Source organism: Marinomonas ostreistagni, assembly GCF_016461785.1.
Lineage (GTDB): Bacteria > Pseudomonadota > Gammaproteobacteria > Pseudomonadales > Marinomonadaceae > Marinomonas > Marinomonas ostreistagni_A.
The window spans coordinates 115,344-173,014 of the sequence record NZ_JAEMUH010000001.1 but is presented as its reverse complement, the minus strand read 5'-3'; the positions used below and the strand labels follow the sequence as shown (position 1 = coordinate 173,014).

General features: G+C 43.8%; 54 protein-coding genes (2 of these 54 cut by a window edge). 22 read left to right on the top strand and 32 right to left on the bottom strand.

Translation table 11 applies throughout. The features are described from left to right. The 5 genes in view from JHD44_RS00805 to JHD44_RS00785 are tightly spaced (at most 19 nt apart) and all read left to right on the top strand, a layout consistent with a single transcriptional unit that may run on beyond the window. A protein-coding gene (locus JHD44_RS00805) for an AGE family epimerase/isomerase (protein WP_325097023.1) crosses the window boundary here: on the top strand, window positions 1–641 show its 3' portion. 511 nt of this gene lie to the left of the window's left edge; 641 of the gene's 1,152 nt are visible here — the last part of the coding sequence; the start codon falls outside the window, past its left edge; the stop codon is at window positions 639–641. A gap of 19 nt (window positions 642–660) precedes the next feature. Continuing rightward, window positions 661–1,608 (top strand): ADP-glyceromanno-heptose 6-epimerase, encoded by a 948-nt coding sequence (gene rfaD / locus JHD44_RS00800; RefSeq protein ID WP_199460135.1) that lies wholly within the window; start codon window positions 661–663, stop codon window positions 1,606–1,608. After that, window positions 1,601–2,611, top strand: coding sequence for a lipopolysaccharide heptosyltransferase II (gene waaF / locus JHD44_RS00795; RefSeq protein WP_199460133.1), 1,011 nt, complete (start codon window positions 1,601–1,603; stop codon window positions 2,609–2,611). Before rfaD ends, waaF begins: the two co-directional genes overlap by 8 nt. A 10-nt stretch (window positions 2,612–2,621) precedes the next feature. Further along, window positions 2,622–3,419 (top strand): glycosyltransferase family 2 protein, encoded by a 798-nt coding sequence (locus JHD44_RS00790; RefSeq protein ID WP_199460131.1) that lies wholly within the window; start codon window positions 2,622–2,624, stop codon window positions 3,417–3,419. 13 nt (window positions 3,420–3,432) lie between these two features. Further along, window positions 3,433–4,347 (top strand): glycosyltransferase family 2 protein, encoded by a 915-nt coding sequence (locus JHD44_RS00785; RefSeq protein ID WP_199460129.1) that lies wholly within the window; start codon window positions 3,433–3,435, stop codon window positions 4,345–4,347. 24 nt (window positions 4,348–4,371) lie between these two features. On the opposite strand, the gene JHD44_RS00780 is transcribed toward JHD44_RS00785, so the two are convergent. The 4 genes from JHD44_RS00780 to JHD44_RS00765 form a co-directional block, all read right to left on the bottom strand. Then, entirely contained in the window at window positions 4,372–5,460 is a 1,089-nt protein-coding gene (locus JHD44_RS00780) for a glycosyltransferase family 4 protein (RefSeq protein WP_267905799.1), read from the bottom strand. A gap of 8 nt (window positions 5,461–5,468) precedes the next feature. Continuing rightward, the gene (locus JHD44_RS00775) at window positions 5,469–6,485 is read right to left on the bottom strand and encodes a glycosyltransferase family 9 protein (protein WP_199460125.1); all 1,017 of its coding nucleotides are present in this window, start codon (window positions 6,483–6,485) and stop codon (window positions 5,469–5,471) included. 121 nt (window positions 6,486–6,606) lie between these two features. Then, complete coding sequence (locus JHD44_RS00770) at window positions 6,607–7,776, bottom strand: nucleotide sugar dehydrogenase (protein WP_199460123.1); 1,170 nt, start codon at window positions 7,774–7,776, stop codon at window positions 6,607–6,609. A gap of 67 nt (window positions 7,777–7,843) precedes the next feature. Next, window positions 7,844–8,689 carry a sulfurtransferase gene (locus JHD44_RS00765; protein ID WP_199460121.1) on the bottom strand — a complete coding sequence of 282 codons (846 nt, stop codon included), beginning with the start codon at window positions 8,687–8,689 and terminating at the stop codon, window positions 7,844–7,846. Window positions 8,690–8,795: 106 nt separating this feature from the next. Between JHD44_RS00765 and JHD44_RS00760 the strand changes: the two genes are divergently transcribed. Next, a complete protein-coding gene (locus tag JHD44_RS00760) occupies window positions 8,796–9,554 on the top strand; it encodes a TlyA family RNA methyltransferase (protein ID WP_199460119.1) in 759 nt (252 codons plus the stop codon). Here JHD44_RS00760 and JHD44_RS00755 read toward each other — a convergent pair whose 3' ends face one another. The 5 genes from JHD44_RS00755 to JHD44_RS00735 all read right to left on the bottom strand — a co-directional run bounded on the left by JHD44_RS00755 (window position 9,555) and on the right by JHD44_RS00735 (window position 16,329). Further along, the gene (locus JHD44_RS00755) at window positions 9,555–10,940 is read right to left on the bottom strand and encodes an MATE family efflux transporter (RefSeq protein WP_199460117.1); all 1,386 of its coding nucleotides are present in this window, start codon (window positions 10,938–10,940) and stop codon (window positions 9,555–9,557) included. It abuts the gene before it with no gap. A 122-nt stretch (window positions 10,941–11,062) separates the two neighbouring features. Next, on the bottom strand, window positions 11,063–13,495 hold the full coding sequence (lon, locus tag JHD44_RS00750; protein WP_199460115.1) for an endopeptidase La: 2,433 nt from the start codon (window positions 13,493–13,495) through the stop codon (window positions 11,063–11,065). Window positions 13,496–13,630: 135 nt separating this feature from the next. Beyond that, complete coding sequence (locus JHD44_RS00745) at window positions 13,631–14,251, bottom strand: LysE family translocator (protein WP_199460113.1); 621 nt, start codon at window positions 14,249–14,251, stop codon at window positions 13,631–13,633. Window position 14,252: 1 nt separating this feature from the next. Next, window positions 14,253–14,900 carry a TetR/AcrR family transcriptional regulator gene (locus JHD44_RS00740; RefSeq protein ID WP_325097022.1) on the bottom strand — a complete coding sequence of 216 codons (648 nt, stop codon included), beginning with the start codon at window positions 14,898–14,900 and terminating at the stop codon, window positions 14,253–14,255. 292 nt (window positions 14,901–15,192) lie between these two features. After that, entirely contained in the window at window positions 15,193–16,329 is a 1,137-nt protein-coding gene (locus JHD44_RS00735; RefSeq protein ID WP_199460109.1) for a GGDEF domain-containing protein, read from the bottom strand. A gap of 103 nt (window positions 16,330–16,432) precedes the next feature. Between JHD44_RS00735 and JHD44_RS00730 the strand changes: the two genes are divergently transcribed. From JHD44_RS00730 to JHD44_RS00720, 3 genes are all read left to right on the top strand, one after another. Next, on the top strand, window positions 16,433–17,413 hold the full coding sequence (locus JHD44_RS00730) for a glutathione S-transferase family protein (RefSeq protein ID WP_199460107.1): 981 nt from the start codon (window positions 16,433–16,435) through the stop codon (window positions 17,411–17,413). Window positions 17,414–17,585: 172 nt separating this feature from the next. Then, window positions 17,586–18,482, top strand: coding sequence for a glucosaminidase domain-containing protein (locus JHD44_RS00725; RefSeq protein ID WP_199460105.1), 897 nt, complete (start codon window positions 17,586–17,588; stop codon window positions 18,480–18,482). 148 nt (window positions 18,483–18,630) lie between these two features. Beyond that, window positions 18,631–20,547 (top strand): beta-ketoacyl synthase, encoded by a 1,917-nt coding sequence (locus JHD44_RS00720; protein WP_199460103.1) that lies wholly within the window; start codon window positions 18,631–18,633, stop codon window positions 20,545–20,547. Window positions 20,548–20,602: 55 nt separating this feature from the next. Here JHD44_RS00720 and JHD44_RS00715 read toward each other — a convergent pair whose 3' ends face one another. Next, entirely contained in the window at window positions 20,603–21,493 is an 891-nt protein-coding gene (locus tag JHD44_RS00715; RefSeq protein WP_199460101.1) for a LysR family transcriptional regulator, read from the bottom strand. A 142-nt stretch (window positions 21,494–21,635) separates the two neighbouring features. Between JHD44_RS00715 and JHD44_RS00710 the strand changes: the two genes are divergently transcribed. Both JHD44_RS00710 and JHD44_RS00705 read left to right on the top strand, forming a co-directional pair. Next, window positions 21,636–22,175 (top strand): YceI family protein, encoded by a 540-nt coding sequence (locus tag JHD44_RS00710; protein ID WP_199460099.1) that lies wholly within the window; start codon window positions 21,636–21,638, stop codon window positions 22,173–22,175. A gap of 12 nt (window positions 22,176–22,187) precedes the next feature. Then, window positions 22,188–23,036 (top strand): hypothetical protein, encoded by an 849-nt coding sequence (locus JHD44_RS00705; protein WP_199460097.1) that lies wholly within the window; start codon window positions 22,188–22,190, stop codon window positions 23,034–23,036. Window positions 23,037–23,071: 35 nt separating this feature from the next. Here JHD44_RS00705 and JHD44_RS00700 read toward each other — a convergent pair whose 3' ends face one another. The 4 genes from JHD44_RS00700 to JHD44_RS00685 form a co-directional block, all read right to left on the bottom strand. Then, window positions 23,072–23,476 (bottom strand): hypothetical protein, encoded by a 405-nt coding sequence (locus JHD44_RS00700; RefSeq protein WP_199460094.1) that lies wholly within the window; start codon window positions 23,474–23,476, stop codon window positions 23,072–23,074. Window positions 23,477–23,507: 31 nt separating this feature from the next. Continuing rightward, on the bottom strand, window positions 23,508–24,383 hold the full coding sequence (locus JHD44_RS00695; protein ID WP_199460092.1) for a sugar nucleotide-binding protein: 876 nt from the start codon (window positions 24,381–24,383) through the stop codon (window positions 23,508–23,510). A gap of 13 nt (window positions 24,384–24,396) precedes the next feature. Further along, window positions 24,397–25,176: a TatD family hydrolase gene (locus JHD44_RS00690; RefSeq protein WP_199460090.1), complete on the bottom strand. Its 780-nt coding sequence runs from the start codon at window positions 25,174–25,176 to the stop codon at window positions 24,397–24,399. Between the two features lie 111 nt (window positions 25,177–25,287). Next, entirely contained in the window at window positions 25,288–26,841 is a 1,554-nt protein-coding gene (locus JHD44_RS00685) for a phosphoenolpyruvate carboxykinase (protein WP_199460088.1), read from the bottom strand. 499 nt (window positions 26,842–27,340) lie between these two features. Between JHD44_RS00685 and gndA the strand changes: the two genes are divergently transcribed. Beyond that, complete coding sequence (gndA, locus tag JHD44_RS00680) at window positions 27,341–28,867, top strand: NADP-dependent phosphogluconate dehydrogenase (protein WP_199460086.1); 1,527 nt, start codon at window positions 27,341–27,343, stop codon at window positions 28,865–28,867. Between the two features lie 89 nt (window positions 28,868–28,956). Here gndA and JHD44_RS00675 read toward each other — a convergent pair whose 3' ends face one another. After that, entirely contained in the window at window positions 28,957–29,682 is a 726-nt protein-coding gene (locus tag JHD44_RS00675) for an RNA methyltransferase (RefSeq protein ID WP_199460084.1), read from the bottom strand. A 264-nt stretch (window positions 29,683–29,946) separates the two neighbouring features. On the opposite strand from JHD44_RS00675, the gene JHD44_RS00670 reads away from it, so the two are divergent. After that, entirely contained in the window at window positions 29,947–30,738 is a 792-nt protein-coding gene (locus JHD44_RS00670) for an inositol monophosphatase family protein (RefSeq protein WP_199460082.1), read from the top strand. Window positions 30,739–30,819: 81 nt separating this feature from the next. Here the strand turns inward: JHD44_RS00670 and galU are convergent, their stop codons facing one another. The 3 genes from galU to JHD44_RS00655 form a co-directional block, all read right to left on the bottom strand. Next, window positions 30,820–31,650, bottom strand: coding sequence for a UTP--glucose-1-phosphate uridylyltransferase GalU (gene galU, locus JHD44_RS00665; RefSeq protein ID WP_199460080.1), 831 nt, complete (start codon window positions 31,648–31,650; stop codon window positions 30,820–30,822). Window positions 31,651–32,008: 358 nt separating this feature from the next. Next, window positions 32,009–33,292, bottom strand: a complete 1,284-nt coding sequence (locus JHD44_RS00660) for an MFS transporter (protein ID WP_199460078.1) — start codon at window positions 33,290–33,292, stop codon at window positions 32,009–32,011. Window positions 33,293–33,565: 273 nt separating this feature from the next. Next, window positions 33,566–34,111 (bottom strand): Spy/CpxP family protein refolding chaperone, encoded by a 546-nt coding sequence (locus JHD44_RS00655; protein WP_199460076.1) that lies wholly within the window; start codon window positions 34,109–34,111, stop codon window positions 33,566–33,568. A 193-nt stretch (window positions 34,112–34,304) separates the two neighbouring features. Between JHD44_RS00655 and JHD44_RS00650 the strand changes: the two genes are divergently transcribed. Both JHD44_RS00650 and cpxA read left to right on the top strand, forming a co-directional pair. Further along, window positions 34,305–34,994, top strand: coding sequence for a response regulator (locus tag JHD44_RS00650; RefSeq protein ID WP_199460073.1), 690 nt, complete (start codon window positions 34,305–34,307; stop codon window positions 34,992–34,994). Window positions 34,995–34,996: 2 nt separating this feature from the next. Further along, window positions 34,997–36,403, top strand: a complete 1,407-nt coding sequence (cpxA, locus tag JHD44_RS00645; RefSeq protein WP_199460071.1) for an envelope stress sensor histidine kinase CpxA — start codon at window positions 34,997–34,999, stop codon at window positions 36,401–36,403. A 19-nt stretch (window positions 36,404–36,422) separates the two neighbouring features. Here cpxA and JHD44_RS00640 read toward each other — a convergent pair whose 3' ends face one another. The 5 genes from JHD44_RS00640 to betI form a co-directional block, all read right to left on the bottom strand. Next, window positions 36,423–37,028 carry a HutD family protein gene (locus tag JHD44_RS00640; RefSeq protein ID WP_199460069.1) on the bottom strand — a complete coding sequence of 202 codons (606 nt, stop codon included), beginning with the start codon at window positions 37,026–37,028 and terminating at the stop codon, window positions 36,423–36,425. A gap of 136 nt (window positions 37,029–37,164) precedes the next feature. Continuing rightward, window positions 37,165–38,346: a choline ABC transporter ATP-binding protein gene (choV, locus tag JHD44_RS00635; RefSeq protein WP_199460067.1), complete on the bottom strand. Its 1,182-nt coding sequence runs from the start codon at window positions 38,344–38,346 to the stop codon at window positions 37,165–37,167. 3 nt (window positions 38,347–38,349) lie between these two features. Further along, entirely contained in the window at window positions 38,350–39,195 is an 846-nt protein-coding gene (choW, locus tag JHD44_RS00630; protein WP_199460065.1) for a choline ABC transporter permease subunit, read from the bottom strand. A gap of 80 nt (window positions 39,196–39,275) precedes the next feature. Continuing rightward, window positions 39,276–40,175 (bottom strand): choline ABC transporter substrate-binding protein, encoded by a 900-nt coding sequence (locus JHD44_RS00625; protein ID WP_199460450.1) that lies wholly within the window; start codon window positions 40,173–40,175, stop codon window positions 39,276–39,278. Window positions 40,176–40,314: 139 nt separating this feature from the next. After that, window positions 40,315–40,896: a transcriptional regulator BetI gene (gene betI, locus JHD44_RS00620; protein WP_199460063.1), complete on the bottom strand. Its 582-nt coding sequence runs from the start codon at window positions 40,894–40,896 to the stop codon at window positions 40,315–40,317. A gap of 328 nt (window positions 40,897–41,224) precedes the next feature. Here betI and JHD44_RS00615 point away from each other — a divergent pair, with 328 nt between their 5' ends. From JHD44_RS00615 to JHD44_RS00595, 5 genes are read left to right on the top strand one after another with little or no spacing between them, the layout of a single operon-like run. Next, window positions 41,225–42,370 (top strand): MalY/PatB family protein, encoded by a 1,146-nt coding sequence (locus JHD44_RS00615; protein ID WP_199460061.1) that lies wholly within the window; start codon window positions 41,225–41,227, stop codon window positions 42,368–42,370. Between the two features lie 48 nt (window positions 42,371–42,418). Beyond that, entirely contained in the window at window positions 42,419–42,808 is a 390-nt protein-coding gene (locus JHD44_RS00610; protein WP_199460059.1) for a hypothetical protein, read from the top strand. A gap of 46 nt (window positions 42,809–42,854) precedes the next feature. After that, complete coding sequence (locus JHD44_RS00605; protein ID WP_199460057.1) at window positions 42,855–43,652, top strand: sterol desaturase family protein; 798 nt, start codon at window positions 42,855–42,857, stop codon at window positions 43,650–43,652. A gap of 9 nt (window positions 43,653–43,661) precedes the next feature. Continuing rightward, window positions 43,662–44,324 (top strand): YceH family protein, encoded by a 663-nt coding sequence (locus JHD44_RS00600; RefSeq protein WP_199460055.1) that lies wholly within the window; start codon window positions 43,662–43,664, stop codon window positions 44,322–44,324. A 41-nt stretch (window positions 44,325–44,365) separates the two neighbouring features. Continuing rightward, window positions 44,366–45,412, top strand: coding sequence for a Gfo/Idh/MocA family protein (locus JHD44_RS00595; protein WP_199460053.1), 1,047 nt, complete (start codon window positions 44,366–44,368; stop codon window positions 45,410–45,412). Between the two features lie 91 nt (window positions 45,413–45,503). On the opposite strand, the gene JHD44_RS00590 is transcribed toward JHD44_RS00595, so the two are convergent. After that, window positions 45,504–46,430, bottom strand: a complete 927-nt coding sequence (locus tag JHD44_RS00590) for an AEC family transporter (protein WP_199460052.1) — start codon at window positions 46,428–46,430, stop codon at window positions 45,504–45,506. A gap of 123 nt (window positions 46,431–46,553) precedes the next feature. Between JHD44_RS00590 and JHD44_RS00585 the strand changes: the two genes are divergently transcribed. Continuing rightward, the gene (locus JHD44_RS00585) at window positions 46,554–47,252 is read left to right on the top strand and encodes a pirin family protein (RefSeq protein ID WP_233401533.1); all 699 of its coding nucleotides are present in this window, start codon (window positions 46,554–46,556) and stop codon (window positions 47,250–47,252) included. Between the two features lie 24 nt (window positions 47,253–47,276). Here JHD44_RS00585 and JHD44_RS00580 read toward each other — a convergent pair whose 3' ends face one another. The 3 genes from JHD44_RS00580 to JHD44_RS00570 all read right to left on the bottom strand — a co-directional run bounded on the left by JHD44_RS00580 (window position 47,277) and on the right by JHD44_RS00570 (window position 51,684). After that, entirely contained in the window at window positions 47,277–49,655 is a 2,379-nt protein-coding gene (locus tag JHD44_RS00580; protein ID WP_199460050.1) for an EAL domain-containing protein, read from the bottom strand. Between the two features lie 318 nt (window positions 49,656–49,973). Further along, window positions 49,974–50,171, bottom strand: coding sequence for an entry exclusion lipoprotein TrbK (trbK, locus tag JHD44_RS00575; RefSeq protein WP_199460048.1), 198 nt, complete (start codon window positions 50,169–50,171; stop codon window positions 49,974–49,976). A gap of 313 nt (window positions 50,172–50,484) precedes the next feature. Then, a complete protein-coding gene (locus JHD44_RS00570; protein WP_233401531.1) occupies window positions 50,485–51,684 on the bottom strand; it encodes a methyltransferase in 1,200 nt (399 codons plus the stop codon). 140 nt (window positions 51,685–51,824) lie between these two features. On the opposite strand from JHD44_RS00570, the gene JHD44_RS00565 reads away from it, so the two are divergent. After that, window positions 51,825–53,021 (top strand): aromatic amino acid transaminase, encoded by a 1,197-nt coding sequence (locus JHD44_RS00565; RefSeq protein WP_199460046.1) that lies wholly within the window; start codon window positions 51,825–51,827, stop codon window positions 53,019–53,021. Window positions 53,022–53,073: 52 nt separating this feature from the next. On the opposite strand, the gene JHD44_RS00560 is transcribed toward JHD44_RS00565, so the two are convergent. The 5 genes from JHD44_RS00560 to JHD44_RS00540 form a co-directional block, all read right to left on the bottom strand. After that, window positions 53,074–53,682, bottom strand: a complete 609-nt coding sequence (locus tag JHD44_RS00560) for a UPF0149 family protein (RefSeq protein ID WP_199460044.1) — start codon at window positions 53,680–53,682, stop codon at window positions 53,074–53,076. A gap of 118 nt (window positions 53,683–53,800) precedes the next feature. After that, complete coding sequence (locus JHD44_RS00555; RefSeq protein WP_199460042.1) at window positions 53,801–54,481, bottom strand: OmpA family protein; 681 nt, start codon at window positions 54,479–54,481, stop codon at window positions 53,801–53,803. Between the two features lie 156 nt (window positions 54,482–54,637). Then, a complete protein-coding gene (parE, locus tag JHD44_RS00550; protein WP_199460040.1) occupies window positions 54,638–56,536 on the bottom strand; it encodes a DNA topoisomerase IV subunit B in 1,899 nt (632 codons plus the stop codon). Window positions 56,537–56,637: 101 nt separating this feature from the next. Next, the gene (locus JHD44_RS00545) at window positions 56,638–57,228 is read right to left on the bottom strand and encodes a YqiA/YcfP family alpha/beta fold hydrolase (protein WP_199460038.1); all 591 of its coding nucleotides are present in this window, start codon (window positions 57,226–57,228) and stop codon (window positions 56,638–56,640) included. A 42-nt stretch (window positions 57,229–57,270) separates the two neighbouring features. Next, window positions 57,271–57,671: the 3' portion of a DUF1249 domain-containing protein gene (locus tag JHD44_RS00540; protein ID WP_199460036.1), read on the bottom strand. Its footprint extends 52 nt past the window's final position; only the last 401 of its 453 coding nucleotides appear in the window; the start codon falls outside the window, past its right edge; the stop codon is at window positions 57,271–57,273.

Genomic DNA, 57,671 nt, shown 5'->3' with positions numbered 1-57,671 from the left:
ATGGGCAAACTGTGCGCCGTCAAAACCCGCACATGCATTTATTAGAAGGTTTTGTGGCAGCGTTTGAGGCAACTCAAGCAGAAAAGTATGTGGCACGAATCAGTGAAATCTGTTCACTGGCGGAACAATATTTTGTTGAGCCGAAAACCTGTACATTGAGAGAATTTTTCAATGCGGACCTATCCCTTGATGTGAAAACAGGTCACTTAGTCGAGCCTGGCCATCATTTTGAGTGGGTATGGCTACTGCATCAAACCTATCGCATCACAGGGCGTAAGCAAGATTTAGAGCTTGCAAAGCAATTATGGCAAGTGGCAACAACTCACGGCATGAGTACGAATGGTGGCATTGTTAACAGTATGGATGGCAATACCTTCCAAATCGTTGACGCTGATAAGCGAATTTGGCCAATTACCGAATATTTAAAAGCCTGTTGCGTTGCTGAACTGGATGAGAACGAACGATGCGATCGATTGGAAAGCGCATTGAGTTTTTTACAAACTTACTACTTCATTGACCGTGGCCGCTGGATTGAATACCTAGATGCTAATAATCAAAGCAAAGGTTTTCCTTTACCTGGCACCACGGGGTATCACATCTTTCTAGGTTTAGCAGAAGTGCTAAAATGGCGAGATTCTTAAAGATTACGGGACTTAGACTATGTATATCGTAACTGGCGGCGCCGGCTTTATCGGCAGCAACATTATCAAAGCACTGAACGATCGCGGCATCCGTGACATTCTTCTAGTCGATGACCTAACAGATGGTAAGAAATGTCTAAACCTGTCTGACCTAGACATCGCTGACTATATGGATATGTACGATTTCCTTGAAGCGATTAAAACCGACTCACTGAATATCCAAGCTAAAGCAGTATTCCATGAGGGTGCGTGTTCTGCGACCACAGAATGGGATGGCAAATACGTCATGGACGTCAACTACCAGTACTCAAAAGCGGTGTTGAAATGGTGTATTGACCATAAAGTGGCCTTTTCTTATGCCTCTTCTGCTTCAGTTTATGGCCCTGGTCCCGTTTTCCAAGAGTCTCGCAAAAACGAAAACCCACTAAATATGTATGCGTTTTCGAAGTTCCAATTCGATCAATACGTGCGTGAGATTTTACCAACCGCATCTTCGCAGATCGTAGGTTTCCGTTACTTCAACGTATATGGACCTCGCGAAAACCACAAAGGCAGTATGGCAAGTGTGGCCTTCCACCTACGTAATCAAGTTTTAGCCGGCGAAAACCCGAAATTGTTCGGTGCTTATGACGGCTATGAAGCAGGTGGCCAAAGCCGTGATTTCATATATGTAGAAGATTTAGTCAACACTAAGCTTTGGTTCTTAGATAATCCTGAAAAAGCAGGTATTTTCAACCTAGGTACGGGTAACGCAGAACCATTCAAAACGATTGCTGAGACAGTCATTGAGCATTACGGTAAAGGGGAGATTGAGTTCATTCCATTCCCTGAACACCTTAAAGGCGCTTACCAAAGCTTTACTCAAGCGGATATTACTAAACTTCGTGAGGCAGGTTACGAGGGATCTTTCCGTGGTCTTGCTCAAGGCGTTAAAGACTACATGGTATGGCTAGATCAACGTGGCTAAATATTTGATTGTTGGGCCTTCATGGGTCGGTGATATGGTCATGGCACAAAGCCTGTTTAAGACCATACAGCTACAGGACCCAGAGGCCATCATTGATGTAATAGGCCCCGCTTGGTCAAGCCCAATTATTGCACGCATGGCAGAAGTACGCCGCGCGATTACGCTTAAAACAGGGCATGGCGAGTGGGGTATCTCTACTCGCCGCAAACTCGGTCAATCCCTGCAAAGTGAACAGTACGATGAAGCTATCGTACTGCCACGTTCGTGGAAGTCAGCTTTGGTACCATTTTTTGCTAAAGTACCAAAACGTGTTGGCTATCATGGCGAGCAGCGCTACATCCTTCTTAATGAACGACGGAAGCTAGATAAAAAGACCTTAAACCAGACAGTAAAGCGCTTTGTTTCTTTGGGTGTAAATAAATCTATTGCTTATCCACCGCAGAACTTACCCGACCCGGTGCTGACCGTGGATAAAGGTAATCAAGCAGCACTTTACCAAAGTCATAGTTTGGACAGTAGTCGACCCGCAGTCGCCATGATGGCTGGAGCAGAATACGGCCCAGCAAAGCAATGGCCATTAGCTCATTTTCATGAATTAGCTGAGCGCTTGATTACACAAGGCTATCAAGTCTGGATTTTAGGTGGCCCGAAAGACATCAATGATGGCAATGTTATTATCAAAGACTTAGGTCAGCATGCCCATAATCTATGTGGCAAAACCCAATTGGTCGATGCTATTGACCTGTTAGCGGCGGCAAAACTGGCCATCAGTAATGACTCGGGGCTAATGCATGTCGCAGCGGCTGTAGGCACAAAGGTTCATGGTATTTATGGCTCCACCAGCGAAGCCTTCACTCCACCACTTACAATGAATAAAGTCATTCACAACCTGCATTTAGAGTGTTCACCTTGTTTTAAGCGAACCTGCCCATTGGAACACACGAACTGCTTAAACCAGCTAAAACCCGAGCAAATTATTCAATCGATACAACTGGATCGCTAGGACACCCACCATGAACAGCCCAGCTAAGCGCGCCACAGTGACTGCGGCATTGATTGTTAAGAATGAAGAAAAAAATCTTCAGGCCTGCCTCGACAGCCTAATGAACTGGGCTGATAAAATTGTATTGCTGGATTCTGGTAGTACGGATCGCACAGAGGAAATCGCACGCCAATACACGACTCATTTTTATACAAAAGAAAACTGGGAAGGGTTTGGCATACAGCGCCAAGCGGCTCAAGCTTACATCGATACAGACTATGTATTCTGGATTGATGCAGATGAAGTGGTTACACCTGAGCTTGAGGCGAGTATTTTAGAAGCATTAACTGCCCAGCGTCCTAATACGGCGTATAGTGTGAATCGAAAAAGCTGGGTATTTGGTCGCTTTATTACCCACTCTGGCTGGTATCCAGATCGTGTCACACGCTTGTATCGTGTCAATGAAGGTGGCTACTCCGACGACCTAGTGCATGAGAAAGTACAACTAAAAGAAGGCGTAAGTACTCAGCCGCTGGTGGGCGATATGACCCACTACACCTACGATAATTTGCACCACTACTTGGTTAAGTCTGCGTCGTATGCCAAGCTGTCAGCCGACCAAAAGCAAAAGCGTGGTAAAACCACTTCACTAAGCTCGGCATGCCTGCATGCCTTTGCATGTTTCGTTAAGATGTATCTCGTTAAACGTGGCTTTTTAGACGGTAAACAAGGTTTTTTGTTAGCCGTTTTATCCGCTCATTCAACATTTGTTAAATACGCAGATCTGTGGGTTCGCCAGCAAGATCAAACACAACATTCAAAAAGCTAAGGGTCAGATAGGCATGCGGCACATTTCGATCATTACCATCAACTACAACAGTGCTGAAGATACACTGAAGATGGTTGAAAGTATTCGCAAGGTATCAACTGAGTGCCACGAAATTGTTGTGGTGGACAATAACTCAAGTTTAGAAGACTTTGAGAAGCTATCACCGCTGCACAACCAAGAAAATGTCAGAATCGTGCGTAGCCGCATAAATTTAGGCTTCTCTGGGGGGAACATGCTGGGGGTGGAACATGCCGCACCAGATGCAGAGCATTACCTGTTCCTCAACAATGATACGACCCTGCTAACGGACATCCCTGAAGAATTATGGCAAGTTTGCAACAGCAACCCTACTGTTGGCCTAGTATCAGCACAACAATACGATGAACATCAAAATCTAGTCTCAAGCTTTGGTAATTTCCCAAATATTGCAGAACGCACACTGGGTAAGTCATTTGCTCGCTGGCTCAAAAAAGGCATTCGACATAACAGTAAAAAGACCTATGATGAAACCATTTCAGTCGAAGTCGTCAGTGGCGCAGCTATGTTTTTTAAACGCGAATGCTTTGAGGCCATAGGCGGTTTTGATACGCATTTCTTCTTGTATTGCGAAGAAGAAGACATATCACGAAGAACATGGCTCGCCGGATATGAAGTTCAATTTCGTTCCAACTCAAAACTCGTCCACTATTGCGGCAAGAGTACCGAGCGTAATATGAAAATTGAGCGCGAATTTATCATCTCTTATTTCCGTCTTTTAGATAAGCATTTTGGCTTACCTAAAAGAACCGTGCTCAAAACCTTATTTGCATTGAAGTACTTAAAGAAAGCGATTAAAAATAAGCAGAATACGCCATTGCTTTGGTTCGTTCTTCAAACAAATAAAGCCCCATTTAGCCTAAGGCACCAACAAGCTATTTCGCCAAAGTAAATATCAAACAGATTCGTTTTTGAACTAAAGCTGCTGATAAACGTTCAGCAGCTTTTCAACATGAACTGTTTGATTGAATGTGTGCTTGGCTCTTTCAAAAGCCGCACGTTCTAAGGTTGCTCTTTTTATGGCATCTTCACATAGAGCTTGGATTGCCTTGGCGAATTCATCTGTATCAAATGGATTCGCTAATAATCCAGTATTCGCCAAGATCTCTGGAATAGCACCTGCATCAGAACCAACAATCGCTTTGCCTCGCGCCATCGCTTCTATTACAGTCAGGCCAAAGGCCTCTAGATGTGATGGAATGGCTACCACATCCATACCTGCTAATAGCACCTCAGGTGTTGTTGAGAAACCATAAAAAGTGACTTGTTTACTGAGACTATGCTGCGAGACAAATGACTGTAGCATAGCAATATAATCTTCATCTCCACCTTGCTTTGCATTCATGCCACCGACAATGACAAGGTGAAAACGATTACCCAGTTGTTGTATGGCTTTGAGTAATTCGAGATGCCCTTTACCTGGTGATAAACGACCTACTATCCCCACAACAAAGGTGTCAGCAGACACCCCCAACTCGTCTTTGAGCCCACTTTTTTCCTGAGTAAATGGCAGTTCAGGTATATCCGTCCCCAACCATAGCGCTTGGATAGCGCCCTCAGACACAGGCAAAGCTCGTTTATTATGAGCCAGTGTAAACTGACTGATAGATAAAACTTGATCAACATTACGATAAATATAACGGTGGAAAAGATCCTTCTTAGGCTTTTTCACCCCCATGTGATCGGTATAAACCAGTTTGAAGCCACACAATTTCTTCAGCAATACTGCTAAAGCCAAGTCAGAAGACTTATGACAATGCACATACTGAATCTGGTTTTGCTTGATAAAATTTGCTAGCTGAAAAAGGCAACGGTAGCCCTCTCCCCGGCTATGAATGCCCTTAAATCCATCAAACTGCTCAGTCATTGCCTCTGCAATCGAGGATTGATGAAAAGAGATTCCATACACTTTGTGGCCTTGAGCTTTCATCTCTTTGCCAACACGAAGTGGATACATTTCCAAACCACCAAATCCGTGCGACAAGCATATATGTAAAATATTCATCTGTTATGTCATTTCTCTAAGGCGTCACACCATTTTTTGATGTCTGAAAAATGCGGCTCAATATCTAACTGAGTCAAATCTTCCTGCTGCTCATTTGGTTTGATGGGGAACCAGCGCCCTTTACTATTGAGTGTTTGCCAACGTAATGGCGTTGATGAGCGCTTCTTAGGATAAAAGCCAATCGTTGGAACATCCAAAGCCCCTGCGATGTGAAGAGGGCCGGTTGAACCAGCAATAAACAGGTCTGCCACGGCAATAGAACGTACAAAGTCCTCAACACCGTCATTTTCATCGTATAAAGTGATGCGCTCTACTTTGTCTTCCATTGAGTCGACTAAGGCTTTCGAAATGGCACTTTCGCCTGGACCTGCAGTAATCACGAAGTGCGTTGGCGTCAGCTGATTTAAAAAGATAATCAGCTTGCTCCACTGCGCTTGAGTAAGTGTATTAGAGGAGCCACCTGTTACGGGATGAATAAAGCAAGTACGTTGTTCAAAAGACACCCCTAACATTTTATTAAGCTTGCTTTTCTGTGCCATTTTTAGGTCATCACTCACAGACAATAAGTGATGCGGCGAGGTAGTGTGTTTAGGGCCGTTTAACACTTTAATCAAGTAATCCGCTAATTCCAGATTATATTGGTATTCAGGTTTCTCAGACTTAGAGCGCTGCTGCCGCAAGGTGTGAGTATAAAGAAATTGTACCCATTTCGTCGCTGGCGCCACTCGCACAGGAATACGCGCCTTGCGAACTAACTTGGCATTGTAAGTATTGGAAAATAAACAAATGGCCGCATCGAATTGCTTAGCCTGCAGCACTTTAGAGAAGCTTTTGATCTCATCGGGCTTTTTGGGATCCAGAATCACTTCATCAATCCACTCACAGGCCTTAGCAATGTCCATAGTATAGGCTGGTACAAGCGCCACAACCGTTGCATTAGGAAATGCCTGCTTGATCGCTTTAAAGGCAGGTAAAGCTAAGACAAAATCGCCAATTTTGTCATTTCGTACGACTAGTATTTTCATGCATTAAACCAAATAGCGGCCACTTTCTATATAAAAACAACAGTTTAAAGCTTATTGTTGCTTAAGTAGAGAGTTACTCTAAAGAAAGGTTTCATCGTGACCGCTTTTGTTCAATGTCTCACTAGGTGTCACCACCAAATAAATCACGTGTATAGACCTTGTTTAATACATCATCTAAGTTATCAGTGACTCGATTTGCAATAATGACATCGGACTCTTCCTTAAACGTTGATAAATCCTTCTCAACTCTAGAGTTAAAGAAATACTTTTCTGTCAATACAGGCTCGTAGACAATCACCTCAATCCCTTTGGCTTTAATACGCTTCATCACACCTTGGATAGCTGAAGCCCGAAAGTTATCGGACCCTGCTTTCATTACAAGTCGATAAATACCAACCACTTTCGGCGCTTTTTTGATGATTTCATCAGCAATAAAGTCCTTACGAGTCACATTCGCATCAACGATGGCTCGAATTAAGTTGTTTGGAACTTGATCATAGTTGGCGAGCAATTGCTTGGTATCTTTAGGTAAACAGTAGCCCCCATAGCCAAATGACGGGTTATTATAGTGACTACCAATACGAGGGTCTAAACACACTCCTTCAATAATATTACGAGTATTTAAACTATGGATAGAAGCATACGAATCTAATTCATTAAAATACGCAACTCGCATGGCCAAATACGTGTTGGCAAAAAGCTTTATGGCTTCCGCTTCCGTCGAGCCCGTTAATAATATATCAATATTTTCCTTCACAGCCCCTTGAGCAAGAAGATCAGCGAATAGCTTAGCTCGCTCCGATGACTCGCCTACAATGATGCGGGAAGGGTACAAATTATCATAAAGTGCTCGCCCTTCTCTTAAAAACTCAGGCGAAAAAATTAAATTATCTGTGGCGTACTTTTCTCGTGCCTGACGTGTAAAGCCTACTGGGACAGTAGACTTAATCACCATCGTTGCATGAGGGTTGATCGCCATAACATCCTGAATAACAGACTCAACAAGTGATGTGTTAAAAAAATTCGTATCAGGGTCGTAATCCGTCGGCGTCGCAATAATTACGAAATGAGCACCATCATAGGCTTCTGCTGGCACTAAGGTTGCTTTGAGGTTTAAAGACTCAGAAGCAAGGTAGTGCTGAGCTTCCTCATCTTGAATTGGGCATTTCTGTTGATTCAATAAATCAACTTTTTCAGGAACAACATCCAGAGCCACTACCTGGTTATGTTTTGCCAACAACAACGCATTAGATATGCCAACATACCCAGTGCCAACCACAGCAATTTTCATCTAATAGCCTTAATAAACTGTTTTAAAGTGCCATCTTGCACTCAAAAAATAACAATACAATGACAGCTTAAGCATCTGACTCTTCAAGCTTGCGAAGCATTCGTTTGGCCCATTGACTCCACGATCCAACAAAAACATGCTTCGCTTCCAACCCCGCATAGTTCATTGCAAGAACATTATGGCAAGCAGTTACACCAGAGCCGCAGTAATAAACAATCGGCTTTTCAATATGCTGCAAAAGCCTACTCCATTCATCCTGTAACTCCGCCGGGGACTTCATAAACCCCTCTGCATTTAAATTCTCAGTGAAGCAGCGATTCATGGCTCCCGGTATGTGCCCTGCGACTGGATCCATCGTTTCGTTTAAACCGTTAAATCGATCTTCGGATCGTGCATCAAGAAGTTGAAAACGCTCTACTTCAAAATTCGCCACAACGTCATCTTCAGATACCAGCCATGGGTAACTTACCTTGATTCTGTGCTCAGTGGGTGTCGCTAAGTTTTCACCGGATTCAATCAGATAACCAGCGCTTTCCCATGCAGCAAAACCGCCATCAAGTACATAAACTTGAATACCTTGTTGAACCAACATCCACCAAGCTCGTGCTGCCATTGCCCCACTCATGTCATCATAAACCACCACTTGTGAATTATTTGTGATGCCTAAACTAGCAAGAGTCTGTGACAAAGTATCCGGCTCTGGTAGTGGATGGCGGCCAGTTAAGTTCGTTTCTGTAGAGGCTAATTGATGATGTAAGTCTACGAACAAAGCACCTGGAATATGCCCAAATTTATAAACCTCATAGCCTTTCTTCAAATCTGTTAGATAAAAGCGACTATCTAGAATGACTAAATCTTCCTGTTCGAGCATGTCTTGAAGTTGTGTTGCAGAAACCATCGTTGGCAAAGCCATTGAAGCGCCTCCTAAATCGGCAAGATGACGAATAACTGACAATAGCCTACTGCGATTCACACTCTTTTGCTATGATGCGCCAGCATTGACTTTAAAAATGATAGCTATGAAAAGAATCGACCAATTACTCACTGAAAAGCAACTTTGTAAATCTCGCTCTCAAGCGCAAACCTTTATCAGCCAAGGCAAAGTATTTATCTTTGATAAAGGGATCTGGGTAACGGTTGCAAAGCCAAGTCTTAAAGTCAGCGAAGATGTTGAAATCAAACTGGAGTTGAATGAAGACGATCGCTACGTTTCACGTGGTGCTTTGAAATTAGCAGGAGCTTTGTCAGCCTCTAACCTAAACATTCAAGGTTACACAGTACTTGATGTGGGGCAGTCTACAGGCGGCTTCACCGACTGTGCCTTGCAACATGGCGCTGCGAGAGTAGTTGGCGTTGAAGTTGGACATGACCAACTCGACCGCCGTTTACGTGAACGGGACGACGTGGTGTGTTTAGAGGGGCTCAATGCTCGCCACCTAAGTGCAAAGGATCTAGGTGAGCACTTCCCTGAAAAGGGTTTTGATGCAGCCGTAATGGACGTTTCGTTTATTTCCCAAACAAAAATACTGCCGCAGTTACCTAGCTTAATTCGTTCAGGTGGCTACTTAATCACTCTCGTCAAACCACAATTTGAGTTAGGTAAAGACGCCATTGGCAAGGGCGGCATTGTCAAAGATCAGCACAAAGTCCGACAACTTGAAACAGACATGAGACAGTTAATTCAGCAACTAGGCTTCAGCGTCATCAGCTACGAAAAGAGTGTGATCAAAGGCGGCGATGGCAACCAAGAATTCGTACTGCTTGCCCAGCGCTCATAACTAACTGTTAGGGCAGATATCCTGCTGTACTGGCGCATCAGATTGAAAAGCCATTACGTCTCGTCGCTCTAACTCATGCAAGTAGCGACGAGCCATCACAAAACCAATACAACCAAAAATAACCGACCCTATTGCCTGCCCAAAGATAATACCTTCAGCGCCCATCAACCAACCAAAGAAAGCGATAAGCGGTAAAGTACCTAATGTCGCTCGACCAAAATTTAGAAGCGTACTGTTCAATGGTTTCCCTAAATTGTTAAACACCGCTATAGCAATGAACAGCAAACTTTGAAAAAAGAAACTGAAGGAACCGTATGTTGCGAAGAATTGAATCAAACGAGCGGTATCATCGGAGGCGTTGAATATCGACACTAAAAAGTCTTGAGCAATATATAAGGCTGAACATAGTACAAGGCAATACCCAAATGCATACACCACAGCACTAGTGATAGCGTTATGCATCCGCTGAAAATGTCGAGCACCATAATTCTGAGCCAGAATCGGCCCCACAGCACCCGATAAAGCAAATAGCCCACCAAATACAACCGGAATCACTCGTCCGACGATGGCAATACCCGCAACGGCATGATCTCCAAACCCAGCGGCAAACTCCATGACAATGGCGTTCGCAAGCGGTGACGACATATTCGTTAGCATGGCGGGTACAGCAATAACGGCTATAGGCTTCAAGTCTTTAAAACTTTCAACTAAGTCAAATTCTCCGAGCATGCGGTGAATCGACACCACACCATAATAGCTCACTGCTACCATGGATATCCGCGCTAACAAAGAGGCAATCGCCGCCCCCTCAATCCCTAGGCCAAATAGGAAAATAAGAATCGGGTCGAGTACGGCATTGACGATACTACAGGCTAACGTCGCATACATTGCTCGTCGAGCATCCCCCAACGCACGCATAATACCTGAGGCAATCATCCCAATCATGACCGCAGGCATACCCAACATAAGAATCTGCAGGTAGCTGGTTGCCATGTCTAAGGTTTTGAAATTAGCGCCTAAAAACACCAGCATATCGGGAATGCGCGGCCATAAGAACCAAACCACCAGACTCGAGAAAATAACCCCCATGCCCAATACATTGGTAGCACGGCGCTTAGCTAACTCAAAGTTCCCTTCGCCAATCGCTCTAGCGACTAGGGCTGTCGCAGAAATAGAAACCGCAATGCTAATCGATACGGTAAAGAACATAATGGTGCTGGCGAACCCTACTGCCGCCACGGCTTCACGTTCATCCAGCATCGATAGGAAAAGCATATCGACCAAGTCCACCAAAAACATCGCCATCAAACCTAATGCACCGGTAAATGACATAATGGAGATGTGTTTAAAGGTTGAACCTTGTGTCAATTTTGCCTGTTTCGGCATGCCTACCCTCGAAAAAGTACATCGCGCTCTGCGCGGATAAGAAAAAGCCGAATCCAAAGTGGATTCGGCTAAATCATTATCTCACCTTTTAATAGGTGATAGAACGAAGGAATGTGGAGTTTTTAGTGAATGCCGCGGTCAGATTTCGCAAAAACCACTTTTTCCACATCAGCAAAGCGCTCAGCAAAATGCACGGTCATGTCCGCTTTGACCGACTCAGGTAGCTCCTCAAAGTCCCGTCGGTTGGCTTCTGGCAAAATCACTTCATTGACTTTGCTACGCTTCGCAGCAATGATCTTTTCTCGAATTCCCCCCACAGGAAGCACCTGTCCTGTCAGGGTCAGCTCACCAGTCATGGCCAGTGGGCGTTGTACCGGTTCACCTTTGGCCAACGACATTAATGCTGTCGCCATGGTGATACCAGCGCTAGGGCCATCTTTTGGTGTGGCGCCCTCTGGAACATGCAAGTGAATCATGCACTTGTCGAAGAATTCCGCATTTTTCTGATAACTCTTGGTATGAGACAAGACGTATGAGTAAGCGATCTCAGCCGACTCTTTCATGACATCACCCAGCTTACCTGTTAACTTCAAACCACGGCTAAGTTCATGGACTTTATTCGCTTCCACAGGAAGTGTCGCACCACCCATTGAGGTCCAAGCAAGACCCGTCACAACACCGACACCACGTAAGGTTTTCTCATTGCGGAAATATGGCATGCCAAGGAAGGTTTCCACGTCCTTAACACCAACATTGATGCTATCTTTTTCTCCTGTCATCAGCTGAACAACGCATTTACGTAAAATCTTCTGTAACAATTTATCTAAGCCACGGACACCCGCTTCACGGGCATAGGATTCGATAATGTACTTCAATGCCGCATCGGTAATGTTTAACTGCTTTTTCAAAAGCTTGTTTTTCTTCAGCAACTTAGGCCACAGGTGCTGTTTAGCAATCGCCAATTTTTCTTCCGCGATATAGCCAGACAATCGAATAACATCCATACGGTCTAGCAATGGCGCTGGAATGGTATCCAACTGGTTGGCGGTACAAACAAATAACGCTTTTGATAGATCCACTCGCATGTCTAAATAGTGGTCTAGAAATTCCACATTTTGCTCAGGGTCCAGTGCTTCAAGCAACGCTGATGCGGGGTCCCCTTGGAACGAAGAGCCAATCTTGTCGATTTCATCCAGCATAATGACAGGGTTTTCGACTTCTACATCTTTTAAAGCTTGAACAAATTTACCAGGCAAGGCGCCAATGTAGGTACGACGATGGCCTTTGATTTCGGACTCGTCACGCATCCCGCCTAAACTAAAACGGTAAAATTGACGATCCAATGCTTCAGCAATGGATTTACCAATTGACGTTTTACCCACCCCAGGAGGACCAACTAACAGCATAATGGAGCCGCCCATTTCTTGGCGGTGAGCACCTAACGCCAAAAACTCAACAATACGGTCTTTGACATCCCCAAGACCCGCGTGATGCTGCTCTAACACCTCGCGAGCTTTGTTAATATCGAGGTTATCTTTTGAATGAACACCCCATGGAATAGACGTTGCCCAATCAAGGTAATTACGCGTCACCCCGTATTCAGGTGAGCCCGATTCAAGAATGCTTAATTTATGCAGCTCTTCTTCAATCTTTTTCATGGCCGCTTCGGGCACCGTTTTATTTAGCAGGCGCTCTTCAAACATTTCCACATCGGAGGTTCGATCATCCTTAGAGATGCCTAGCTCTTTTTGAATCACTTTCAGCTGCTCTTTTAAGAAGAACTCACGCTGATGTTTGCTGATCTTCTGATTCACTTCCTCGCTGATTTCATTCTGCAATCGAGCAATCTCAAGCTCTTTGCGAAGTAAGGTCAGTGACGCATGCAAACGAGGAGTAATCGGCAGTGTAGCAAGAATTTCGTATAGCTCTTGAGGCTCTGCAGAAGTAATAGACGCCGCAAAATCTGCTAACAATCCTGGCTCATTGAATGAGAATCTGCCCAAGTACTGGCGCAAGTCTTCACTGAAAAGTGGATTTAATCGAATCAGCTCTTTGATCGCATCAAGAATCGCGATGGAATACGCTTTTGACTCATCATCACGTACTTTAGAGTCATTGATGTAGCGTACTCGCGCTAAATACGGCGCTTCGGTACTGAGCCACTCAACCACTTCTATACGCTTGATACCTTGTGCCAGGAAGGTAATTTTGTCATCTGTTTTTTCTGCTCTGTGCGTTCGCGCCACACAGCCAATCTCAGAAAAGGTTTCTACTTTGGGGGCACCTGTACCCGTTCTTTCCGCGTACACAAGCCCCACCACTGACTGTGGTTGCTCTGCAATTTGCTCAAGGGTGTCTTCCCAAGGTTCGGCATCCACCATAACGGGCTGCACTTGAGCTGGGAAAAAAGGTCTGCTGGAGACAGGCAGGATGTACAGCGTGTCAGGTAACACATCATCCGGTAAAGCGAGTGAGCGTGGGTCACTTATGGACACCTCATCCGTTTCAACAACATCGCCTTCAGATGGATCTAAATACTTTTCGTCGTCACTCATAAGTCTCTTTCTCTGTAAACGCTGATCTTAAATATCAGTTTAGGAACAATAAAACTTATGTAGTGACGTTTGCGAAAAATACAATCCGATATGAGTTTCTGCGCAATTCATCCATAAATATTGCAGTCATTAGGTTTAACCTCGTAACGCTAAAAATGCGCCTGCTCCTGCCATAATACCACCCGCACCTTGGTTTACTCGTTTCATAACGCGTTCCGACTTCATTAATCGTCGCGCTTGAGCAGCCGAGTACGAGATCAGCGTAAGGCCTAACATAAGTGCTAAAAATGCTAAAACAGAAGCTAAAACAATATCTGCGCCATCAAGGACCGTTACATCCATAAAGGTTGGTAAAAATGCAATATAGAACAAAACAACCTTAGGGTTTGAAGAGGATATAAGGAACCCTTGCAATGCCGCCGACCAGCCATTTTTTCTGGTGCTGGCACTAGAGTTTTCTGCACTTAAATCAAGCGGCGACGTCCACATTTTCCAACCTAAATAGAGTAGGTATGCCGCTCCAACATAACGGATCACCAGAAATAATACTTCCCATTGCTGAGCAATAGCCGCTAAGCCAAAACATGCCATGACTAGGTACAGAATATCACCGCACACCATTCCAGCAGAAAGAGGAAGGGTCTTTAGAACACCTTGAGTCAGACTTTTCGCTAAAATCGCAAAGACTCCAGGCCCTGGAGTAATGCCAAAAATAAAAATGGCGATAAAAAACGTCAATGCACTTTCAAAACTCATCTTAAGCTTCCTCGATACCGCAACTGAGCAATATCATTTTCGTAATAAACTCTTTGGCGTCGTTAAAGTCAGACTCTTCAAGTTGTTCTTTCTGCAACAAAACTTTTACCTGACCATCGAAATCCGCATAGGTTTGGGTCATCGCCCAAATAGTGATGAACAAGTGTTCAACAGGAACCGGCTTCATTAACCCTTGCTCCACCCAACGGTCCAATGTTTGTTTCTCTTTTTGCAATTCGTCCACAAAAAATCGGCGTAAGAACTCCAACACAAACGGCTCTTCACCAATGAGCGCCATCGCAAATACTTTAGAGGCACTTGGATTAAGGCGAGATTGGTCGAGTTTTTCACTAATGTAACGCGTTAGATTATGGCGAGGCCCAAGCTCCTCTGAAAACTGACTAACAGAGTCTAGCCATGACTGCAGAATACGCTCAAGCACCGCTTCTAAAAGGTCTTTTTTTGATCGATAGTAATAATGAATATTGGCCTTAGGTAAACCCGCCTCATCAGCAATCATCTGCGTCGTAGTTTTCGCTAACCCCTGACGCGCAAAAATGCGCTCAGCCGTTTCGAGAATGAGTGCTTGATTCTGAGCACGGATGTGAGTTTTCAGCTGGTTTTTCGAGCGTTTGGGAGATTCAGACACAATTGCCTCAGTCATTTAAATAATTGCAGACAGATGTGTGAATTATAAAGGGAATCAGGCGAGATAACATTAAAAATGGGGAGCAATGCTCCCCGTTCCCCTCACAACAGTTCGGTGTTAGGCGTACACCTTTAGTGCTGTTGTACCACGTTGGCTCAGTTTACAACTCACCATGATTGGCTTGTTAGTAATCTGGACTTGCCACACAAAATGCAGCAAAACTTGAACATTCGGTCAGAATACAGACACAAAAAAAGAAGTGCAAGAAAAATCTGACCATTTGTTTAAGTTTTTAATCTGATGCAACCATTAACCGGTTTCTTCCTTTGCGTTTAGCTTGATAAAGGGCCTGGTCAGCACGCTTTATAACATCAGAAGGTGATTCACCTTGATTAACATAGGCCACCCCTAAACTTGCTGTCACAGAAACCTCTTTTGCGCTTGTTTCAGTCGATACATCTAGACGCTGTGCTTGGATTTCTTCTCTGACTTGTTCTAATACATCTTCGGCAAAATCAGCCCCCTTGCCCTTAAATAACAAGGTAAATTCCTCACCACCATAACGAAATACCGATGCCATTCCACTGTATCGAAGCATAACACGTCCAACCAACCGCAATACTTCATCACCTTTATCATGTCCATATGAATCGTTGAATTTCTTAAAATGATCCACATCCAACATCGCAATCGCATAGCGCCTCGGCAACGCTACCATCGCTTCATTCAGTGCTCTTCGGCTTGGTAATTGGGTCAGTTCATCTCGATATGCCATGCGATGGCTTTCAGCAATAACAAACCAAACCCAGATTAATATCTGTGCGCTACGAATAGCGGCATCTTGATTTGAGGAGAATGGTTGGCATTCTATGAGTATCAAGCTTGCTAAACTGATCAACACGGCCGTTGAGAAACCATCCGCTTTCCGCCACCAGTACAGCAAACTGACTAGGGATGTCGCACCGATCATGCACCAGCACAATAAATTAGATAATTTTATTCTTACGAAGGGAACATTGACGGCAAGAAAATCAAAATTAATAACGCCTCTCTCATACGCCATACTCCAAGCCACTAACATGGTAAGAAATAAAGCTCGATTAAAAACGAAGCGATTAAAAAAGCCGCGTTCTTTTAGTAACAGTAATAGCCCCAAACCAATGGCGGCCACTGTTGTTGAACTGCTGGGTAAAGTATTGTTGGACACATACGGATAAAAAGCAGGCAGCAAGACAAGCCCACCAGCCAACAAAACTTTGCCTCGATTAAAATGCCAAGCTAAAAAAACCATTACGGAAGCTAACAAGTAAGGTAACCAGGGCAATAACTGAAGCGCCAATGAAGGCAGCTCTTGTATGTAAGCACCAGCTGCCAAGCCAGCTAGAAGTATAAAAAGAGGCACTAATAAAGAGCCTGATCTTTGAGGCATGAAGAAACCTATCGAACCAATCGATCAAAACAAATGAATATCTTGCCCCGAAAACGTAACAATTTCATTAATAATTAGAGAAAACAACGAACAAGAGATGATTATGGGATTATTAATAGACGGTAAATGGCATGACCAGTGGTATGACACAAAAGCCACTCAAGGTAAGTTTGTTCGCTCGCAATCACAATTTCGTAATTGGCTCGTTCCACCAGAGCAATACGATAGCAATGATTCTACCCACTTTCCTGCAGAGTCAGGACGTTATCACTTATACGTTTCATTAGCTTGCCCTTGGGCTCATCGCACACTTATTTTTCGCCATCTCAAACAGCTTGAAGCGCATATTAGCGTAAGTTGTGTACATCCACACATGCTAGAGCATGGCTGGACATTTCAACGTGATGAGCAATTCTTAGATAAGCACGTTCCAATGGGCGATCCTATTTATGAATTCCAATTTGCCCATCAGCTGTACACACATGCTCATCCAGAGTACTCCGGACGTGTCACGGTGCCTATTCTCTGGGACAAGCAAACTCATACCATCGTATCCAACGAATCAGCGGATATCATACGTATGTTTAATTCGGCATTTAATCATTTAACTGGTAATCAAGTAGATTACTACCCTGACAACCTGCGCTCAGAAATTGACGACCTCAATAAAAGAATTTACGACACGGTTAACAACGGTGTTTACAAAGCAGGGTTTGCCACTACACAAGCAGCATATGAAGACGCATTAACCCCCTTATTCGAAACGCTGTCTTTTCTTGAAAAGCAACTCACTTCGAAACCCTACTTATGCGGAAATAAGGCAACAGAAGCAGACTGGCGGCTGTTTACTACGCTTATTCGTTTCGATGCGGTCTATCATGGGCACTTTAAATGCAACTTAAAACGGATTATCGACTTCCCAAACTTGAATCGCTATTTAGAACGTTTATATCGCACCGACAGTGTCTCTGAGACAGTGAACTTTGACCATATAAAGCAACATTACTATTACAGCCATGACACCATAAATCCAACTAGAGTCGTTCCAAGCGGGCCTAACCAAATTTTCCTGACAGAATTTTAAGGACAAATTTAGGGAAAGTTGCGCACTTTTTGACAATATTCAAACTATCAGCTATCAAATTATTTGTTTTTTTCGGATAATGTGCTGCTCATATATTGAACTTTCAGAACGAGCATCAGGTTCACCTGCTGCTCGTTTTGTATATAAACGCTTTAGTGAATGATGGTTGGATATGGAACGTAAGTTACTCTGGGTAATATCAAGTCTTGTTATTTTGATTTTGTGGCTCAAGATAGAACCGCAAGGAACAGAACAAGCAGGATCAGAAACACTCTCAACAGAGCCTGTAAAAACTGAAGCGCCAATCAAAGAGCCTGCTCAAAACTCTCGTGAAGCAATTGTCACTGAAGAAGAGGAAGCTTACTTCAAAAGCCACCCAATTGATGAAAGTAAACCTGACTTTGCAGCGATAGAAGATGTGCAAAAGCGTAAAGCTGCTTTTTTTGGTTACCTTTTACCGTTTGTTCAAGAAAAAAATGCTCTTTTATTAGAAGATCGAGCGCGTATTCAAACTATTTTAGACAGCCCTGAACCACCATCAAGAGAAGACAAGACGTGGATCGCTGCCTTAAGAAAAATCCACAAACTTAGAAAGCTTGGCGTTTACACGCATGAAGACATATCCGTTCTTCTAAAGTATGTGGACATCATTCCCGCTTCTTTGGTACTTGCTCAGGCGGCAAACGAATCAGCTTGGGGAACATCCCGCTTTGCTCTAGAAGGCAATAATTACTTTGGTCAATGGTGTTTCACTCATGGTTGCGGCATTGTCCCTAATGCTCGAGGTGAAGACCAAGATCATGAGGTTCGTAAATTCAGCGATGCGAGAGAGTCAGTATTTGCCTATATTGACAACTTAAACAGCAACTCGGCTTATAAAGAATTGCGCAATATCCGCGCAGAACTTAGAGAAAATAAACAGACGATTACTGGCCTTGCACTAGTCCATGGATTAGAGAACTACTCTCAGCGTGGTCAGGATTACATTGACGAGATAGAAAGTTTAATTGATTACAATGAACTCTGGCGATTTAATGTACACACAGATGAAGCAACTAATAACGAGTAGAAACCAATAAAAGGGAGCTTTTGCTGGTTTCTAGGGTAATCCTCTCTTTTTACAACAAAATTCGCTGCTTCTAGGGTGGCGGCGAATCGCCACCATCCTTTACAATATCGCTAGTTAATACCGAAAATTATAAATCGAGGACATTCCTTTGGCCCGTTTACCTGTTATTGTTGGCTTTGGCGGAATCAATTCGGCTGGACGTACATCTTTCCATCAAGCGTATCGTCGAATCATTTTTGACTTACTTCCCCAAGCCATTCAGCAGGAAGTCCTGCTCGATCTTGCGACAATTACTAATATTGCAGAGTACCAAAATGGCGCTTGGCTGACTCACGATGGTGAAGCCCTTGATGCTGAAACGCTGATTGATACTTTTGGTGAAGAAATCCTAGCCCGTACGTTAATTCGTCGGATTCACCCAAGCTTATTTGACGTTGATAACGTTGTTATTCACAAAAGCTCCGCCCTAACTCCTGTGGCGGAAGGCGAAAAACTTAGCTTTAGCGTTAAAACACGTTCTCTACCTGATAACATACCCGCTAATTGGCAAGTGAAAGAGCTGTCTAAAACACACAGTGAAATCACAGTGGATGGTACTTTAGAAACGTTCATCAAAGACTCTAAGTCTCTTAGTGTAAAAGCAGCGGGCCAGCTTCCTACTGGTTTTGATCCTTCAAAACTGTATCAAAGCCGTAACCACCCTCGCGGTCTTCAAATGACAGTTTATGGTGCTTCGGATGCCATTCTTAGCAGTGGCTTAGACTGGGATAAAGTTCGGAATGTTGTCGCGCCAGATCAAGTTGCGGTTTATGCCGCCAACTCAATCGGTCAAATGGATGACCTTGGCTTTGGTGGCATGCTGAAATCAGCTTTAATGGGCAAGCGCACAACCTCTAAGCATTTACCTCTTGGCTACGCGCAAATGCCAGCGGATTTCGTCAACGCCTATATTTTAGGATCTGTTGGTAACGTGGGTACATCAATCGGTGCCTGTGCTACCTACTTCTTCAATTTAGAACGTGCGGTTGAACAAATCAAAGTAGGTAAAGTTCGTGTGGCAATGGTCGGTGGCAGTGACGCTCCTATTACACCTGAGATCATCGAAGGTTTCAGAACTATGGGTGCACTGGCAGAAGACACTGCATTACTTGCGCTAGACCAACTGGAAAACCAAAAAGAACCAGATCACACTCGCAGCTGCCGCCCGTTCGCTCAGAACTGCGGCTTTACTATTGGCGAATCCAGCCAGTGGACTCTGCTAATGGATGATGAGTTAGCTATTGAATTGGGCGCTACCATTTATGGCGCGATCCCTGCAGTGTACGCTTATGCTGATGGATACAAAAAATCGATTTCCGCACCAGGGGTTGGTAACTATTTAACCCTTAGTAAGGCCATGGCATACTTGAAGAATATCATCGGTTCTGAAGGGCTAACGGATAGAACATTTATCCAAGCTCATGGTACAAGCACTCCACAAAACCGCGTTACAGAATCCCATGTACTTAGCCAAGCAGCAACCAGCTTTGGTGCAACAGCTATGCCTGTGACAGCAATGAAAGCCTACCTCGGACACTCACAAGGTACCGCTGGTGGTGATCAACTTCACCTGTCATTAGGTGTTTGGGAACATGGCGTTTTGCCAGGCATTGTCACATCAAATGCCGTTGCCGATGATGTTTATACTGATGGACTTAAATTCCAACTAAAACATGAAGAGTATGGCAAAGAGCACTTTGAAGCGGCCTTACTTAACTCTAAAGGCTTTGGAGGTAATAATGCTACAGCCGTACTTTTATCGCCAAATAAAGCCATGTCAATGCTTCGTAAGCGCTACAGTGATGAGCAACTAGCTGTTTACCAAGATAAGAATAGCGCTGTAAAAGAAGCTGCCGAAGCCTATAACCAAGCCATGATTCGTGGTGAAATCGAGCCAATATACCGCTTTGGCTTCAACGTTCTTGGTGGAGAAGAGCTAGATATATCGGACAAGAAGATTCAGTTACCTGGCTACCAAATGCCAGTTGATTTGAACGTAGACAACGAGTTTAACGATTTGGTTTAAGTTTTAACAATCAAGATCGGTACACGAGAGTAACATTAACTCACATGTGCCGATCTTAGATAGTTAGCTGTAAGCGTTCAAACAAGAAATCAATCAATAACCGTACTTTTTTGGGCAGCAACTTTCTCTCTGCATACACAACATAAAACTGTCCAGAAAAAGTCTCATAGTCTTCAAACAAAGTTACTAACTCTCCCTTTTCAATATATTTATCTACCAAAAAATCTGGCTGCATAATAATTCCAGCCCCTGCGACAGATAATCGCGTCAAAGCACTGCCGTTATTGCCCATAAGACTTCCACTTATTTGAACATCAAATTCCTCATGCTCACTCTTAAACGTCCAGCGGTTTCCATATGGCGCATTGGTATAAACCATACAATTGTGATCTGTTAAATCTTTTGGGTGCTTAGGACTACCCATCCGACTTAAATACTCAGGGGAAGCACAAACGTAACCTCTCATGGAGCAAAGCGGCCTCGCGATAAACTGATCTCCTCCTAAGTCACCACCTCGAACGGCTAGATCGATACCCGACTCAGTCAAATCCACACGTTTATCACTGAAATCTATTTCGAGCGTAATCTCTGGATAGATTTTTGAGAACTCACTTAAAATAGGCACCATGTGCGAAAGACCAAAATCCATTGGAACGCTAATACGTATATGGCCTTTGGGTTGATGTGTTAAATCGGTTAACTCTCCTTCAGCCTCCTCAATCGCCTCTAAAATATTCGAACAGCGCTGATAATATTGTTGTCCAGCGTGCGTCACACTGATGTTTCGCGTATTGCGATGCAACAATTTGGCTCCTAATGACTCCTCAAGTGCATTGATATATCGCGTTACCATAGGTCGTGATATATCCAAAGATTCACTAGCAATTTTAAAGCTCTCTGCTTCATAAACTCGACAGAATACTTTCATCGCCTGAAGCTTATCCATTTGCGTTACTCCTCAATTAAAAAGTTCCACCTAGATTGTTTCCAATAATGAAACAGTGAATTGCCACTTAGGGTGATTATGTATTATTTATATATGATTATACTAGCTTCATATTCACTCATCATGTTTCTTTGGAGGTTTTATGAAAACTCTACTTATTGGTTCTGCAGCTCTTCTATCTGTTAGTGCTTTCGCGGCGGATTATCAGGTTGACCCTGCTCACTCGTTCGTTACATTTGAAGTGGGCCACTTAGGTGTGAGCACAACGGTTGGCCGTTTCAATGAACTTGAAGGTTCTTTCAGCCTTGATGACAGCGGTAAATCAGGTAGCGCTGAACTAACCATTCAATCTGCAAGCGTCGACACTAATCACGAAGCACGAGATAAGCACTTACGCAGCCCAGACTTTTTAGACGTTAAACAATTCACAACCATCACCTTCAAAAGCACAGCTTTCGATGGCGAGACACTAACCGGTGATTTAACTATCCACGGTGTCACCAAAGCAGTTAGCTTTGACATTGAAAAAGTAGGTGAAGGTAAAGATCCATGGGGCGGCTACCGAGCAGGCTTCGAGGCAAGTACTACCATTCAACGTAGTGATTTCGGTGTATCTTACTTCATCCCAGGTGTTACCGATGAGACAGAGCTTGAAGTATTCATCGAAGGCATTCGCCAGTAATTAGGAGCCATCATGTACGAGGAAGCAGGCAACTCAAACCTTCTTATGCTACTTAATACTGCCGTCTATCCTTTTTTAGCAGCCGTTATTATTACTCTTTTAGGAAAAGTTAAGTCACACCTAAGCCTGTTTGGCTTAGGTGCAGGCTTCCTCGTTGCGTTAAACCTGATTCACTCAGGCTTAAACTTCCCTCCGAGTAAAGCCTTAGACTTCTTAGTGACCGCGGTAATATTTGGGTGGCTAGCAACTTTAGTGAGTCAACTGAAGATCAGTAAAAACACGCAACTGGCTGTTCAATTGGTTTTATTTGGAGTGGCCTTTTACTGGCTACTTAATCCAGTACTACAGCATCAATCGCAGACTATTAGCCTGATCTGGGCAATAGCGAGCGCTGCCGCTGTGGTACTTAGTAATCAACTACAATTATTTACTGCTTCAAAAGCGCACTCTCATGCCCCTATGGCGTCATTGGCCATTGTGGCAGGAGCCTCAGCTCCAGTGGTTGCTATCGGAGGTAGTCTTTTGATTGGGCAACTGTTGGGCGGACTTGCAGCCAGCGTTGTCGGTTTTATACTGGCTCAACGCTTTGTAATCAAATCCAGCAGCATTAACGGCTTACTACTTGGCAACATGATATTAGCCGGCCTGCTTGCACAGGCTCACGTATTAGCAGACCTTCCCTTTTGGGCAATGCTTATCGCTTTCCTAGCTGTACAAGTAACCACCTTCAGTCAAAAGGCTTTCACCGAAGATGGGACAATAGCACGAACTATTATTGCTTTAGTGCCTCAACTGCTGATCAGCGCTTTCATTGCTGGCGTATCCTTATGGAGCGTGTGGCCTGAAAGCAGCCTATACTAGTTACTGCGATAATAACGATATTTAAAGGCGGAGGATCAGCCTTTAAATATCGACCTGCTTGCTCTCCAAAACGGCAATATTAACGCCGAAATCAGACAACTAATAAAACCAAAAGACAACAAGTACCCCAAGCCCATATGGCTGAAATCGACAAACAGACTCATAAAAAATATATTTGGTAAAACTGTGAACAACCAAATACTAAGCGTCAGCACTAAACGTTCAAAACTTGAACGAAGATTGGTTTTTGCCAACAACCAACTACTAAAATAAGTGTACAAAAATAAAGCGATACTGAATCCCAAAAGGCTCGCAGTTGTCACACCATCCAAGGCATTACCTTCTACTTGCTGCGTTACATTTGCTGGTGCTGCAGAATACCAAACAACCGCAGCAAATATTTGTAAAACATACACCAATAAGGTTGCTTTAAAGTTCACTTTCTAACCGCCTTAAATACTCTCTTACAGATCATGTGGCTGGAATATTATAGAGTTCTTTAATTAACGTTCTTAAAACTGGGCGCCAAGAACGCTGTTTAATACCATAGTGCCCAAAAATCTTACGACAAGACAAGGATTGGCGCTTAATATCCGTTGCCATTTCTAAGGCACTCGCAGTATCACCCATGTTTTCCAAAACAGTTTGCGCCTTCTGATCGAACTGACTCGCTGTTGTTAGCACTGCTTCAACAAGCCCCATCCAGCTAATCTCTTCTGAACAACAATAATGGTAAATACCAGTGTTTGTTGCACCGTAATATCTTTGTTTCACTACGGAAAGCAAAACCCGAGCCACATCAGAAACAGGTGTTGGACAGCCGATAGCCGTATCATGAAACTCTAAAGAAGAACCAGCCTTAACAAGATTGATGGTATTCGCAATAAAATCATCTTGCGCACCACTAAATAACCAGCCAGTACGTAGAACAATATGCTGATCTGACGCCAATACCTTTTGCTCAGCCGCCATCAAACGCTTAGCAAAACGGCTACGTGCATCTGGGTCATCCGTTTCAAGATAAGACGCTTCTTTTTCCCCTAGAAACACCTGTACGCCGCTTAACATATAAAACAACGGGCAAGTTGGCTTTTCTATCAGTGAGTCAAGCGCCTCTAGATAGTGCTCATAATCATTTTGCAAAGCACTACGTAAAGAGTAGGCATCAATGATCGCATCACAATATTGCTGATCTAAAACGGAAGAAGACACCTGATCCAACACATCCTGGCACGGTATTTCCAACCAATCGAAATCATAGTCGTTATCATAATACTGTCTAATAGCGCGACCTAATTCAGTGTCACTACCTAGCAGTACAACGCGCATTGGAGCATTAATATTCATTTGAGCTGTCAATTCATTTTACCTTATACCAATTTGGCAACACTCTTTGTAAGTTTGCACTCGTATATTGAGCAACCGCCTCAACCGACTGACCTCTAAGTATTGCAACTTGCTCAGCTACTTCAACAACTCTAATCGGAGAGTTTGGCTGACCTTGATAACCGCACAAAGGCATGTCTGGTGCATCTGTTTCAATGACAAAATGTTCATCTGCCAGCGCCTGAAGGACACGTCTTGCTTTGCTAGCTCTAGGATAAGTGACCGTGCCACCAATTCCTAATACAAATCCATCATTAATAAATCGTTGAGCTTGATCGAAGCTGCCATTAAATGCATGTACCACCCCACCCCGATCAAAATTCAGCATTCGAATGGCCTTAAGCAGATCATCTTCACTTTTCCGAGCATGAAGAATCACTGGCATATTATGCCTTTTTGCCAACCTAAGTTGTTCCAACAACACCTCAAATTGATAGTGATAGTCTGGCATATTAGGCCATTTATCTAAGCCTATTTCACCAACCGCCACGACACTTCCATACCCCAAAAAATGCTCTAGCTTTTGCATCGCTTGATCTAACTGCACCCGTTCATTTAGAAAATAGGGATGAAGCCCTAGCGCTATCTTTATCTGCGGATAGTTTTGCCTGATTTTAATCAAACTTGACCAGGAGCCCTCAGTCGTTCCCGGCACCAAGAACTCATTTACACCAACTTCTGAGCATGAGGATATAAGATCGGGAAGATCTTTAAATTGAGGAAAATCTAAGTGGCAGTGACTGTCGATATACATGTACAAAGATTACATGATCAAGCCATAAGTCTCTAGCAGGCAGATAGGTAGGAGTGTAAAAAAGCCGCACATATTGCGCGGCCTTTTTGTAAAGCTAAGAGCTTTTGTCAATTAAAGCTTTGGGCCTGCTTTAATAATCTCTTCTGAAACAGTTTCAAACTTCTTAAAGTTTTCTACGAACTGAGCAATCAGACCTTTCGCTTGCTCATCGTATGCCGCTTTATCTTCCCAAGTATCACGAGGGTTAAGCAACACAGAGTCCACACCTTCAACCTGAGTTGGAACATCTACGTTTAACTGTTCAAGATGAACGGTTTCTGTATTTGCTAATGCACCAGATTGGATTGCAGAAATAACTGCACGTGTAGTAGGAATACTAAAACGCTTACCACCTTTACCATGAGCACCGCCAGTCCAACCGGTGTTAACAAGGTAAACTTTACTGCCAAACTCTTCAATTCTCTTCATTAGAAGGTCAGCGTAAACATCCGCAGAACGTGGGAAGAACGGAGCACCAAAACACGTAGAGAAAGTAGATTTGATACCACTTCCAGCTCCCATCTCAGTAGAACCAACCAATGCAGTGTAACCACTTAAGAAGTGGTAAGCAGCCGCTTCTTTACTCAGGATAGACACTGGTGGCAACACACCTGTTAGGTCACAAGTCAAAAAGATAACAGCTTTCGGTTCACCAGCACGGTTTTCTTCAGCGCGTTTGTCTATATGAAGACGAGGGTAACCAGCACGGCCATTCTGAGTCAAAGATGTATCTGTGTAGTCAGCTTTACGAGCGTCATCTAGGACAACGTTCTCAAGGATGGTGCCAAATTTAATTGCTTTCCAGATAACAGGTTCGTTTTTCTCAGAAAGGTCGATTGTTTTCGCGTAACAACCACCTTCAATGTTAAATACAGTATCTTTGCCCCAGCCGTGCTCATCATCACCGATTAGGAAACGAGATTCATCCGCAGACAAAGTGGTTTTACCTGTACCTGATAAACCGAAGAATAAGGTTACATCACCTTCAGAACCTACGTTTGCCGCACAGTGCATCGGCAATACATCGTGCGCTGGCAATAGGTAGTTTTGCACCGAGAACATGGCTTTCTTCATTTCACCTGCATAGCGCATGCCAGCGATCAAAACCTTGCGCTCTTTAAAGTTAAGAATTACGCAACCATCAGAGTTTGTTCCGTCACGCTCCGGCTGACACTCAAAAGTCGGCACGTTCAGAATTTTCCACTCACCTTTAGAAGATGGGTTGTATTGCTCTGGAAGAATAAATAAGTTACGACCGAACAAATGCTGCCAAGCTGTTTCCGTACGCATCTGCACAGGAATGTAATACTCGTCACCAGCACCAACATGAACATCTGATAGATACGATTTTTTAGCATCCAAGTAGGCTTCAACACGATCCCACAATGGTGCAAATTTTTCCTCAGGGAAAGGACGGTTGACCGGTCCCCAATGAATTGTGTCTTTAGTTGTATCTTCTTCTACGATGAAACGATCCATCGGAGAACGACCTGTACGGGCACCAGTCTCTACGACTAGAGCGCCGGTATCTGCCAGAACACCCTCACCATCAACTAACGCATTTTCGACTAGCTGGGCGGTATTCAAGTTTCGCAGAATGATTTGGTCATCAGTTCTGTTGCTCATGTTGCTTTAGTCCTCTGAACAAAACGGTTATAAAAATGTTTTGATATTTTTATTTGGGGAAATCCTATAGTAACAAATCAATCTAAAAAAAAATATTGATATAACAAAGTGTTATTTTATTTCATAAGTTCTATTTCAAGGATTTTCATAAACAATTGACATGATTAACTTTTTTCAAAAAGGCAGTAATTGAATGGATATTTTATGATCTGTAAGAAAACTGCATTTAAGTAATAAAACTACATTTCCGTACGATTATTACGTATATATATACTAAACCGCTATATAAATGAGTTCTAAACTATTTTTTAGAACTATGTACTATTTCAACATTATCACTCGAAATTGCTCGAAATCTCGACTAAAATCCCTCCTGAATTTATGAACTTCCACAATAATTCAACTTTTAACCTGCCCTAAAGCCAGGCTTGAAAGCCCAAGTTCATGGTAGGATTCTTTCTAACCTTCCCCCGTTCGAAACAAAGGTAGACCTAACGCTATGCAAAATCTGAATCAGAGCTGCAACATTGGATTTGTAGGACTAGGAGTCATGGGTAAAAACCTGGCCCTTAACCTGGCCGATCACGGTTATCGTGTTGCAGGTTTTGATCTCGACAAAGAAAAAGTACAGGACGTTTTAGATACAGAAGCAAAAGAGCGCCCTGATACAGTTGATCAAGCGAGAATCATTGGTTGCGATGACATGAAGCAAATGCTTGACATGTTGGTAAGCCCACGCGTCATCGTAGTGTTAGTACCAGCAGGAAAGCCAGTAGATGCTGTTTGCCAAAGTTTAATTGAGGCAGGGTTAGACTCCCAAGATATCGTTGTAGATTGCGGTAACAGCCAATGGACGGACACCATTCGCCGAGAAAGCGAGTACAAAGAGAAGTTTAAATTCTTTGGTACAGCCGTATCGGGAGGGGAAGTAGGTGCTCGCTTTGGCCCATCCCTAATGCCTGGCGGTGATGCAGATTCTTGGAAATACTTACAGCCAATGTGGGAAGCTGTTGCAGCGAAAGTTGATGCAAACGGCAAACCAATCGAGACGCGTACACCAGGTCAACCAGTTAAAGAAGGTGAGCCTTGCACAGCTTATCTTGGTCCTAACGGTGCCGGCCACTACGTAAAGATGGTGCATAACGGCATCGAATACGCTGACATGCAGCTTATTTGTGAAGCCTACCATCTTCTTCGCTCACTGCTTGGCTATGAGCCTGCTGAAATCGGCAAACTATTTGAAAAGTGGAACCAAGGCGTTCTAAACAGCTACCTAGTTGAAATCTCTGCGGACATTCTTCAGCAGTATGACGAGAAAACTGGTGCGCCATTGGTTGATATGATTCTAGACAGTGCTGGTCAAAAAGGTACTGGTCGCTGGACATCAATCAGCGCAACGCAAATGGGCGTTCCTGCAGGTATTATCAGTGAATCTGTATACGCTCGAGCGTTGTCGACCTTGACAGCTGAACGTGAAAAAGCATCGGCCTTCCTAGTGGGAGATGTTGAAGTATCTGAAATCGATGCGGAAGCCGTTGAGCAAGCTATCGAAAACGCTCTTTACTGTGCAAAAATCTGTGCTTACGCACAGGGCTTCCAATTGATGCGTGCAGCACAAGCTGAGTACGATTGGGAACTAAACTTCGTTGGTATTGCTAAGATTTGGCGTGGCGGCTGTATTATTCGTGCCTCGTTCCTACAAAAGATTGCTGACGCCTTTGAAAGCAACCACGACCTAGAAAATCTATTGCTAGATGAGTACTTTGCTAACGCTATGGCAGAGAAGCAGAAAGGTCTTCGTGATGCAGTGGTATTGGCTGCTCAGTCTGGTATTCCAACGCCATCTTTCTACTCTGCGCTTGCGTACTTTGACGGTTACCGTTCAGAAGTTCTGCCTGCAAACCTTCTTCAAGCTCAACGCGATTACTTCGGCGCACACACTTACGAGCGTGTTGACGCTGAGCCTGGTGAAAAATTCCACACGCACTGGCAAGAAGCTGGCCGTCCAGAAACAAAAGTAAAATAAACTTTTGTACAGCGACACTTTTACTAAAAAGCCCGTTTAGAGCAATCTAAACGGGCTTTTTGTTAGCAGAAAAAATAATCGTTAGATCATTAGTCTTTCGGTTGCTGCTTTTCAATAGCGGTTAACATACCACGCAGCATTCCGACTTCTTGTTGATCCAATTGCGAGCGCTGGAACAATCGGCGGAAGCGGGTCATGACTTGGCGCGGTGCTTTCGGATCCAGGAACTCGATATCCCCCAACACTTTCTCTAAGTGACCTAGCATGTAATCTAATTGCTCAGATGTAGCGGCAGGAACATCCCATTTACTTTTCACAATCGGACCATCCTGCAAGCTTAGCTCTTGCATACGCAGTTCGTAAGCAATCACCTGAACAGCCGCAGCAAGATTCAAGGAGCTAAATCCTTCTACCGATGGAATATGAACATGATAATGACAGCGTTGCAGCTCTTCATTGGTTAAACCACGGTCTTCACGCCCAAACACAAATGCTGTTTTTAACTGTTCCTTGAAAACTAACTCTGCCGCTTGGCGAGGGTCAACCAAAGGCCATGGAATATGGCGTTCGCGAGCACTGGTACCAATCGCTAGTTGACAGTCAGCAATCGCCTCTTCGAGCGTCGCGACAATTTTGGCATTATCCAAGATATCTGTCGCTCCAGACGCTCGGCTGACAGCTTCATCATGGGGAAAGAGCTTTGGATCAACCAATACCAACTCACTTAACCCCATGTTTTTCATCGCGCGAGCTGCGCCACCAATGTTGCCAGGATGAGACGTATTCACCAGCACGATTTTAATGTTTTGTTGCATATAGAAACTCATACCAAATGTCTGTGAAGCATTAAGAGAACCATGGTATCAGAGAATTGAGAATAACCCAGCATTTGGACATAATTTAACCAACTTTAAACTAGATTAGTTTAAGCTTTTGAGCTAGAATTCGCGCCCACAATATTGATACAAAAGGTCGATGCCCTTACTGCTTTATCGCGTCGACAACGCTCTTTAACACTTTAACCGCAACGTACTGTCCATAAGACAGTAGCTGCCCTATTGATTCAAAAATGGTATCCCATGCAACCACGAATTAATGTCGCTATGAAAGCGGCTCGCGCTGCCGCAGACTTCATCATCCACGCGCAAGAGAAAATGCTGTTTGATAAAGAAGCAGGTCAAAATGCCGCTGAAGTTTATCAAAACGTATGCACTGGCGCTGAACGTAGCATCGTTTATAGCCTAGAAAAAGCTTACCCTGCTGACAAAATCACAACACGTCTACAAGGTACTGTTCAAGAAGGCTCTGAAGGCGAATGGATCATCGATGCCATCCAAGGTCAGCATTTGTTTACACGTGGTCTATCTGGTTTCGCGATCACAATTAGCTACCTCGTTGCGGGTAAAGTAGAACACGCCCTATTGGTAAACCCATCTACTCGCGATGAGTTTTACGCAAGTAAAGGCCGTGGCGCATACCTAAACAACTCTCGCATCCGTACTGGCGGTGCTCGTTCTTTAGAGAATACGACGCTTGCTACCCAGTTTCCTGGTACAGAAGACACAATCTCTTACGCATCAGGCCAATTCAAAGTATTAGAAGAAGTCGCTAACAAAGGCGCACGCGTTGTTATGCAAGACGCACCAGCAGTGATGCTTGCAAACGTAGCGGCTGGTCGCCTTGATGCTGCATGGGGTTTAGAGCTTCGTGAATGGGAAGTTCAGGCGCCATTATTTATTGCTAAAGAAGCTGGCTGCCTATTCGCTGGTTTTGACGGTGCTCCAAATTATCAAACAGGCAACGTTCTGTGTGCGAACCCTCGCCTATTCAAGTACCTGTTGCCAACGCTTAATAAGCAACTTGGTGCATAATATCTACTCAATGCACTGACACTAAAAATGCCAGCTCGGATTTCCGAGCTGGCATTTTTGATTAAATAAACTCTTCAATGATCAATTTTCTTTATAGATGTTCTCGTAGCAGTAATTCGTTGCCTCGACGAAACCGTCCACACTACCACAGTCGAAGCGACGACCTTTGAATTTGTACGCAATAACACAACCTTCTTGGGCTTGACGTAAGATGGCATCGGTAATCTGAACTTCACCATTAGCACCTGGCGGTGTTTCACGAATCTTTTCAAAAATATCAGGCGTCAAAATGTAACGACCGATGATAGCCAAGTTTGACGGTGCATCTTCTTTCTTAGGCTTCTCTACCATGTTCGTGACACGGAAGATATCATCACTGATAGACTCACCTGCAATCACACCATATTTATGTACTTCGTCTTCTGGCACTTCTTGGATAGCGACAATGGTACAGCGGAATTGCTTAAACAGCTTCACCATTTGCGCCATAACACCATCGTATTCACCACCTATACACAGGTCATCTGCCAACACCACGCCAAATGCTTCGTCACCAATCAGAGGCTCGCCAGTCAAAATAGCATGACCAAGACCTTTCATCTCATGTTGACGTGTAAACGAGAAATTTACTTTATCGATGATGCTGCGAATACCTGTTAAGTATTCTTCTTTCGCTGTTCCTGCAATCTGATGCTCTAGCTCATAGCTAATGTCAAAATGGTCGGCAATGGCACGCTTACCACGTCCGGTCACAAAAGTAATGTTATCTAATCCTGCTTCTACCGCTTCTTCTACACCATATTGAACCAATGGTTTGTTAACGACTGGTAGCATCTCTTTCGGCATTGATTTTGTAGCAGGTAGAAAGCGCGTACCGTATCCAGCAACAGGGAATAAACATTTACGAATCATAATCTTTCCTTATATAAAACGATAGGCTGCCATCATTTCCTGACAAACCTTACTAAATCACCTACATTGAAAAGCAGTCTATACCGTCCTGTCTCTCGAAAAAATGAGCGACTTCAAATTACATTATGGATCGCATACACCTCAATGAGGGAGCTTCAAAGTATCTAAAGATAATTTGTACACTAAATAACTAGCATAGAACATGCCATTTTTTGTTTTTTTTCAGATGTTCACCTGAATAAATCAAAAATAGCTATACGAATATCATATAGCATTTTTGATGACAAAAAATATACGCACTCAAAAGCTCCAATTGCTTTACTAGAGCTTGACTCATACAACCAAAAGGTTCTTATTTCTAGAGCTTTATTTCCACTTCATTCGTTTCCGCTACGCTGGGGGTATTTGGGTCGGCTTCCGCTAGCATTTCTGCCGCAACCACAGGCGTAACTGTTAAACCAACATGAACGTGATCCCCTTGCTCTTCGACCACCATTGGCTCTTTAACTCGCATACGATGAATGGCAAATACAGCAACCGTTAGGTTCATTAGGGCAATAAAGATAAACAGCGCATTGATATGCACTAAGTCCATAATCACAGATGCCACCAGCGGTCCGATCACACCACCCGCACCATTCAAAAGGATCAGCCCGCTACTAGCAGACAAAACCTGCTCAGGTCGAAGCTGATCATTCATATGTGAGGAAGACAATGCGTACATAGGGAAGGTAAATGCCCCCAGTAGGAACATCCCGAACATCATAATAGAAATATTCGATACACTATGACCAAATGGCACGACTAAAGCGGTCACAGCCCCCACTAATCCAACCAGCAAAATCGTTAGACGTCGATCTTGCCGGTCTGATAATTTACCAATAGGCCATTGAAGCGCCATACCACCCAAGTAGCTGGCCCCGATAAATAGTGAGATCTCGACCACATCTAAGCCAATATTTTTAGCATACAGTGCGCCTAAGCCTAAGATCGCACCTGAGGTCACCCCAGCCACAAATGCACCTGTCGCACCAAGTGGAGCTGTTTTAATTAAACCAATGATATTTAGCTTTTCAGGTACTTCAATGGTAGGTGAAGGGGTTCTGACTAATAGCAAAGGTACCAGTGCCATCGAAATCAATACAGACGTCAAAATAAATAAGTCATAACCACTTGGAGATGCCGCATTCAATAGGAACTGACCCAAGGTCTGGCTCGCCCAAATCTCAATAATATAGATTGAGAAAAGTCTTCCACGAGTATTATTGGTTGCAATCGCATTTAACCAACTTTCAGTGACAATAAATAAGCCTGCGTAGCACAACCCCGTTCCCATGCGCATAAGCATCCAGAACCATGGATCAACCAGAACGGACTGCATCAGAATAGTGACCGATGCAAGCGATGCAACCGCAGCAAATACTCTGATATGACCTACGTTCTTTACCCATACAGGTACTAAAATTGACCCCAGAATGAAGCCAATATAGTAGGATGACATGATTAAACCTGTCGCGGTCGTATTGAACGACTCGATCGATGCACGAATACCAATCAAAGAACTCTGTAAGGCACTGGCCATTGTGATAATTGCCACACCAAACAATAGACTCCAAATGGGCAATAAGGTCTGCTTAAACATGAATCACCACTCCACGGATTCGGGACACTAAAAAGAACCTTTCTCGCTACCATAAACCTAGAACCAGTATAGGTCATTGACTGGAACTCTAAGTTAAATGAGCAATTTTTAGATCAAAAAAGGAGCGTGTAATATTGATTACACAAGGAACAAAACAGGATGTTTTATAGGGCGCCATGATGGCTTAAAATGACAGTGATTGCACCAAAAAAATGGCTTCAAGGAAGCCATTTTTTGTGGAAATAATGATCAAGTTTACTTAATTAAGCAGAATTACTTTTGATCCGCTTTTTCCTGATGACGACGCTTGCCATCTTTGCCTTTCTTTTTCGCTTTACAGTCATCTACCGCAGTTTTCTGAAGCTCTAAAAACTGGTCTTTCTGAGCGGCAGTCAAAACACTAAACATCTCATGCTCCGCTTCCATCTTCATAAGATTACGCTCAGCACGCTTGTTTGCCATGTCACCAGCAAACTGTTTTGCAGCTGATGTATCAAACTTATCCGCCATCACGATTTTCTGCATGGTCTGGTGAGCCTGTTCGCGATCAGCTCGCTTCTGCTCAATATCTTTTGCAGCATTGCTTTTCACTTGTGCATGACGAACAGAGCGTAATTCTTTCAACTGATCTTTTTGTGCATCACTTAAATCAAGTTTATAAATCAATCCCATAGTACCAGAGCAAGATTGATGGTCACTGTGTCCATGACTACCTTTTCCACCACGCTCATATTTATCCCCTGCTGCAAAAGAGGAAGCAGCACCGAAAGCCAATGGAAGCGCTAATGTAGCAACCATTAATTTTTTACTAAGACTCATATTCTATACCTCATCAATAATACGAAGGGGGTTCAAAAGCTGTTTCACAGCACTTGTGATATAGATTAGAAACTGCAAGGTAAACTGGCGTCTTGGGGGAGTAAAGTATCGTAAAGGCATGTCGAAGCGAGCAAATTCTCAGTACACTTAGGCTCATATATAGAATCAACCCAGATATTTTAAGAGTCTAACTATGGCCCATATCCTTCTTATTGATGACGATACTGAATTAACAGAACTGTTATGCGAACTGCTAAAATTTGAGAACTTTACCGTATCTGTAGCTCACGATGGAGAAGCGGGACTTCAAAAACTGACTCCTGACACAGACCTCATTTTACTTGATGTCATGATGCCAAAGTTAAACGGAATTGAAACACTAAGACGTTTAAGGGAGAGCTCGGATACTCCTGTATTAATGTTAACGGCAAAGGGAGATGAAATAGACCGTGTCGTCGGGCTAGAGTTGGGAGCAGATGACTACCTGGCAAAGCCTTTCAGTGAGAGAGAACTCTTAGCTAGAATTCGAGCTATCTTACGTCGAGCACAAAGCCGCCAGCAGGAACCTCAAACTGACATATTGGAATACTTTGATATTAAACTTTACCCTGGCAAGCTTGAAGCCTACTGCGATGATGCGCTATTAGAGCTAACCAGTACTGAGTTTGCTCTCTTGCAGCATTTTCTGTCTCATCCAGGACAAGTGGTGACAAAAGAAACACTAAGCCTAGATGTACTCGGCAAACGCTTAGCTCCTTTTGACCGTGCCATTGATATGCATGTTTCAAACCTGCGTAAGAAATTGCCTGATTGGGAAAATGGTAAACCACGCATTAAGACTCTTCGAGGTCGAGGCTACTTACTCACTCAAGGGGATGAGTGAGCATGCGCTTTCCTAAAATCACCAGTTTATATGGTCGTATTTTTGCGATTTTCTGGTTCACGATGTTTCTCGTTTTAATGGCTGTTTTGTCGCTTCAACATTTTGATCCAAGAAAAGTGACTGATATCCCTCAACCTCATTACGATCGCCTTGTTTCGGCACGTGATCAGGTTCAAACGTATTTTTCTGATCAAACTGATATAAACAGCATTGTGGCTGAACTGTATCGAAGCAGTATGAACCTAGATCATCGTAGTGATCGACGTGGGGAAAATGATGTAGAAGTCTTTATCACCGATCAAGATGGGACCCTGATCACCGCCCATGAAAAGCGCTACTCAAACGTTAAGGCCTTAAAAAACTTCGTCACCAACATTGACGATGCTGACACACCTAAGCAACGTCTCTATGGAAAATTCATGTTTGCAGGGCCACTCCCAATCCATCTCGCAAATAAGCAATATCTGTTTTATTTAAGCGTAAAATGGAATCGGCCACCAAGTTTCTTAATTCAGTTATTTGATCATCCATTTCAACTTCTTCTTGCGACCATGATTGTAAGCACACCATTACTGCTATGGTTAGCTTGGGCACTCAGTCAGCCAGCTCGGCGTCTTCAAAGAGCCGCCCAACGTGTTGCAAAAGGCGAATTCGCAACAGACCCAGAACTGGAAAAAGGCACCAGCGAATTTAGACAAGCAGGTGCCAGTTTTAATCAAATGGTAGAAGCCGTAAATCAAATGATTCTAAGGCAACAGCGACTACTTTCAGATATCTCACATGAATTGCGTTCGCCACTGACACGTTTAGGAATGGCAAATTCCTTAGCACAGCGCAAACAAGGCGTCAGCCCAGAACTCACACGTATAGAAACGGAAACTCAGCGCTTAGAAGCGATGATTAGCAACTTGTTAGACTTATCTCGCATGCAGGTAGACAGCCATAACAAACGTGAGATACAGCCCTTACAAAGCCTCTGGGAAACTTTATTGCAGGACACACAATACGAAGCCGAGCAAGTCGGCAAACAACTGTCTTTTTCGGACATTCCTAATCGTTCTCTGTCTTGCTACCCACCATTACTGATGAGTGCGTTGGAAAACATTGTTCGTAATGCCATCTATTATGGTCACTCACGCATTGAAGTCTCCATGAAAGAGGTAGGAGACCAAATCAGTGTTCGCGTGGAAGATGATGGTGAGGGAGTACCTGAAGACGAGCTGGAAGCCATCTTCCGCCCCTTCTATCGTGTTTCAACCGCACGAGATTCTCACAGCGGAGGTACAGGCCTAGGGTTATCCATTACCGAGAGCGCAATTCGTCAGCATAGTGGCAGCATTCGCGCAGGTAAAAGCGAATTAGGCGGATTACTTTTAGAAGTTCAACTACCACTATTGCCAAAAAGCTAATTAACCTCAAAGGGGTTAATCATGACAACGCCTCAATTTGGGGCGTTTCAACTATTTTAATCAACACAGCCTGCCCTGAAAGCCAAATAAGATTGATACTGTCGGTGACATCGAACTTAAGCATAGCACCTGCTTCAAGATCCAGTTCAGTCTGGCTAGACAAGCTTCGGAATGCACATTGACTCACAGCATAAATACCAACATACACGGTGTTCTCTGAAGCACACCAGCGATACTCGCTTAAAGGCAACATAGGGCTGACTTCCGCTAAATAGTCGTCCTCGCGAACCATAATATTTAAGTCTTCAATGGCACCGTGATGAAGCTTGGCTTGGGTCACCTCGCCACCGGAAAATTTGGCCATATCTAATAGGCGAACAAGTTCATGTTGCTCGCTATCAGAGTGCGTCAATACCAACCCCGTACCTGATATCAATACCAGGGTTCGATGTAAACCAGAAAAGTCTGAGAACACGCCGTCTTCTACAACAGCCGCTTGACTGATGCGATAAGCTAGCCCTTTTGCATCGTCAAAACGCTCAATTTCCAATGTCTCCCCTAAGCCATTTTTCCATAGCATACGCTTATATGTTTTGGGCCCCTTAACCTTTGCAAACTGATTCATGCAATACCTGCCTAAAAAGTGTTTAGGATATTAAACACTTAACGAGCACAGTTGTATATACAAGCAACCAGTAGAACATTAAAAAGCCCCCAGCACATCAATGCTAGGGGCTTTAGTACAGGCAATGTTATTTTGCTTATGAAGCGCGACTAAAGTGCTTACCCAGCAAGGCATGATAAAAATCGTGGTCAGATAATACGCCAACACACTTGCCGTTTTCTTCTAATAGAATCGACAACTTCGTCTGATAGCGAATTTCCACTGCATCACGCATGGAAATGTCTACTGGCGCCACAACCACAGAGTCTTCTGGTAGATCCGCGATGTCCATGCCGTGCTCCCAACGAGCAATGGCTACTGGCTCACCGTGTAATTTCGCACTTTCTAACTTGCCATCTTGCAGGTCTGCCCAAAGGTGCTCAGTCAATTTGTACAGATTATCCATCTTGCCTAATTGAGCCACAGGGGTCATTAAGGCATTACCACGCAGTACGTTAAGCGGGTTTGTATGTGCAACGAACTTTTCCACGTATTCTGTGGCTGGGTTCAAAACGATCTGCTCTGGCACGTCCTCTTGGATAATACGCGCAGACTCCATGATGGCAATTTTAGAACCAATCTTGAGTGCTTCATCCAAGTCATGACTTACGAACACAATTGTTTTCTTTAAAGATTTTTGCAGTTCAATTAACTCATCCTGTAGCTGAGAACGAATCAACGGATCCAGTGCAGAGAATGGCTCATCCATCAATAGAATATCTGAGTCCATAACAAATGCACGTGCAAGCCCCACACGTTGACGCATACCACCAGACAGCTCATCTGGTTTTTTGTCGCGCCAATCATACAGACCGACCATCTTAAGCTGCTTTAGTGCACGCTCTTCACGTTCTTTCTTGCCAACACCTTGCATTTCAAGACCAAAGGCAACGTTCTCAAGCACCGTCATCCATGGCATCAGAGCAAAACTCTGGAAGACCATTGAAACTCGATTTGTTCTCATATGACGCAGTGTATCTTCATCACACTTCGCCATATCTACCATTCGGTCACCATCTTTTACCAAACAGCGACCTCGGGCAACTTTGTTGAGTCCATTGATAGCACGTAGCAGTGTCGACTTACCTGAACCTGACAACCCCATGAGAACACAGATTTCGCCTTCTTCAATAGAGATGGTGGCATCTTGGACACCCACAACATCACCGGTACGAGCAAGAATCTCAGGACGACTCATGCCTTTATCCAACAAACGAAGAGACTCGAGCTTTTGGTTACCAAAGACAATGTCTAGATTTTCAATTTGAACCATTGGCATGAATTAACCCTCCGCTTTTGAATTTGGTGTTTTACAGATACGGTCTAGCATGATGGCTACCAATACAATGGCAACACCCGCTTCGAAACCTTGAGAGATGTTTACCGTATTCAATGCACGCACAACCGGTTTACCCAAGCCATCTGCACCAACCAATGCCGCAATCACAACCATAGACAGAGACAACATAATACATTGCGTCACACCCGCCATGATGCTTGGCATGGCAGCCGGTAGTTCAACTTTGTATAGCAGTTTAGATTTCGTACAACCAAACGCTAAACCTGCTTCACGAAGTTCATTTGGAACTTTACTAATGCCTAGATAAGTCAAACGAATCGGCGCAGCAATGGCAAAGATAATAGTCGAGATCAATCCTGGTACGTAGCCTAGACCAAAAAGAATCAATGTCGGAATAAGGTATACAAACGTTGGAATTGTTTGCATTAAATCCAAAATCGGACGTAACACAGTGTATAACCATGGACGGTGCGCTGCGGCAATGCCGATCGGTACACCGATCAGAACGCTGATCATCGTCGCGGTCACTACCAGTACTAATGTTTGAATCGTTTCTTGCCAGTAACCAAGGTTCATAATCAATAGGAAGGCTGCCGCCACAAATATCATCATGCCGATACTACGGTGTAACCACCAAACAAAGGCTAACACAATCGCTACGACTACGAATGGATTCAGCCATTCTAAGCCATCCACCATGGCAAAAATCAGGGTCTCAAGTGTGATAGAAATAAAATCAAAAAAGAAAGAAGCAACGTCAATCAACCAATTTACAAAGGTTTCCATGGTGTCGCCAAGTGGAATTTTATGCTCTGTTAGCCAATTCATATCCAGGTCTCCAAACAACTCATATCGTCAGAGACACGCTGCAAAGCAGCGTGTCTTAGTTCAATTATCATGACAATTGATTACAGACCCAAAGAGCCTTTTACAGCGCTTAAACCTTCGGCACCCGAAGATGATTTCACGCCATCAAGCCATTTTGTGAGTACTGCTGGGTTGTCTTTCAACCACTTTTGCGCTGCCACTTCCGGCTTCTCACCCTCATCCAAAATCGCCCCCATTACTTCGTTCTCCATTTCTAGAGAGAAAGTAAGATTCGTCAGCAACTTACCAACATTTGGACACTCTTGGATGTAGCCTTTACGAACGTTTGTGTGGACGTTAGCACCCCCGTAATTGGGGCCAAAGAAGTCGTCACCGCCTTCTAGATAAGCCATGTCAAAGTTTGCGTTCATTGGATGTGGCTCCCAACCTAGGAAAACAATCCACTTATCGCGACGTGCATTACGGCTTACCTGTGACAACATGCCCGCTTCGCTTGACTCAACCAGCTGGAAGTCTCCCAGACCGAAGGCATTTTGATCGATCATGTCTTGAATTAGGCGGTTACCATCATTACCAGGTTCAATACCGTAAATACGACCGTTGAACTCACGAGCGTATTTAGCAATATCAGCGAAGCTCTTTACGCCGCCATCAAAGGCTGCTTGGCTAACCGCTAACGTGTATTTAGCCCCCGTCAGATTAGGGCCAAGATCTTCAACTGTGCCAGCTTTTAGGTAAGGCGCAATATCCGCTTCCATCGTCGGCATCCAGTTACCTAGGAACACATCAATATCGTTGTTTGCTAACGAAGTATATGTTACTGGAACAGAAAGCAATTGAGTCTTCGTACTGTAGCCCAGACCTTCTAATACAGTTGAAGTAATAGCGGTTGTTGCAGTGATATCCGTCCAACCTACATCTGAAAAGCGAACCGTCGAACAATCAGCGGAGGCAAACGAAGAAGCCCCTGCAATGCACATAGCAAGTGTAGCGTGTTTCAATTTCAACATGATCTATTTCTCCTGTGGATATAATGGTCAGAGTTAGCATTAACTCATCTCAAAAAATTAACCGTTAATCACACCAAGATTGAGAGCCTGCACTAGGCTCTATTGACTATCACTGCGCTAATACCAACGAAATATATTCGTTAATACGATCAGCCGCATGTTGATTGTCTATGCCTCCGGCCAGAGAGCCTCGAAGCCACATACCATCAATCATCGCAGCAACCGTGTAAGCAATTTCTCGTGCACGCTCTTTGTCAAAGCGTTCACGAAAAACCACTACCAGGCAGCTCTGTAATCGGCGTGAATAAACGTTCTGTAATCTAAATAACGATGGTTTATGCATAGCTGTCGCCCAAAATCCCATCCATGCCTTTACTACTTGAGGCCGTGTCTGAGATTGGCTGATACTCGCTTTGACAATCGCCATCGCTCGTTCAAAGGTGTCACCGGATCGCGATTTTTTTAGCTCTTCGTGTAACACTTCAAAAAATTCTCTTATGAGGCTACGCATTGTTTCCTCTAGCAAACCATCCTTACCACCAAAATAATGGTTAATGATGGCTGGCGATACGCCCGCTCGTTTGCTGATTACGCTGACTGTAGCCCCTTGAAAACCGAGTTCATCTATCGCTGAAATGGTTGCATCAATAAGTTGCGGCTTTCTAATTTCCGGCATTCCAACTTTCGGCATTTGGATTCCTTTTTAATTAAACAACCATTTAATAAAAACTATAGTAGACAGAATGTCATAGGGTGGTCAACCCTTAATAGCTCTAAATAGTTGTCGTCTAACTGTTAGATTACGATGAAGGCTTGATGACTAAAGCGTTACAGTGGAAAAATTAATTTTGAAATTTTTCCTTGATCCCAATCAGGGGTAACATCAAATTTGCACATAAAACACACAATTTATCCAAAAGCGTCATATTGAATATTTTTTGTGTCATCAATTTCACAATGTATGGCAGTATCAATATTGCTCTGTTTTAGTGTATTGATCTGCCTCCTTAGGAGTTTATATGAGTCAGGCATCAGATTTCGATAAAATCATCGATAGAAGTCATCAAAACAGCGATAAGTGGGGAAAATACTCCGGTGATGTCATCCCCATGTGGGTGGCAGATATGGATTTTGACTCACCGCAGTGTATTAAAGATGCTTTGACTCAACGCGTCGAAGAAGGTGTATTTGGTTACACCTACGCATCGAAGTCATTAGTGAATTCGATTCAAGGCCATTGCCAAGCTCGTTATGATTGGATGCCATCTGCTGCACATTTTGTCCATTTGCCAGGTTTGGTATGTGCCCTGCATTTGGCAGTAAGGGCTCTTAGTGAAGCTCAAGATCGAATCATTGTTCCCAGCCCCGTGTATTATCATCTTACCAAAGCACCTGAGATGTCTGATCGAAAGTTAGACAGAATTCCTTTTGTGCTCAAAGGAAATAGATGGTCAGTAGATCTCAAAAGTTTTGAATACTCATGTAAAAAAGCCGATGCAAAAATGATTCTGCTCTGCAACCCGCACAATCCTGGTGCAACGGTTTACAGTAAAGAAGAACTATTAGCTATTCACGACATTGCCCAAAGATACGATTTGCTTGTCATTTCCGATGAGATTCACTGTGATTTAATCCTTACCAGCGCCCAACACATCCCTTTCGCTAGTTTAAATGACGATGCATCTCAGCGAACTATTACACTCATGGCACCCTCAAAAACCTTTAATATCGCTGGTTTAGGTTATGCCTTTGCCGTGATAGCTAACACAAAATTACGTCAACGCTTTAATCAAGCAAGAGAAGCACTGATCCCAGCGCCAAACTTACTAGCTCTCGTTGCAGCGGAAGCAGCATACCGTGATGGCCAAGCGTGGCACGAGTCGCTTTTAGACTACCTACGTGGAAACCTTTGCTTCATTAAGGAGCGCATTGCAAACACGAAGATTAGAATGGCGGAACATCAAGCAACCTATCTCGCATGGCTGGATGTTCGAGAATATCATCTTGAAAATCCCCACGACTTCTTTGTCAAAGCGGGAGTCGGTATTTCTGATGGTGAAGGATTTGGCGCAGCTGGATTTATTCGCCTAAACTTTGGTTGTTCACGTACGCAATTAGAACAAGCCATGAATCGTATTTTGATTGCTTTGGAATCTATGTCGTAGCCTATACAAGTCGTCAACATACGCCATGTAATAATTTCAGAGGTGTTTATGTTGACGACTTTAAAAGAAGTAGCCTTGAAAGGGCTAAGCCCAAGTCCAGATCAAGATGTCACAACCGATATCGCTACCTTAAAAGAACTTATCTTTGCCATCGCCCCCACTGCTCAGATCATCCCAGAAAAAGGGGTGAACGTATTTTATCTCTTAGAAGACTGGGCTTTTGCATTGGTTCCACACAAGCAAAACTTGAGTTTATATCATGCTAGTGATTTGGACGTTTCAAGTTTCTACGAGCGCTTAAAAAATGTCCATTTGGGCGATCATTGCATACTGATTGATAGCCTTGATCTAGTAAATCTAAATGTATTGGTGGAACTTTTAGCCTTATTGAAAGTCGATATGGTAAGAAAACATCAGCTAGATCAAGCACTACACTGATAAAAGTAGTGTAGACTAGCGTCATCTTTCGCAAAAATGGATCGGCATGATCGACTACCAGCTGCGTCTACTATTATTCTTGTTGTTTGTTGTCGTGCTACTTAGTTGGCAGCACTTTTTGCCGCGACAATCACTTCACTCATGGCGTCTTAGATGGCGCCATAATATTGGCTTACTCTTAATTGATGCCTTAGTCGTTCGCATCACACAACCGATTATCTTGGTCTGCGTCGCCTTACTACCCGCCGCCCCCTTTGCACCGCTTGCCGTGTTACCCCCCATATTGGCTTTGGTCATATCGCTAATTTTATTAGATCTGCTTATTTACTGGCAGCATCGATTATTTCACACCATCCCATGGTTCTGGAGGCTGCATCGTGTTCATCACAGTGATCCGGAATTAGACACCACCTCCGCAGTACGCTTTCATCCGCTCGAAATACTGGTTTCACTGCTAATCAAAGCAGTGGTGGTTTGGTTATTTGGGATCTCTGCAGCGGCTATTTTAGTCTTTGATATTTTGCTAAATGGCATGGCCATGTTTAATCACACCAATGTTCGTCTTCCTTCGCGAATTGATTCCGCACTGCGCTATATAATCGTCACGCCAGCTATGCACCGCATTCATCACTCCCGTTTAACCTATGAAGCCAATAGCAACTTTGGCTTTTGCTTAAGCGTTTGGGATCGATTATTTGCAAGTTATCGAAAACAAGCGCAATTAGGTGATAATCAAATCAACATTGGCATGCCGCAAACACAGCACTATGCCCCTGAACATTTTCAAGAACTGCTCAACATGCCTTTTAAATTTCCCCTCAAACGTAAAAGGCACTCGAAATAGGAGAAATAGATGTCGTATTACACATTAACAGCCATGGAAGCACGAGTAATAGGCTGCCTGATCGAAAAATCTATCGTAACACCGGATCACTATCCATTAAGCGTCAATGCACTGACCAATGCTTGCAATCAAAAGTCGAGCCGCGATCCCGTGGTGAATTACAGCGAAATCGATGTACAGGATACCTTAGATCAGCTGGTTGCTCGCAGTCTCGTAACAGAGGAGTTCTACTCTGGAAGTCGTGTACCAAAATACCAACACCGTTTTTGTAACACGGAGTTTTCTGATTTGCAGTTTAACTCTGGCGAAACCGCCATCGTTTGTATGCTGCTGCTAAGGGGACCACAAACCCCTGGTGAACTAAGATCTCGGAGCGGTCGTTTACACGCTTTTGCAAGCATCGGTGAAGTAGAACAAGACCTAGAATCCCTAAAGCAAAAAACAGGTGGACCGTATGTGGAGCAATTACCAAGAGAGCCAGGTAAACGTGAGACACGCTATCAAGAATTGTTTTGTACAGAGAGCAACTTAGAAAGCGAAGAAGCCTCTATTAATGTCCAAGTAAACCACAGCAGCGCCCTCTCACTCGAGTCAAGAATTGCCGACTTGGAGCAAACCGTTGCGGACTTAACACAGCGACTAGCTGCCCTAGAAGGCCAGCCTGAACTATAATAGCGACATAACACTCACCTTCTTCCACTTAGGAGACTCCCATGAATGAAGTACGCTGGGGAATCATTGGTACAGGTACCATCGCACAAGCTTTTGCAGAAGATTTTACGCACGCCAAAACAGGCACTTTACGCGCCGTGGCCTCACGCAGTAAAGAAGCGGCTGATGCTTTTGCAGAGCGCTATGACATTGAATTGTCTATGGTTGACTACTACTCATTGATAAACAGTCATGAAGTGGATGTTATTTATGTTGCGGTCCCCCATAGTCTGCACTTTGAGCTAACCAAAGCTTGCATTAAAGCCGGTAAACACGTGCTGTGTGAAAAACCGTTTACGCTCAACGAAACACAAGCTCAGGAGCTATTCGAGCTTGCTGCAAAACAAGAAGTTTTCGTTATGGAAGCCATGTGGACACGCTTCAATCCTGCATTGGAGCAAGCGATCGAATGGGTCGAAGAAGGTGAAATTGGCCTTTTACAAAGCGTGCAAGCAAGTTTCTGCTTTAACGCGACAAATCAATCAGAAGGTCGCTTATTTAATAAGGAACTCGGTGGCGGAGCCCTGCTCGATGTGGGGATCTACCCGATCTTTTTAGCGCAACAGTTTTTTGGCAAACCGGATTTTATTCAGAATCAGGCTGTAGTGGGAGATACCGATGTGGATGTATTCGAGCAACTACTCTTAGGCTGGGAAAGTGGTCAGCTAGCTAGCCTAGAAGCCTCCATTATTTCACAACAACCTAATAGAGCCATCCTGTCTGGCAGTGACGGTTATATTGAATTTGGACAAGAGTGGTATCAAACCAAGACCTTGACCTTGGTTAAAAATGGCGGAGCAGAGCATGCCATTGAATTCGACTTCCCAGGACTTGGCTATCAATTCGAAGTTGAAGAAGTGAATCGCTGCTTACAAGAAGGTCTACTGCAAAGCCCAAATCACAGCTGGGAAGATACGCTTAATTTGTTAGCAACGATGGATGAGGTGCGCCAAGATATCGGCGTCTACTACCCCGGAGAACCTGAGCCCTGCGGACACGACTGTGATATCGAGCATCACCATCATGAGCATGGCCATCATAAGCACTAACTTTTTCAGCCAATCGGACTGAATACACTAAATTAGCCAATGAATCCCCGAAACGAATCATTGGCTAATTTAACAACTATCCCTAATTCCCCTATCCGAACCAGGACTGCGCCAATGCAATACTAAATGGTACCGTCACGAGTGATATCGCCGTTTGTAAGGTGATGAATGCCGCCATATTATCGGCATCGCCCCCCAATTGCTTCGCTAATGCATAGGCAGACGTTGCTGTGGGTACCACCCCAAACAATAATGCAATATACACGGCTAACCCTTGTATATTAAGCAGCAAACAGACCAGTAATACCGCACATGGAAACACTACAAACCGTCCCATTGCAGACCACCAAAACGAAGCGCCAACAGAGCGAATAGTGGTGAGCTTGACCCCAGCGCCAACCGCCAACAGCACTAAAGGCAGTGTTGCCTGAGCAAGCATTTGCGTCATATCAGAAACAATTGGTATAGGCGTTAAATTGACTGCATTTAACCCTAATCCTAAAGCAATCGCTAAAATTAAAGGGTTTCTCAATAACTCTTTAACAATTAGACGGAACAACGATTGTTGTTTCTTACCATGCATCGTCACCATAGTTACCACCAAAAAAATATTCACTGATGGAATTAATACGGCAACGCCCAACGCGGCGAATACAAGCCCTTCGATACCATACAAACGATCCGCCAACGCTAGCGTGATAAAGCTATTAAAACGCACAGCACCTTGTAGCATCGATGTTGTTGTTGGGGCGGGCACATGAATTAATCGCGCAGCAATGAAGGTAAAAATAGCCGTGATCAACAATGCACTGATTAATACTATGCCATAGCGCCCTAACATAGGATTGGTGAAATCAATGACGCTGGTTTTGGAAAACAGTAACGCCGGAAACAGGCACCAATACACCAGTTTATCCACGCCCTGCCAAAACCCTTCAAAAGGAAAACGCCAACGCTGTAACAAAGCTCCCATAATCAACAGTAGAAACACTGGGAGAATGGCAATGAACAATGACATGGGAATTCCCTTTATATAGATCAGATAAACTGATTAAAAACTGCTAAATATTGTGTTTTTAATTTACTTTTTCGATATATAAACTCATCTCATACACTCAATACGAGTCTCAATGAGGAGTTTATGATGATTACTATACGACCTGCAGAAGAACGAGGCCATGCAAATTTTGGTTGGCTAGACAGCCACCACACTTTTTCATTTGGTCATTATTATGATCCCCAACACATGGGATTTTCTTCGTTACGCGTTATTAATGATGATACGGTATCCCCAAGCATGGGGTTTGAAACCCATGGACATAAAGATATGGAGATCATCAGCTTGGTGACTCAAGGCACGATTGCGCACAAAGACAGTGCTGGTAATATACGCGAACTGCCTGCTGGAGAATATCAGCTAATGTCTGCTGGTAAAGGCATATTCCACAGTGAGTTCAATGCATCAAGAACTGATACGTTGAAGTTTCTACAAATTTGGATTCAACCAAACAGCGTTGGTGGTTCGCCTTGTTATCAGCAGAAAAGCTTTGGTGAATCAGAAGGCTTTACTTCCATCATTACACCAGATGGTCGCGATGGCACCTTGCAAATAAAACAGGACATGTCCCTGACACAGCTAATATTAAAGCAACAAGATAGTGCTAAATGGTCTATCAAAAAGGACCGTCGCTATTATGTTCACATTGTCGAAGGCCAGTTAACTCTGAACAATGATATCGAGCTTGGGCAAGGTGACGGAGCCAAGATCGAGCAATTGGAAATACTGACATTTGCCAAACGGTCTGAGTCAGTGAAAGCTCTGCTGTTCGACTTAAACTGAATTAGAAAGCGTTAGAAGGCCGCTTTACTGATTAATACTTTGTGACGCTAATAAAGCTTCCGCGTCTTCTACGGACAAGGGCTTAGCAAATAAGTATCCTTGCCCTAGATCGCAACCAAACGACTGTAATATATTGGCTTGTTCAGTCGTTTCAATACCTTCAGCGATAACTTTAAGGTTGAGCTTATGCGCCATTGATATAATCGCTTCACATAGGTCCTTTTCCATTGCCCCATCCGCTAAGTCTTTAACAAAAGATCGATCAATTTTAATGTAATCAATGTCCAAGCGGTTCAAATAAGACAATGCAGAATAACCCGTACCAAAGTCATCCAGCGCAACGTTGATACCATGATCTCGAAAAGCTAGTAACTGCTCCGAGACGATTTCTGTGTGATGCATTAATATGTTTTCTGTTATCTCCAAGCTCACACTTCCCCTTGGAAGGTCCTGCTTATGCAGAAAATCAAACCACCCCACCATATGTAAATCTGGAGCGGCCAACTGATACGGTGAAATGTTAATGCTCATCATCAGATCCACAGAGAATTGAGACCGCCACTTGGCAAGCTGTAGTAGTGACTGCTTAAACACAAAATCGCCAATATCTGATATAAGACCAGACTCCTCAGCAACAGGAATAAAGGCATCAGGAGGAACTAAGCCCCGTGTAGGATGCTGCCAGCGAATGAGCGCTTCAAACTTTACCAGCCTATTCGTTTTAAGATCCACGATTGGCTGATACTGTAAAAAAAACTCTTTATTCAGTAGAGCTTGGCGTAAGTCATTCGTTAAATTTTGTCGCGCTACCGATTTCTGGTGTAAATCAAAACTAAAAAAACACCAGCGATTTCGACCTTTTGATTTTGCTTCATACATTGCCTCATCGGCATACTGCATGAGAGCAGAGGGATCTATGCTATCAAGAGGAGCTAGTGTGATTCCTATACTGACAGAAATGTTCACTTCGTTTTGATTCAGTAAATAAGCTTTCTCAACTTCTCTCAATATCGTTTGAGCAATTTCTTGTAGTTTTGAACGGCTAATATTGTTGGATATCAGCACAGTAAACTCATCACCGCCAATCCGGGCCAATTCAGCGTCGCTCGGTAGGCAGCTTAATAATCTTTTTGAGACCTCTTTAATTAAATGATCACCCCAATGGTGCCCGTATAGATCGTTCACACTCTTAAAACGATCTAAATCAAGGTAAAGTAATGCAAAAGGCTGCCTCTTTGTCTCTGCGGACTTTGCCAAAGTCTCTAGTCTGTCTTGGAAAAAGCGACGATTTCGCAATTCTGTTAGAGGGTCTTGGTTTGCTTGTACTGTGACTTGATTGCGAGCGACTTGACTTTCTTTCAAAGCTCTATCTAAGCGCTTATTCATTCGGGTGATATACCAGACAACCCCACCTAAAAATAAAATGATACCTAGAGCAAGCCCTCCAAATATCATGATATTGCGCCAGTTTCGAGATTTATTTGATAGGAATAGTGCTGCATCCAAATCAAATGATTGATCTAGTTTGCCTAGTTTTTGATAAGTTTGTTTCATTTTCTGCCATCGTGATACGTTTATGTAACCTATTTCAATCAACAGAGGCTGCATTAAGACAAACATTTCTTGGGCTTGGTAGGCCAGATATTCGCGATCATGATCAGAATCGTAATTAGATATTAACCATTGAATGACAATATTAGGGTGCTTCATTGCGTAGTCCCAGCCTTTCAGACTTGCTTCTCTAAAAGCTTGAACACGGTCATTATTGGAATTTATTTCGTTTTCTGTGGTAAATAAATTATCTCCAGAAAAATCTATTCCAACAGTACGAGGTCTAAAAACCCGATAGGGGAAATTCAATCGAGATAATATATAGGGCTCAACTAAACTGTTGGCACTCATGATATCAACTGTATCATTCACTAAATCCATTGGATCATAAGAGTGCCGTTTGAAAGTAAGATCTAAAAGGTCTACACCTTCTTGCTGTAAATACAAAATAAGCTCATCAGAGGAGCCATCGAGCATGACTCTTTTTCCTAGCCAGTCTTGCAGAGTAAAAATCGGATCTTGAGCCAAAAAAAGCACAGGGGAATGCTGTAAAATAACAGCAATGATTTTAAATGGACGACCTCGGCTCCGCTCAATCAAAACAGAGCTGTCACCGACACCGTAATCCGCTTTTCCAGTAGCCACTTCACTGTACACATTTGTCGATGCAGTTCCAGGAAGTAACTCTACTTCAAGCCCTAAATCTTTGTAATAGCCAAGCTGTTGCGCAGCATAATAACCAGCAAACTCAAAACTGTGTGGTCTTGCAAGCTGCAAGCGAACCTTATCTTCCGCTGCAAATACAGCAGAAAACATACATAGAAGTAATAAGGCCAACCCAGTTTTTAGCACTTGAATACTCCGAACATTCAATGAAAGCAAAGCTTCGTAGTTAAATATGCATCCATTGCGTGATGAGAAAGCAAAGAGTTTAAAAAGGTTAGCGAGATTTCAGTAGAACCTCTAGGTCTGAGTGTAACAATTGGTTTCAGAATACAAATTGATACATTAACTATATTCGGTTACATATTGAAATAATTGACGAGGTAGGAAGCAAAACATAGGAAAGCTGTTAATGCCTATTCGAATGTTCCAACTTCGCTTAGAAAAAGTTCATTTAAATATGAGCATTTGCCTTTGCCGTAATAGTTTATATCAACATATCATGCACTAGCTATTTAACTTGTATAGACCTTCTTTTTGGCACTCACTGGAAAGCTGCCACATAACATGCTCGTCGCCGATTTGCCTTAGATTTTCCGACTTACAGTTTTCGACATTGGCTTCAAAAACACCATCAGAATTAGGAGAAATAATTACCACTAAAGCAACGGCGATCACACCTGCCATGTACACATATTTCTTCATATGAACTTCTCCTTACGTGTTTTCAATCTAACTCGTCTGTAACAATGACGGCTCATTGAAATATTGATTTCATCAACTAAGTTTTATCATCTACTCTTTATAAGCCAAAATCAATAAATGATAACGAATTTCATTCATTTTTTTTGCTTACTTCTTGCGTAAAGCAACACAGCCTTGCGAGCGATCAAGTTCCACAAGCATCACTCTACGAAGCCGTTCCTAGGAACCGTCTTCCCAAGCGCATTCAAGACCAAACAAGTATAAAAATTAATGATATAAAAACAATCACTTAACGAGATCACTTACCGACTTTTTACGTTTTTCTGGCACTAATCAGAAAGTTTCTAGGAGTTAATGATCTATCGCAAAAAATTTCTATCATGGTTAGATAGCCTGCCTCTTCTAACCTTAACGCTCGATCTAATACCAACCAGAGCTCAAGTGAGCGACGAAAGTACTGCATTACACTCTCTACTTTCTGAACATGCTTCACTCGTTGACGCCCAATGTCCTCAAATTCTAGTAAAGCTTCACTGGACAGCTTACAAGAGATGCCTTTTTGTTGTGAGGCCCAATCGACAAATGCAGCAAAACCGCCGCTTAATAAAGCTTTGCCACAAGATGGCACAGGTAAATAGCAATCCTGCTGTAAAACATGTCGCTGCAATGCATCAAACCCCAAACGGTATACCAGCTCTACCTCTTTTAAACGCTGCTCACGTGTACCCGCCGTCACCACCTCTTTAACAGCCAGCTTTAAGTTGTCTTGAGAAAGATGTGTACAGGCAGCTTGAGCTGCTTGTGAAAGAGGACGATAGTTTGAAGACTTAGTTAAGTGGTAACAACAGGGAGAAATGGCCAAATACTGAACTTGGGCCTCAATAGCCTGCTCGATCAAAGTGGTATGCAAATCCCCACAGGCATGCAACGCCACCGCACTGTTAGCATGACACAGTGCAGATTTGCCCTCACCTTTCAAAACATCGCTATGGCTGAATCGTTGGGATATTTGTCGCTTGCTTGCTTCTGCTTGTCCCGCTTCACACAGACTGGCTTGCCACTCCAAGCTGTGCACAGCACAGTGATGTTGAAATGCAATCAGCTTACCGAGGTGCCCTTTCCCTGCGCACCACTCTACGACTTCGGATGTAGGATGAATCGACCGGCTAAATGCTTCGATTTGAGACCATTTGCGCCCCTTTATACCCGCTTTAAAATGGCTAGAAGGTTCAACAAGGACGTCTGGCTGTGACACCTCCTCCCAACTCCATTGCATAGGTGTAAAAGCAGGTAAAAACCGCATTAAGGCAGCTTCTACTTGATCAGGATTAGGAATACTCTCATGGCAAGACAGCCACTGACACAGCTTTGGATCTGTTTCAATCCAAGGCAACTCAAATGAGTGGAAAGCTTGCACATCCCACAGACGCTTATGCTCAAAAAGCCATGTATCCAATTGCTTAAATAGGCCTTGATAACCCTCTTCGGAGAGCAAGTATTTTATAGTGTTCAATTTTTTGTACAGTTTATTAAAAGTTCGTCATTATTCACGTTTGATTGAATTGTATTTTAGCGTCAAACGGGCAGAATAAGAGAATCTTTTGGTCACTCAATACGTGAACTGAACCCAAACCCGTAAGGAAAACTCCCACTATGTTTAAACACTTGAAAGCCGTTCCTGGCGATCCTTTGTTAGCCCTGATCGTTGCCCATCAACAAGATCCTAATCCAAAGAAAATTGATTTAGGTGTAGGGGTTTATAAAGACGATTTAGGTCGCACGCCAATTTTGGAGTCCGTTAAAAAAGCGGAAGCAATCATGGTTGAAAATGAAGCAACCAAGGCGTATTTGGGAGTGTACGGTGCAGCAGAGTTTGCGCCATTAATTCAGAACTTATTGCTTGGCTCTGACAGTGATGTCATTAAACAAGGTCGTATTCAATCGACACAAACACCTGGCGGTACAGGAGCTCTTAAAGTAGCAGCGGACTTTATCAGTGCCAACCTAAAAGGCGCACGTCTGTTTGTCAGCGACCCAACTTGGGGGAACCACACCTCTATTTTCAACTCTGCAGGCGTTGAGGTGATTGAATACCCTTACTACGATCCAGCAACCAACGATGTTCGCTTTGACGACATGATGAGCTTCTTGCAAGCAGAGCTTAAAGAAGGCGACGTTCTACTTCTTCACGCTTGCTGCCACAACCCAACTGGCGTCGATCTAAAAATAGAACATTGGCATGCACTAACAGCGTTGGTTAACGAGCGAAACGTACTACCTCTAGTGGATGCGGCCTATCAAGGTTTTGGTGACGGTCTTGAAGAAGATATGGCGGGTCTACGCTACATGGCCGAACGCGTATCAAGCATGTTGATTGCTAATTCCTTCTCGAAAAACTTCGGTATCTACCGTGACCGTTGTGGTGGTTTAAGCGTCATTGCAGAGACGGCAGAAGAAGCGAAAAGTGCTTTCTCGATCATCGGTCAAGCTATTCGAGCGAACTACTCTATGCCACCAGCACATGGTGCAACCGTGGTCTACACGATCATGAATAATCCTGAGTTGTACGCTATGTGGCAACGAGAAGTAACGCAAATGCGTGATCGTATTAATGGCCTGCGTAGCAAGTTAGTTGAAAAACTAGCAGCTTCTGGTGTGAGCAAAGATTTCAGCTTTATCGAGAAACAGCGCGGTATGTTCTCTTACTCTGGCCTAACACTAGAGCAAGTGCGCACATTGCGTTCTGATTACTCCATCTACATTGCAGACACTGGCCGCATGAGCGTAGCAGGTGTCAGCGATAGCAACATTGATTACCTATGCGAGTCCATTGCAAAGGTGGTTGGCTAATAAAGCGCACAACATATAGACAAAGGGGCTCATTAGAAGCCCCTTTTTTTGGTTAATGCAAAGTCGGTGATGAGCCTTCTGTAGCCGAATTGGTTTGAATTTCTGGGTGATTAAACTGAGCCAAACGAACGACTGAAGACTCTAAGCTTTCTTGCCAAAACGTTAACTCCGCATCGCTCATTGCTTCCAGTTTCTTCCAGCCGGCAGGCGTGCCAAAAAGTCGTACGCTGGCTAGCACATCATCACGAAACTCTCGATCGCCTGCTTGATTTAGACCAGTCAACCTCGCTCCACGCATAAACCCAACACACCAGTCTTCAACAATGACCGTCACATGACCTGCTTGATCATCATGTTCAAGATAAACAGGATTTAGATTTCCATTGATTAAACCATCTACTGCTTCCAAATGGAGTAACATCACTAAGCCGTAAAACTCGTCTTCTTCCTCTTTGTCTCCCCATACAGGCTGATCCTCGGTCGTGCCCCAGATTGCTGGGAACCAATCATTTGGCGCGAGCAAATCTTTACTACAACCGATGGCCGTGACAAAACCATCAAGTTCGGAAACACTCATTATAGCGCGCTCCCCGCCATAGTTATGTAGGTAGTAATCAAGGCGTTCGTACATAGCCTCAATCGGCAAAGCATCGTCTTGCATGGTACATCTCTGTTATTTACTGGAAGTAGAAGTTAAGTGTAAACGGTTTTGTTGGATTTCGCTGGGAGGATTGTTCCACGCTGACTCACTGAATGAGTAAACGCGGAACAAAGAGAGATCAATTTGCTTTTGGGTAAATGCTGATTTCAACCCGACGGTTACAAGTGCGACCTTGGCTGGTTGTGTTATCGCATATAGGAGAAGACTCCCCCATACCCATTGTAGATAAACGGTTTGCAGCCACTCTTTGTCCGGCTAGATAGCTACGCACAGACTCAGCTCGCTTTAAGGAAAGTGTTTGGTTGTAAGACTCACTACCTGTGCTATCCGTATGGCCTGTAATCATCAACACAGTATCAGGGTATTCGACAAGCACTCTCGCTACGCCATTTAATGTATTGTAAATAGAGGAATCCAGCATGTAGGAATCTGACGCAAAGCCAATGCCATTCTCCATCACCAGCACAAGTTGATCTTGACCAACACGGCGAACCTGAACACCTGAGCTTTGTAGCTCTTCACGTAATGCGGCTTCTTGTCGATCGAAGTAGTTGCCAACACCAGCCCCTACAGCACCACCTGCAATAGCTCCTGCCAGTGCTCGGTTACGTCGTTCTTTGGCATTATCGCCAGTTCCTAAGCCAATTAGAATCCCAGAGACAGCACCAACAATGGCCCCTTTAGAGGTTGAACTCGTTTCAGTTTCTCCAGTCGTTGCATTTTGACGTTGCATTGACTGACACCCACTTAGTAATACGGCCAAGGCTGCGACTGCAGCAACACTTTTGAGTCTAAACATCCTTCAATTCACCTTATTATCAATTTCAGTCGCTTTAGGTTGTCACAGTATAGGTTTAAAACAAAATCACCACACTGTCAGTGAAGCACTCTTTACCTATTCTTATTAAAACTTCGTAAAACCTTTACGAATAGGCATGAAAACTCCTTACAAGGATCAGTCAACCACAGCAAGGTTTCCGTATGTTTCTAGCCAAGTTTTACGATCATTAGCACGCTTTTTAGACAGCAATTTATCTAATACCTCACCAGTCGATAATGGGTCTTCCATCGTCAGTTGAATGAGACGGCGAGTATCAGGTGCCATGGTGGTTTCACGCAATTGAGCAGGGTTCATTTCACCCAAGCCCTTAAAGCGTTGTACGTTTGGCGTACCACGTTTGTTTTCCGCTTCAAGCTTATGCAGGATAATGTCTTTTTCTTCATCGTCTAAGGCATAGTGAACTTCTTTACCCATATCAATACGGTAAAGTGGTGGCATGGCCACAAATACATGACCTTCTCTCACTAACGCTGGGAAGTGACGTACAAATAGGGCACACAACAATGTCGCGATGTGCAGACCATCAGAATCTGCGTCGGCCAAGATACAGACTTTGCCATAGCGCAAGCCAGATAAGTCATCATCAGCTGGGTCGACGCCCAGTGCGACAGAGATATCATGAATCTCTTGGGAGCCCAGCACTTGAGTAGAGTCCACTTCCCAAGAGTTTAGAATCTTACCTCGCAGTGGCATGATGGCTTGGAAGTCTTTGTCCCGAGCTTGTTTAGCAGAGCCTCCAGCCGAGTCCCCTTCCACCAAGAATAGCTCACTGGTACGACCATCTTGTCCCGCACAATCCGCCAACTTACCAGGCAGTGCTGGACCTTGGGTGACTTTTTTACGCACCACTTTTTTACTCGCGCGCAAGCGTTTTTGAGCGCTGCTAATAATCAGTTCGGCAATTTTCTTACCGTCTTCAACGTGCTTGTTAAGCCATAGACTGAACGCATCTTTTACCGTCGCGGAGATGAACGCAACAATTTGACGAGACGATAAACGCTCTTTGGTTTGTCCAGAAAACTGCGGCTCTTGCAGCTTCGCCGACAGCACGTAGCTACAACGGTCCCAAACGTCTTCAGCGGTCAACTTTACACCGCGTGGTAATAAGCTATGGAAGTCACAAAATTCGCGAATCCCCTCTAGCAAGCCTGTACGAAGACCGTTAACGTGGGTACCGCCTTGCGCAGTTGGAATAAGGTTGACGTAGCTTTCAGTGATCAACTCGCCACCTTCTGGTAACCACTGCACAGCCCAATCTACCCCTTGGGTAATCTCAGTCACACCACCAATAAACGGCTCATCAGGCAACAGCTCAAAGCCTTCGTTTGCTTTAAGTAAATAGTCTTTCAAACCATCTTCGTAGAACCATTCTTCACGCTCTTCAGCGGATCCACTTTGGTCAACAAACACCACATGTAAGCCTGAACACAATACCGCTTTGGCTTTTAATAAGTGCTTTAAGCGCGTTAGCGAGAATTTACCGCTGTCGAAGTATTTAGGATCGGCTTTGAATTTAACCGTCGTACCCGTGTTTTTCTTACCGACCGTCCCAACTTCACTCAGCTCAGATACCTTGTGACCGTCAGCAAAGCCAATGTGATATTGCACGCCACCACGTTTCACCCACACCTCTAAAGAGGTCGACAGTGCGTTGACGACGCTGACACCTACCCCATGCAAACCACCTGAAAACTGGTAGTTATCACCAGAAAATTTACCGCCTGCATGCAGCTTAGTCAGGATTAACTCAACACCTGACACCCCTTCTTCTGGGTGTATATCAACGGGCATTCCGCGACCGTTATCTTCCACACTTAGGGAATTGTCTTTGTGTAATGTGACAACGATGCGGTCAGCATGACCGGCTAAGGCCTCATCGACTGAGTTATCGATCACTTCTTGTGCAAGGTGGTTAGGACGTGTCGTTTCCGTATACATCCCAGGGCGTTTCTGTACAGGCTCTAGCCCGCTGAGAACTTCAATGGATCCAGCATTATATTCTTTTGCAGACATGGTATTTCCAAGGTTCGGGGCGAAGGTTCGCCAAATCAAGCAATATTGTGGAGAGTCTATAACGGGCTATTGGCAGAGGCAAATGCCTTCAAAACAATAGGTTAATTATTCAACGAAAATCCCGCGAACCTAAGCAGTTCATCAAGATAGCGCTCAAAGCCGACAAAGCTGTGATCACCGTTTGGTTCACAAATCCGTCGTGCCACACTTGGATAGCATTGCAATGCTGCGCGGTAATCAAGCACTTCATCTCCTTCTTGCAGCATCAACCATAGATTGTTGGGCTGACATTTTGGATTAGCTAACGCCTCTAACTCGTTAATGTGCTCTATCGTCAGTACATATTCTTCTTGTGTATAAGGATTCACTTGCTTGCCAAGATAGTCTTGAAGCAACGTAGGGGCTTGCACCGCGGGATTAACGAGTACCGCTTTCAATTCATACTTTGCACTTAAATAAGCCGCGTAAAAACCACCTAGAGAACTGCCAACAAGCACGACTTCTCGACCACCAGCTCGATAGCTTTCAATCATCGTTTCTAAACACTGAATGGCTTTGGATGGCTGCCATGGAAGCCTAGGGCAAGCGAACTGTCCATCAAAACCAAGCGTATGTAGACGTTCTAATACTTGCTGAGATTTGTACGACAGTTCGGAGCTATTGAAGCCGTGAACATAAATAAGCTGTGGCATCGTCATCGTTATTTGAATCAATCTTTAGTGCGGGTAAATAGGTTATGCGAATTGAAAATCGGGCAGGTCGTACAGACGGTGGCCATGCTTTAAACACAGTTCAAGCAGATCGGATAACTGTTGATTGAGGCGAAACTTCTCATCCCGATGATGCATATCATCATTTGGATAAGGGTAAGCCCCTTGGTAATGGCGGTGTCCATCTGTAATCTCAGCAATCCCTACGTCATGATACAGACGTACGGTCATGGTCAATTCACTGCTGAAAGGCAATTTAACGCTAATTTCAGGAGCAAATGTTAACTTTACCTGGGCAGTAAAGCGGCTCTCTTCCATCAACTCCAGAGATAAGCGACTTTGTTGCCCCATAGTATGAATCGTAAAGTGCCAAGAGTCGTCTTCTTCATAGCCACGCACAAGCTTCCCAAGTCGGCGATAGTTCA

Bases quoted from the DNA above. Each gene is read 5' to 3' on its own strand.
- JHD44_RS00610 (WP_199460059.1), top strand. From the start codon at position 42,419: ATGTTGACGACTTTAAAAGAAGTAGCCTTGAAAGGGCTAAGCCCAAGT.
- JHD44_RS00640 (WP_199460069.1), bottom strand. From the start codon at position 37,028: ATGAATCAGTTTGCAAAGGTTAAGGGGCCCAAAACATATAAGCGTATG.
- JHD44_RS00595 (WP_199460053.1), top strand. From the start codon at position 44,366: ATGAATGAAGTACGCTGGGGAATCATTGGTACAGGTACCATCGCACAA.
- JHD44_RS00590 (WP_199460052.1), bottom strand. From the start codon at position 46,430: ATGTCATTGTTCATTGCCATTCTCCCAGTGTTTCTACTGTTGATTATG.
- betI (WP_199460063.1), bottom strand. From the start codon at position 40,896: ATGCCGAAAGTTGGAATGCCGGAAATTAGAAAGCCGCAACTTATTGAT.
- JHD44_RS00655 (WP_199460076.1), bottom strand. From the start codon at position 34,111: ATGAGTCTTAGTAAAAAATTAATGGTTGCTACATTAGCGCTTCCATTG.
- galU (WP_199460080.1), bottom strand. From the start codon at position 31,650: ATGATTCGTAAATGTTTATTCCCTGTTGCTGGATACGGTACGCGCTTT.
- JHD44_RS00605 (WP_199460057.1), top strand. From the start codon at position 42,855: ATGATCGACTACCAGCTGCGTCTACTATTATTCTTGTTGTTTGTTGTC.
- parE (WP_199460040.1), bottom strand. From the start codon at position 56,536: ATGTCTGCAAAAGAATATAATGCTGGATCCATTGAAGTTCTCAGCGGG.
- JHD44_RS00670 (WP_199460082.1), top strand. From the start codon at position 29,947: ATGCAACCACGAATTAATGTCGCTATGAAAGCGGCTCGCGCTGCCGCA.
- choW (WP_199460065.1), bottom strand. From the start codon at position 39,195: ATGAATTGGCTAACAGAGCATAAAATTCCACTTGGCGACACCATGGAA.
- JHD44_RS00760 (WP_199460119.1), top strand. From the start codon at position 8,796: ATGAAAAGAATCGACCAATTACTCACTGAAAAGCAACTTTGTAAATCT.
- JHD44_RS00545 (WP_199460038.1), bottom strand. From the start codon at position 57,228: ATGCCACAGCTTATTTATGTTCACGGCTTCAATAGCTCCGAACTGTCG.
- JHD44_RS00710 (WP_199460099.1), top strand. From the start codon at position 21,636: ATGAAAACTCTACTTATTGGTTCTGCAGCTCTTCTATCTGTTAGTGCT.
- JHD44_RS00560 (WP_199460044.1), bottom strand. From the start codon at position 53,682: ATGCAAGACGATGCTTTGCCGATTGAGGCTATGTACGAACGCCTTGAT.
- JHD44_RS00770 (WP_199460123.1), bottom strand. From the start codon at position 7,776: ATGAAAATTGCTGTGGTTGGCACTGGGTATGTTGGCATATCTAATGCG.
- JHD44_RS00765 (WP_199460121.1), bottom strand. From the start codon at position 8,689: ATGGCTTTGCCAACGATGGTTTCTGCAACACAACTTCAAGACATGCTC.
- JHD44_RS00735 (WP_199460109.1), bottom strand. From the start codon at position 16,329: ATGCCTCAAAGATCAGGCTCTTTATTAGTGCCTCTTTTTATACTTCTA.
- JHD44_RS00705 (WP_199460097.1), top strand. From the start codon at position 22,188: ATGTACGAGGAAGCAGGCAACTCAAACCTTCTTATGCTACTTAATACT.
- JHD44_RS00585 (WP_233401533.1), top strand. From the start codon at position 46,554: ATGATGATTACTATACGACCTGCAGAAGAACGAGGCCATGCAAATTTT.
- choV (WP_199460067.1), bottom strand. From the start codon at position 38,346: ATGCCAATGGTTCAAATTGAAAATCTAGACATTGTCTTTGGTAACCAA.
- JHD44_RS00555 (WP_199460042.1), bottom strand. From the start codon at position 54,481: ATGTTTAGACTCAAAAGTGTTGCTGCAGTCGCAGCCTTGGCCGTATTA.
- JHD44_RS00725 (WP_199460105.1), top strand. From the start codon at position 17,586: ATGGAACGTAAGTTACTCTGGGTAATATCAAGTCTTGTTATTTTGATT.
- trbK (WP_199460048.1), bottom strand. From the start codon at position 50,171: ATGAAGAAATATGTGTACATGGCAGGTGTGATCGCCGTTGCTTTAGTG.
- rfaD (WP_199460135.1), top strand. From the start codon at position 661: ATGTATATCGTAACTGGCGGCGCCGGCTTTATCGGCAGCAACATTATC.
- JHD44_RS00625 (WP_199460450.1), bottom strand. From the start codon at position 40,175: ATGTGCATTGCAGGGGCTTCTTCGTTTGCCTCCGCTGATTGTTCGACG.
- JHD44_RS00745 (WP_199460113.1), bottom strand. From the start codon at position 14,251: ATGAGTTTTGAAAGTGCATTGACGTTTTTTATCGCCATTTTTATTTTT.
- JHD44_RS00785 (WP_199460129.1), top strand. From the start codon at position 3,433: ATGCGGCACATTTCGATCATTACCATCAACTACAACAGTGCTGAAGAT.
- cpxA (WP_199460071.1), top strand. From the start codon at position 34,997: ATGCGCTTTCCTAAAATCACCAGTTTATATGGTCGTATTTTTGCGATT.
- gndA (WP_199460086.1), top strand. From the start codon at position 27,341: ATGCAAAATCTGAATCAGAGCTGCAACATTGGATTTGTAGGACTAGGA.
- JHD44_RS00755 (WP_199460117.1), bottom strand. From the start codon at position 10,940: ATGCCGAAACAGGCAAAATTGACACAAGGTTCAACCTTTAAACACATC.
- JHD44_RS00660 (WP_199460078.1), bottom strand. From the start codon at position 33,292: ATGTTTAAGCAGACCTTATTGCCCATTTGGAGTCTATTGTTTGGTGTG.
- JHD44_RS00775 (WP_199460125.1), bottom strand. From the start codon at position 6,485: ATGAAAATACTAGTCGTACGAAATGACAAAATTGGCGATTTTGTCTTA.
- JHD44_RS00615 (WP_199460061.1), top strand. From the start codon at position 41,225: ATGAGTCAGGCATCAGATTTCGATAAAATCATCGATAGAAGTCATCAA.
- JHD44_RS00730 (WP_199460107.1), top strand. From the start codon at position 16,433: ATGGGATTATTAATAGACGGTAAATGGCATGACCAGTGGTATGACACA.
- JHD44_RS00650 (WP_199460073.1), top strand. From the start codon at position 34,305: ATGGCCCATATCCTTCTTATTGATGACGATACTGAATTAACAGAACTG.
- JHD44_RS00790 (WP_199460131.1), top strand. From the start codon at position 2,622: ATGAACAGCCCAGCTAAGCGCGCCACAGTGACTGCGGCATTGATTGTT.
- JHD44_RS00600 (WP_199460055.1), top strand. From the start codon at position 43,662: ATGTCGTATTACACATTAACAGCCATGGAAGCACGAGTAATAGGCTGC.
- JHD44_RS00715 (WP_199460101.1), bottom strand. From the start codon at position 21,493: ATGGATAAGCTTCAGGCGATGAAAGTATTCTGTCGAGTTTATGAAGCA.
- JHD44_RS00685 (WP_199460088.1), bottom strand. From the start codon at position 26,841: ATGAGCAACAGAACTGATGACCAAATCATTCTGCGAAACTTGAATACC.
- JHD44_RS00690 (WP_199460090.1), bottom strand. From the start codon at position 25,176: ATGTATATCGACAGTCACTGCCACTTAGATTTTCCTCAATTTAAAGAT.
- JHD44_RS00780 (WP_267905799.1), bottom strand. From the start codon at position 5,460: ATGAATATTTTACATATATGCTTGTCGCACGGATTTGGTGGTTTGGAA.
- JHD44_RS00565 (WP_199460046.1), top strand. From the start codon at position 51,825: ATGTTTAAACACTTGAAAGCCGTTCCTGGCGATCCTTTGTTAGCCCTG.
- JHD44_RS00675 (WP_199460084.1), bottom strand. From the start codon at position 29,682: ATGCAACAAAACATTAAAATCGTGCTGGTGAATACGTCTCATCCTGGC.
- lon (WP_199460115.1), bottom strand. From the start codon at position 13,495: ATGAGTGACGACGAAAAGTATTTAGATCCATCTGAAGGCGATGTTGTT.
- JHD44_RS00695 (WP_199460092.1), bottom strand. From the start codon at position 24,383: ATGAATATTAATGCTCCAATGCGCGTTGTACTGCTAGGTAGTGACACT.